The sequence below is a fragment of the Dactylosporangium vinaceum genome (assembly GCF_019904175.1).
Classification (GTDB): domain Bacteria; phylum Actinomycetota; class Actinomycetes; order Mycobacteriales; family Micromonosporaceae; genus Dactylosporangium; species Dactylosporangium vinaceum.
Window position 1 is genome coordinate 6448722 of the sequence record NZ_CP061913.1, and the last position, 57671, is coordinate 6506392.

The window sequence follows — 57671 nt, forward strand, 5'->3', positions numbered from 1 at the left end:
GGCGCGGTCCGCGACTACACCGGCCAGATCGAGTGGGAGGAGGCCGGCCTGCACCTCGCCGACCAGATCGTCTTCTGGGTCCCCCGCGAGCTGACGACGATGCCCGCGTTCACGACGAACGTGGAGTGGGGCACGTGGCACCGCAGCGGCAAGGCCGTCTTCGGCGCACCGCCGGACGCCCCGAAGAACCGCTACCTGCGGGCCGGCGCCGCCGCCGAGCACGTCCCCGTCGCCGACACCCTCCCGGCCACGCTCGAGCTGGCCCTGGGTGCGCTGTCGCCGGCCGCCCGCCGCGAACTCGGCGAGCGCGGGGTCCCGCTGCTCGTCTGGCGAACGAGCAGCTTCCAGCGCTGGTACCGCACCCAGCGCGCCGCCGGCAACGAGCTGCGCCAGGCCCGGGCCGAGTGGGTGTACCGCCGCGGCCCCGGCAAACGCCAGGTCGTCTACTGGGCGCTGCGCACCGACATCCGGGTGGCCGCCGAGGACCGCGTCAAGACTGGCCAGATCGTCCTCGCCCGGCCGGACCTGTCGAGCGTGGTGCTGTACCACCGCGGCCCGTCGCTCGCGACGACGCTCGTCGTATTGGTCCGCGAGTTCCGCTCGACCGCCGCCACCCCGGACGGCTTCATCCACGAGCTCCCCGGCGGCGCCGGCCCGGACGGCACCGACCCGAGGGACCAGGCCGCGGCCGAGGTCCACGAGGAGACCGGCCTGGCCCTGGCGCCGGACCGCCTGAGCGCCCACGGCAGCCGCCAGGTGGCCGGCACCCTGTCCACCCACCGCGCCCACCTGTTCTCGGCCGAGCTGACCGCCGCCGAGGTCGAGGCCCTCCGCGCCGGGGCCGGCACCCCGCACGGCGAGCCGGGCACCACCGAGCGCACCTGGGTGCAGCTGCACACGTACGCCGAGATCAGGGACGCCGGCCTCGTCGACTGGCCAACGCTCGGCATGCTGGCCCAGGTCCTGGCCGCGCCGCCGGCAGCGGACGGTGCGCCGGACCGGGCCCGGGAGTGAGCCGGCGACGGCGGCCGCCCGCACCGCGGCACCCGGGTGCCGCCGATCGCACCGGCCGGAGCCTGATCACAGCCCGATCACAGCTGCCGGGCGAGCTCGTCGATGACCTCGCGGGCGTCGTCCTCGATGCCGTGGATGAACGTCGACTTGCGCCGCCGCAGCACCGGCAGGCCAAGCGCATACAGCCCGGGCGCGTCGAGCACGCCGCCGGTGTGGCGCAGCCGCCCCTTGGCGTCGAGGACCGGCACGTCCAGCCAGTCGTAGGCGGGCCGGAACCCGGTCGCCCAGACCACCGTGCGGATCGCGCCGCCGGTCAGGTCCAGCTGCAGCCGCGGCCTGGCCGGCACCCGCGTCGGCTCGGGCCGATCGCCCGGCCCGCCCCCGTCCCACGCGTCGAACGTGTCGAGCAGCCGGGCCAGCTTCAGGTCGGCCAGGGAGAACAGGTTGCGCAGCCCGCCGGAGAACAGCGCCCGCCCGTCGCGCAGCGCCGCGAACCGCCCGACCGGCTCCACGCCGAGGTCGCTCAGGACGTTGAGGTCGAGCGTCGAGCGCGCGGCCGAGCCGATCAGCTGCGGGGAGGCCAGGCCGCGGGCCCGCTCCACATCGTCGATCTCGTGCGTGCGCTGGTCCCAGACCCCCGAGGCGTCCATCCACCACAGGATGTCGCGCCCGCGGTACAGCCGGGGCATGCGCACGTGCTCGCCCACCGACAGGGTGACCGGCCGCCCGGAGCGCTGGATCTCGGCCGCCAGCTGCACGCCGGTGGCCGAGGCGCCGACGACCAGGACCCCGCCCTCGGGCAGTTCGCCGGGGCCGCGGTAGTCCAGCGGCGTGACCTGCACGATGTCCGGCGGGACGGCCGCGGCGAGCGGCGGGACGACCGGGCGGTTGCAGGCGCCGCTGGCGATGACGACGGCCCGGGCGCGCAGCTCACCGCCGTCGGTCACCACGCGGTACCCGTCGCCGGCGGCCCGCAGCGACGTCACCGCCGTCGCGGTCCGGACCGGCGCCGGCTTGGCGAAGCGGTCGAGGACCGACGCCACCTCGTCGCTCGTCATGTAACCGTCGGGGTCCGGACCGTCGTACGGCTGCCCGGGCAGGCGGGTCAGCCAGTTCGGCGTGAGCAGCCGCAGCGAGTCCCAGCGCTCGCGGCGCCACGAGTTCGCGACCTCGCCGCGCTCGAGCACGACGTGGTCGATGGAGCGCTCGCGCAGGAAGTGACTCGCCGCGAGGCCGGCGTGGCCGGCCCCGATGACGACCGCGGGGTATGACTCAGGCAACTTCGACTGTCACGTCGGTCGGGTTGGTGAGCGCGTCGAACACGGCGGAGCGCTTCTGCGACTGCGCGACGAGGGCCTCGATCTCCTGGCGGGAGGCGTCGGCGTCGATGTGGAAGGTCACCTTGATGCCCTCGTAGCCGTTGCGCACGTCGCTGTCGGCGCCGAGGATGCCGCGGATGTCGTGGCTGCCCTCGACGACCGACTCGACCTTGCGCAGCTGGATGCCGCGGTTCTGGGCGACCGAGGCGACACCGGCGGTCAGGCAGCCGGCCAGGCCGACGAGGAGGTACTCGATCGGGGTGATGCCATTGTCCTCGGCCGCGAACACGGCCGGGTGGTCGGACTCGAACGTCGACTGCGCCTTGTGGGTCTGCTCCGCGCCGAGGCCGTGGAACTTCTCGATGGTGGTGGTGCTGTGCACGCCGTGGTCCCACGTCGAGGACGCGCGCCAGGTGAACAGCGCCGCGTCGGGCGCGTCCTTGAGTGCCTGGCGGGCGTCGAGCAGCGCCTGTACGTTGACCCCGTTATCCGCTGTCGTCATCTCGCGTAATCTCCTTAGAATCCTGGTCCGCTTACCTATAACACCTACTGGGGCGATGGACAATACATTCACCGTCGAGACGCAGTACCTCGACCTGCCCGATCCGGTTCATCTTGACTGCGGCCGTGAGCTGCACTCCGTCCGGGTCGCATACGAGACATACGGCAACCTCACCCCGGAGCGCGACAACGTCATCCTGGTCTGCCACGCGTTGAGCGGCGATGCGCACGCCGCCGGCGTGTCCACCAGCCCCCAGGCGGCCGGGACCCGTGACGGTTTCGCGGCCGAGGACCGCGACGGCGCGGCCGGGAAAGTTCTCGGCTGGTGGGACGGCATGATCGGCCCCGGCAAGGCGTTCGACACGGACAGGTACCACGTGGTGTGCACGAACCTCCTCGGCGGCTGCCGCGGCACGACCGGCCCGTCGTCGATCGACCCGGACACCGGGAAACCGTACGGATCGGACTTCCCGGTCATCACCGTGGCCGACATGGTGCGCACCGAGCGCGCGCTCCTGCGTGAGCTGGGCATCGAGCGGCTCGCGGCCGTCGCCGGCGGCTCGCTCGGCGGCATGCAGGCGCTGCAGTGGGCGATCGCGTACCCGGAGTCCGTCGACTCGATCGTGGTGATCGCCAGCACCCACGGGCTGCACCCGCAGGGCGTGGCCTGGAACGCGATCGCCCGCGAGTCCATCATGGGTGACCCGGCGTGGCAGGGCGGTCACTACCACGGCACGGGCCGCGCGCCCGAGGCCGGGATGGGTGTCGCCCGCATGGTGGGGCACATCACGTACCTGTCGGCGCCCGCGCTGGAGGACCGCTTCGCCCGCCGCCTGCAGTCCTCCGACGACATCCGGTACACGCTCACCGAGCCCGAGTACCAGGTCGAGAGCTACCTGCGCCACCAGGCGAGCTCGTTCGTGCGCCGCTTCGACGCGAACACGTACCTGTATCTGTCGCGAGCGCTCACGTATTTCGACCTGGCCCGGGAGCATGGAACGCTTCGGAACGCCATGCGTGCAGTACAGGCGAAAACGCTGCTCATCGCGTTCAGCAGTGACTGGCTGTATCCACCGTCCGCCTCCCGGGACATCGAGCAGGCCCTGGAGGCGGAGGGCAAGACGGTAGAGTTCCACCTGATCGAGGCGCCGTACGGCCACGACTGCTTCCTGCTCGAAGAAGCCCGGCAGACGCCCATCATCCGCCGATTCCTCGAGGGGACCACGCAGTGACCGACACGTTCCGCGCGGAAGAAGCCCGCGACTTCGGGTTCGAGACCCGCCAGCTGCACGCGGGTCAGCGCCCCGACCCCAACACGGGCGCCCGCGCCGTGCCGATCTTCCAGACCACGAGCTACGTGTTCGAGGACCCGGAGTCGGCCGCCGCGTACTTCAACCTGCAGGAGTACGGCAACACGTACTCGCGGATCATGAACCCGACGGTCGCCGTCTTCGAGGAGCGGGTCGCCAACCTCGAGGGCGCCATGGGCGGCGTCGCGTTCGCCAGCGGCATCGCCGCCCAGGCCGCCGCCCTGTTCACGCTGCTGGAGCCGGGCGACCACGTGGTCAGCTCGGCGGCGCTCTACGGCGGCACGGTCAACCAGCTCAAGCACCTGCTGCGCAAGATGACGGTCGAGCTGACCTGGGTCGACCCCGACGACCCGGACGCCTGGCGGGCCGCGGTCCGCCCCAACACCAAGGCGTTCTTCGCCGAGACGATCGGCAACCCGGGCGGCAACGTCCTGGACATCGAGACCGTCGCCGCCATCGCGCACGAGCACGACCTGCCGCTGATCGTCGACAACACGTTCGCCACCCCCTACCTGTGCCGCCCGATCGAGTGGGGCGCCGACATCGTGGTGCACTCGGCGACGAAGTTCATCGGCGGGCACGGCACCAGCATCGGCGGCGTCGTCGTCGAGGCCGGCACCTTCGACTGGTCGAACGGCCGGTTCCCCGTCATCGCCGATCCGTCCCCGGCCTACCACGGTCTGCAGTTCCACGAGACCTTCGGCACCTACGGATACCTGATGAAGCTGCGCGCGGAGACCCTGCGCGACCTCGGCGGGGCGATGTCGCCGTTCAACGCGTTCCTGTTCCTGCAGGGCCTGGAGACGCTGTCGCTGCGCATGGAGCGCCACGTCGCCAACGCCCGGACCGTCGCGCAGTTCCTCGACGGGCACGACCTGGCGTCGCACGTCACCTACGCCGGGCTGCCCGGCAGCAGGTACCGCGGGCTGGTGGAGAAGTACCTGCCGCGCGGCGCCGGCGCGGTGTTCTCCTTCGACTGCGCCGGCGGCCGGGAGGGCGGCCAGAACCTCATCCGCGGCGTCACGCTGTGGTCGCACCTGGCCAACGTCGGCGACGCCAAGAGCCTCATCATCCACCCGGCCAGCACCACCCACCGCCAGCTCAGCGACGCCGAGCTCGAGGCGTCAGGGGTCCGCCCCGGCACCGTGCGCCTCTCGGTCGGCACCGAATCCGTCGACGACCTGCTGTGGGATCTCGAGCAGGGCCTCACCTACGTCAGCAAGGCGGCCTGATGGACCTCCAGCCGTACCAGAACCCGGCCACGATCCAGCGCGTGCTGCACTCGGCCCGCACCATCGCGATCGTCGGGCTGTCCCCCAACGAGCTGCGGGCCAGCTACTTCGTCGGCTACTACCTCAAGCGGCACGGATACCAGGTCATCCCGGTCAACCCGCGCGAGTCGTCGATCCTCGGGCTCACCTCGTACGCCTCCCTGGCCGACGTCCCGGTGCCGATCGACATCGTCGACGTCTTCCGGGCCCCGGCCGCGCTGCCCGCGATCGCCCGGGAGGCCGTCGCGGTAAAGGCAGGCGCGCTGTGGTGCCAGTTCGGCGTCGTCAACGAGGAGGGCACGGCGATCGCCGCGGACGCCGGCCTCGCCGTGGTCGTCGACCGCTGCCTGAAGATCGAGCACGCCCGCTACGTCGGGCGCATGCACTGGCTCGGCTTCAACACGTCCCGCATCACGTCGGTGCGCTCCGGGCTGCAGTAGCCGGCCGCCGGGGCTCTACCGTCTGACCCATGACCGAGTTCGCGTACGTCGACGTGTTCGCCGCCGCACCGCTGAGCGGCGCCCCGCTCACCGTCGTGCCCGACGCCGACGACCTCACCGACGAGCAGATGCGCGCCATCGCCCGGGAGTTCAACCAGTCCGAGACCACGTTCATCATGCGCTCGGCGACGGCCGACCGGCGGCTGCGCTCGTTCACGCCGATCGGCGAGGAGGTCGGCGGCGTCGGGCACAATGTGCTCGGGGCCTGGCTGTGGCTGGCCCTCACCGAGCTGGCGGACAGCCCCGGCACCTTCACCCAGCAGATCGGCGACGAGCTGCTGCCGGTCGTCGTCGAGCGGGCGGGCGACGGGCGCCCGGTCGTCACGCTGGAGCAGTCCGCGCCCGTCTTCGGCGACGTCGTGACGGACCCGGCGCCGCTCGCGGCCGCGCTCGGCCTCGACGTGGCGGACCTGCGCACCGAACGCCCGCCGCAGGTGGTCTCGACAGGCGCCGCGCACCTGCTCGTCGAGGTGGGCGACCGGGCCGCGGTGGACCGGGTGGTGGTCGACGCCGACAGGCTCGTGGCCGTCCTGCGCTCGGTCGGCGGTGAGGGCTGCTACGTGTACTGTCTCGCGGAAACCGCCTACGCCCGGTTCTTCAATCCGGCCATGGGCATCCCCGAGGACCCGGCCACGGGCACGGCGGCCGGCCCCCTCGCCGCGCTGGTGGCCCGCGACGGCGTCCTCGCCGTCGAGCAGGGCCACTCGATGGGCCGCCCCAGCGTCATCACGATCACCGTCGACGGGGACCGGGTGCGCATCAGCGGCTCCGGCGTCATCACGGCGACCGGCACGCTGCACCTCGACGGGTACTTCGCCTGACAGAATGGCCGGGTGCGGCGCGAGGCTTCCATCATGCATCTGGACCTCGACGCCGCCTTCGCCAGCATCGAGCAGCGGGACAAGCCGTCGCTGCGCGGGCGGCCGGTCGTCGTCGGCGGCATCGCCGGGCGCGGGGTGGTGGCGACGGCGTCGTACGAGGCGCGGACCTACGGGGTACGCTCGGCCATGCCGATGGCGGAGGCGCGGCGGCGGCTGCCGGCCGGGGCGGCGTACCTCGTGCCCCGCTTCGAGGCCTACAAGCGGACCAGTCACGTGGTGATGGACCTGCTGCGCGAGGTGTCGCCGCTCGTCGAGCCGGTGTCGATCGACGAGGCGTTCGTGGACCTCGCGGCGGGCGGGCACGACTGTGCGGTGCCGGCGGTGACCGAGCTCGCCCGCGGGATCAAGGCCCGGATCGCGGCCGCGACCGGCGGCGTCACCGGGTCGGTCGGGATCGGCTCCTCGAAGCTGGTCGCGAAGATCGCCTCGGACCTCGACAAGCCCGACGGCCTCACCGTCGTCGGGCCCGGCCGGGAGCTGGACACGCTGCACCCGCTGCCGGTCACGAAGCTGTGGGGCGTCGGGCCGGCGACCGCGGAGCGGCTGCGCCAGGCCGGCATCCGGACCATCGGCGACCTCGCCGCCCGGGAGCTCGTCGACCTGCTCGCCTGGTTCGGCCAGGCGCACGGCACCGGCCTGCACCGGCTGGCCCGGGCCGACGACGACCGGCCGGTCGTCCCCGAGCGCGACACCAAGTCGGTGTCGGCCGAGGAGACGTTCTCCACCGACGTCGCCGACCGCGCCGTCCTGGGCCGCGAGCTCGACCAGCTGGCCGACCGGGTCGCGACGCGCCTGCGCGCGGCCGGGCTGTCCGGGCGCACGGTCACGGTCAAGGCCCGCTACTTCGACTTCACGACGATCACCCGGTCGGCCACCCGCGAGCAGCCCACCGACGAGCCGCGCACGATCACCGAGGCGGCCCGCCGGCTGCTCGCCGACATCGACGTGACGAACGGGCTGCGGCTGCTGGGCGTCGGCGTGTCGGCGCTGTCGGAGTTCGCCCAGGACGGCCTTTTCCCCGTCATCGGTACCGCCGAGCCCGACCCGCCCCCGCCGAGCCGACCGGCCCCGGAGCAGGCCCCACCGCCGCCGCCCGGCACCGACTGGCGCACCGGCCAGGACATTCGCCACGACGACCACGGCCCCGGCTGGGTCTGGGGGGCCGGCCTCGGCCGCGTCACCGTCCGGTTCGAGGGCCCGCTGACCCCGCCCGGCCCGGTCCGCACGTTCAAGGCCGACGACCCGGCGCTCCATCGGGCCGACCCGCCGAACTGGATCTGACTGTACTGGATCTGACATACGTCGGTCGTTCACCGTGCCGCTTCGCCGCGGCCTGTCGCGGGGCCCGCGGCCGGGGCCCCGGGCGCCACGCTGCGTTACATTTGACTGTGCTCCTGGACATTCGCCGCATATATGTCGAACCGGCGGCCGCCGCGCTGCCCCGCGGGCAGGAGGTCCTGGCCCGGTTCCCGGACGCGCAGCGGGTCGAGGTGGACAGCCACCACCGGATCCCGGAGCTGTACGGCGACGAGACGAACGTGGCCCGCTGGGTGCGCATCAAGCAGGGCGCGCTCGTGCTCGGGGTCAAGAAGTCGCTGACCGCGCGGCCGAACGGGCGCTCGGCCGACTTCATCGCGCCGTCGGCGGCGAACGGGTGCGCGATGGCGTGCGCCTACTGCTACGTGCCGCGCCACAAGGGGTACAGCAATCCGATCACGGTCTTCGCGAACATCGACAAGATCGGGGGGTACCTCCGCCGCCACGCCGGCCGCCAGGGCCCGAAGCCGGAGCCGAACGAGTGCGACAGGCACCTGTGGGTGTACGACATCGGCGAGAACTCCGACTGCAGCCTCGACGCCCGGGTCAGCGACAACGTGCGCGACCTGGTCGAGCTGTTCCGGGACCTGCCCAACGCGAAGGCGTCGTTCGCCACCAAGCACGTGAACCGCGACCTGCTCGACTGGGACCCGCAGGGCCACACCCGCATCCGCTTCTCCCTGATGCCGGCCGCCGACGCCAAGCTCCTCGACATCCGCACGACCCCTGTCGCCGAGCGCATCGCCGCGATCGACGACTTCGTCGCGGCCGGCTACGAGGTCCACGTGAACTTCAGCCCCGTCGTCGTGCGCGACGGCTGGCTGGCCGACTGGGCCGAGCTGCTCGACCAGCTCGACGCCGGCCTCGGCCCGGCGGCGAAGGCCCAGCTCGCGGCCGAGGTCATCTTCCTCACCCACAACCGCGACCTGCACGAGGTCAACCTGGGCTGGCACCCGAAGGCCGAGGAGCTGCTGTGGCGGCCCGACCTGCAGCAGGGCAAGCGCTCCGAGAACGGCTTCTGGAACGTGCGTTACCGCACCGGCGCGAAGGGCGGTTACGTGGCGGCCCTGCGCGACCTCATCGCCGAGCACACCCCCTACTGCCACATCCGCTACGCCTTCTGAGCGCGCGCGGTCCCGTCGGGCCGTCGTCGCCTCGATGGTGGCCATCCCGGGCAGTACGGCCGCCACGACGGCGATCCTCGGCAACTGAGCGTCACGAGACCTCCACATTTGCCGCCTTGAATCCGGTTCGGGTTGCCCATAGCCTCCCTGAGTGAGCTTGCCCGGTTCGTCGGGCTTGCCGGGAGTCCACGGGGAGGGCACATGGGCACAGGTATGAGCCGCCGGGCCGCGCTGGCGGCCGGTGCGGGAGCGACAGCGGCGCTCGTCGCCGGCGGGACGGCCGGGGCGGCGCCGGTCAAGGACGAGTTCGCGGGCGTGTCGCCGGAGGAGAAGATCCGGCGGGTCTACGGCCGCCAGAAGGCCAAGGCCGGCGGCGTCTGGTACTCGAACGTGAAGCGCGTCGACGCGGCGGGCACGCTGCAGCACGTCCTCGAGGACGATGCCGACCACGTGGTGCACGGCTACAGCGTGCAGAAGCTGGCCGTCGCGACGGCTGTCATGGACAAGATCGACCGGGGCCAGCTGAGCCTCGGGCAGAAGCTGGACCTGCAGGCCGACATCATCCTCGGCGGCACCGGCATCTACTTCCTGCACACCGTCTGGGGCGACGACATCACGGTCGCCAACTTCCTCACCGCGATGCTGCTCGTCTCGGACAACACCGCGGTGCGCATGTGCGGGCGGGTGGTGCCGGCCCTGGAGATCAACGACATCCTGGCCGCCAAGGGCTTCGTCCACACCCGGGTCGAGCCGGTGGCCAACCCGAACCGGTTCTACCTCGGCACCACCACGCCGCACGAGATCACCGACCTGCTGACCCGCCTGGCCAACAAGACGCTGCTGTCGGCGAACTCGTGCACGTTCCTGCTGAGCATCCTGCGCTGGATCAACGGCTACCACGACGGCATCCGGCGCAACATGTCCTCGGAGGAGCGCAGCCGGGTCGCCACCAAGTACGGCGCCGACTTCAACGACCTCGGCGCGGCCCGGCACGAGGCCGGCATCATGTTCGGCAGCGACGGCTCGCCGGCCCTGGTCTACGGCTTCTTCGCGGAGGGCCTGGGCGACCTGGACAACTACGGCGCCACGCACCCGGCGGTGGAGGCGCACTCGGTCCTCGGCCGCACCATGTTCGACACCATCAAGGACACGACGGTGCCGGGCGCCCGGGCGAAGACCGTCGTGCCCCAGTTCCAGCCGGTCGACGGCGGCTGAGCACCGGCTGAGCCCGGGCCGCGCGGGGGGTGCACCTCGCCCGCCGCCGCGGCCCGGGCCGGCCCCGCGGCGCGTCATCCGCCGAGCGGTTTGCCGCACAGCAATGAGAACGCATTGGGCAGACGGCCGCGGAACGCGGCGGCGTCGAGGCCGTCGAACCGCCAGAACGGCTCGGCGTGCTCGGCCAGGTGCCGCACCGCGAGCCCGGCCGCGATCGTGGCGTTGACGATCTCGCCGAGCGTCCACAGCCACTGCACCGCGCCCGCGCCCGTTTAGGTGTCGCTGACATACCGGCGGGCGAAGTACGAGCGGTCGGCGCGGACCCGGGGCTCGTCGAGATCCCACGTCCACAGTGGATGGGCCGGGTGCTCCTCGTAGACGACGAGGTGCCCGCCCGGGCGCAGCAGGCGAGCGGCGTCCCGGGCCCACGCGCCGATGTCCGGCTGCCAGATCAACGCGCCTTTGCCGGTGTACACCACGTCGGCGCACGCGTCCGCCAGCGGCGCCCCCGGCAGCAGCGCCACGACGTAGGAGCAGGCGGCGCCGAGCTCGACGGCCCGCCGCCGCGCCGCACCGGCCGCGGTCGCGCTGTAGTCGACGCCCACCACCCGCCGCGCGCCGCCCCGCACCAGGGCGATGTCGTCGAGACCGTGCCCGCTCTGCAGATGTACCACCTCCGGCCCCTCGGCCAGCAGCGGCGCGAGCAGGTCCGCCTCGGCCGCGAACAGCGACGAGCCGGACCGGGCCTGCGCCAGCAGCTCGTCGTGTTCGCGTACGTGCTTCTCGGAGGCCAGCTCCCAGATCTCACGGTTGTGCCGCGTCACCGGATCCACGCCGGTCATTGTCCGGGGCGGCGGCGGAAGGTGCGACGGTATTCGCCGGGCGTCACGCCGAGCGCCCGGTCGAAGTGGCGGCGCAGGGTGGTCGCGGTGCCCGGGCCGCTGGCGGCAGCGATCGCGTCGAGGCCGTCGTCGGTGTGCTCTAGTAGCTCCTGGGCGCGGCGGATGCGCTGGTTCAGCAGCCACTGCGGCGGCGTCGTCCCCGTCGCCGAGCGGAACCGCCGGGCCAGGTGGCGGCCGCTGACGTTGGCCCGGCGGGCCAGGTCCTCGACCGTCAGCGGCTCGTCCAGCCGCCGCACCGCCCAGGCGAGCAGCTCGGCGAGCGGGCGGTCACCGGCGGGCGGGACCGGCGTGGTGACGAACTGCGCCTGCCCGCATCCACGCAGTCACCGCACCGCTCGCCGCCGAGGCGGTGTGCCGCATCCTCACCGGCCGGGCCCGCACCACCGGCGTCGCCTCGGCGGGCGCGATGTTCGACGCCGCCGACTTCCTCACCGCACTCGCCCCGGCCGTCGCGATCAGCGGCTGACGGCCGGCCACTGCGCGCGTGCGTCGATAAAGACGCGTGTGTCGATAAAGAGTGGACCATGGCCGGGCGGGGCGGTATCGTCTGGGACGGCTGTGGCCGGACCTTGAGGGGGTGAGCACCGTGAACATTGCAGTGAAGTGGGTGCTCCCCATATCCGTCACGGTCGGGCGACTGCGGTAGGTGCCGCCCGGGAGCGTCAGCACGACCTCCCGAAAGGTGACACCGATGCATACTCCAGTCATCACCCGCGTCGCCGAGTGGCAGTGGCATGCCCTCGACGACGACCTCGTCATCGGCCGCGGCGGCGCCTCAGCGCGACCCGACGGCCGGCTCTTCCTCAGCATCGACACGTGGCACGACGAGGTGTTCGAGCACCTCGCCACGACCATGCTGGCCGCGCTGCCCCGACCCCTGTTCACCGTCGTCGACGAGGCCGACCGTGACCTGCGCACCCGCTGGGTGCAGGCCGGCCTGACCACCCGCCGCCGGGAATGGGAGTACGTCCTGGCGGGCGGCGGGCCCGGGCGGGTACAACCGCCGGAGGTCCTGGCTCTGGGAACTGCGGCGCCGGAGCCGTTGCGGCGCCTGGACGGCGTGATCCGAGCCGAGATCGAGGACTCGATCGGCTGGGATCAGATGCCGGCGGCGGTACTGTCGCGGCCCCTGGACCCGGCCGACTACGTCGTCGCCACCGACGGTCCGGGCACCTATGTCGGGCTGGCCCGCCTGGCCCGGCTGCCGCGGTGCACCCGGATCGGTCTGCTCGCCGTGCGGCAGTCCCACCGCCGCCGCGGCATCGGCCTGGCCCTGCTGGGCGAGATCGGCCGGGCCGGCCACGACCGCGGTGTGCCGACGGTCGCCGAGGTGCACGAGGACAACACCGCGGCGATCGCCCTGTTCGAGGCGGCCGGCGCGGTGCGGCAGAACAGCAACCTCGAGCTGGTGATCCGCTGATGCCCCGCGCGACAGGCGGTATCCAGCTGGAGGGCCTCGTGGTGGAGTGCCTGCGCGACGCCAAGTTTCGCGTCGAGTTCCCGAACGGCCACGTCGTCCTCGCCCACATCAGCGGGAAGATCCGCAAGCACTACATCAAGATCATGCCCTTCGACCGCGTGCTGGTGGAGCTCAGCGAGTATGACCTGAGCCGCGGCCGCATCCTGTTCCGCTACCGCAACTGACCGTCGACCCCGCCGCCGTGCCCCGTCACCCGGGGCGCGGCGGTGGGCCGCTGCGGCCTTGCCGGCACGGCGTGCACCCGAGCTACCCGCCCGGGTGGCGACGGAGTCGGCTCAGGTGCGCAGGGTCCGGCTCGGCGGGCGGCCGTAGGCGCGGCGGTAGACGGTGGCGAAGTTGCCGGCCTTCGCGAAGCCCCAGCGGCCGGCGATGGCGGCCACCGTGGCGCCAGTCGTCGGGTCGGCGGCCTGCAGGTCGCGGTGGGCGCGCTCCAGGCGGGTCCGGCGCAGGTAGGCCATCGGGGTGGTGTCGTGGTGGCGGGCGAAGCCCTGCTGCAGGGCGCGCGGGGTGATGCCGGCCGCGGCCGCGATGTCGGAGACGGTGATCGGGTCGCCGGCGTGGTCCTCCATGAAGGACACGGCGCGGCGCAGGGCGGCCGGGTGCAGCGGGCTGGTGGGGGCGCTGTGGTGGGTGGTCATGGTGGTGTTCGGGAAGACGGCCAGCAGCGCCGTGGCGGCGGTGTCGGCGACCTGCTCGGCCACGAGCGGGGGCAATACCTGCGTGTCGCGGTCCATCAGGGTGCGGTGGACGTAGGCCAGGACGTGGGTCCAGTAGCGGCGCAGGGCCGGCGAGACGGGGGTCGGCGACTCGAAACGCAGGTCGCAGGCGTCGATGTCGGTGTGCACGGCGGCGGCCGCGGCGACCCGGGCCAGGGGCAGGCACAGGACGGCGACGTCGAAGTCGGCCAGGGTGGCGTGGCTGTCCGCGCCGAGGAGGTGCAGGAAGCCGTCGCCGGGGCGCTGGCGGACCTCCTCGCGGCCGGTGCGCAGGGTCATCTCGCCGCGCAGGAGCTGCTGGGCGCAGATGTAGTCGAACGGGTCGCCGTCGGTCACGAACCGGAACGAGTTGCGCAGCCGGTCGACGCGCAGCGGGCCGGCGGTGGCGGAGGTGAGGGCCAGCTCCGGCGGGGACTGGCGGGCCGTGAACCGCGAACGGTGCCCGACGTACATCTTCTCGATGACGTGCGTGGCCTCGTCGGCGTCCCGCGTGCTCATCGCCATGCGCTCCACCCGCATTCCGGCACGGTACCGCGACCGGCGGGGCCGCCGCCCGGACTTGCGGCGATTGCCGACGGTGCGACCGGCGCCCCCGCTCGGCGAGCGTGGACGCCGGCTGCCCGCTCAGCCCTTGAGCTGCTGGATCTTGTCCCGGAACAGGGTCGTCGCGATCGCGGCCTGGTGCGGCTGGCCCTTGAGGAACGACGCCGCGAACTTCTTCGCCTGCTCATAGGTGACGCTTGCCGGCAGCGGCGGCTCGTTGGGGTCCACGGCCACGTCGACGAGCGCCGGGCCGTCGTAGGCGAGCGCGTCGCGCAGCGCACCGGGCACGTCGCCGGGCTTGTCGACGTGGACGCCGAACCCGCCGCAGGCCCGCGCGACGGCCGCGTAGTCGGGCACCGGCTCGCCGAAGCGCACCCCGTGCTCGGGGAAGCCGAGCACCATCTGCTCCCACAGGATCTGGCCGAGCGAGTTGTTGTTGTTCACCACGATCTTGACCGGCAGCCGGTAGCGCACGGCGGTGCTGAACTCGGCCATGAGCATGGCGAAGCCGCCGTCACCGATCAGGGAGAGGACCTGGCGGCCGGGGTGGGCGAGCTGGGCCGCGATCGCGTAGGGCAGGCCGGGGGCCATCGTCGCCAGGGTGCCGGAGAGGTAGAACTCGCGCCGGCCGCGGATTCGCCAGTGCCGCGCGGCCCAGGTGGCGATGGTGCCGGAGTCGCAGGTGAGGATGGCGTCGTCGGTGGCCAGGGTGTCGAGCTGGGCGGCCAGATACTGCGGCGCGATCGGGTCGCGGTCGGCCGACTCCAGGCTGCGCATGCGCTCGTTCCAGTCGCGGACCTTCTCCTGGTAGCGCCGCAGATGCTTCGGCTCTTTGCGCTCGAGCAGCGGCAGGAGCGCCTCCAGGGTGGCGGCGACGTCGCCGACGAGCGGGACGTCGGTCGCGATGCGGGTGCCGGCCCGCCCGGGGTCGATCTCGACCTGGACGACCTTTGCCGCGCCGGGCTTGGGCAGGAACTTGGTGTAGGGAAAGTTCGTGCCGAGCATCAGCAGGGCGTCGCAGTCCTCCATGAGGTCCTCGCTCGGCTTGGTGCCGAGCAGGCCGAGGCCGCCGGTGACGTACGGCGAGTCGTCGGGCAGGACCATCTTCCCGGACAGGCTCTTGACGATCGGTGCGCCGAGGGTGTCGGCGACCCGCTCGAGCAGCGCCCCGGCCCCGCGCGCGCCGATCCCGGCCAGGATCGCGACCTTCTCGGCGCCGTTGAGCACGTCGGCGGCCGTGCGCAGGTCCGCGTCGCGGGGCCGGACGGCGGGTGCGAGGTAGATCGGCGCGGTCGACGGCGCCACGACCGGGGCGACCGTCTGGTACGGGTCCTTGCCCGCCGGCGCGACCTGGATGTCGTTCGGGATCGTCAGGTGGGCGACGCCGCGGCGGGCGTAGGCGGTGCGGATCGCGACGTCGACGAGGGCCGGCAGCTGGGCCGGGTTCATGATGATCTGGTTGTACTCGCTGACGTCCGCGAAGAACCGGTCGAGGTTGACCTCCTGCTGGTAGGCGGTGCCCAGGACGCTCGACTCCTGCAGCCCGGTGATGGCCAGGACGGGCACGTGGTCGAGCTTGGCGTCGTAGAGCCCGTTGGCCAGGTGGATGCCGCCCGGCCCGGACGTCGCCAGGCAGACGCCGATCCGGCCGGTCGTCTTGGCGTAGGCGGTCGCCATGAACGCGGCCGCCTCCTCGTGGTGCACCAGGACGAACCGGATCTTGTCGCGGTTGCGGCGCAGCCCCTCCATGATCCCGTTGATGCCGTCGCCCGGGATCCCGAACACGGTGTCGACGCCCCACTCGGCCAGCCGGGAGACCAGGACCTCAGCAGTAATCTCACCCATATCGGTGCCGCCTACCCGCCCGCGACCCGGTCAAACGGCCCCGTGCTACGGGCCGGTCGACCGGGCGCGGCCGCGGGCTCGGCGGGTCAGGCCTTCCTGGTGCCGCAGATGATGCCGTGCACCGGCACCATGTCCGCCGGCATCGTCGCGTGGTCCTGCGTGATGGCCCGGGTCACCTCGAACCCGGCCTCCTCCAGCCAGGCCGAGTAGGTCGAGACCTTCTGCGGGCCGCCCTGGGCCATCGTGCAGCCCAGGAAGTACGACGGGAAGAAGTCGACCGACGACGACTCGCGGATTTCCTCGGGGTAGATCGGCACCAGGATGTACACCTGGCCGCCCGGCTCCAGCGCGCCGGCGACCGCGCGCAGGATCCTCAGCACGTTGTCCCGGTCGAACATGTCCAGGAAGTGCTTGATGAGCACGAGGTCGAAGCCCTTCGGCACGCCCTTGAACACGTCGCCGCCGATGAACGAGCAGTGCCCGGCCAGGCCCGCCGCCTCGAAGTTGGCCAGGGCCTCGGCCTCCTTCTCGGGGAAGTCGAAGCAGGTGACGTGCAGGTTGTCGACGCCCTTGTGCCGGTAGGTGAGGATCGCGCCGAGCCCGGTGTTGCCGGCCAGGTCGAGCACCTTCTGCCCGGCGCCGACCTCGACGTTGTCGAAGAACCAGGGGTCGATGAACTCGGTGACCGCGTCCATCATGGAGCCCCAGGCCGAGCGCAGCTCGTCGTTGCCGAGGGTGGCCTCGTAGAACGTGCCGGTCAGCCCGAACAGCTTCTGCAGGCCGACGACCTCGCCGGCCCGGATGCTGTCGGTCAGGTAGTACAGCTGGCGCAGGCACACCACCTTGATCATGTTCATCCAGGGCAGCACCCGGGCGAAGTCCTCGTCGCCGAGCCGGGCCAGGCCGTCGAGGGTGTACTCGCCGGTGCGCTCGTCGAGCGCAATGAGGCCGTCCTTCACCGGCAGGAGCAGCAGCTGGTAGATCGCGTCCGGGGTGGCGCCGACGGCCGCACCGAGCTGCTCGGCGGTGAAGCGCTGGTTGGGCTGCTTGCGCATCAGGTCGACGATGCCGAGCTCGAACACGGACAGGATGTTCATGAACCGCATCGGCCCGAGATGGGCCTCGCGGAGCGTGACGAGTGTCTGATCCTTGGTGGGCACGGTTCCTCCGGTTCGTCGTTGGTTGCGGTGCTTGCTCATGGACGGGCCAGTGCGGTGCGCAGCGCGGTCTCGCACCACGCGTCGGGGTCCTCGGCGCGGCCGTCGCGGCGGGCGGCCACGAAGCCGTCCGGGCGGACCAGCACGACGCCGTCGTCGCCGTGGCCGCGCAGCCGCGCCCAGGTGCCGTCCGGGTCCTGCAGGTCGCCGCCCGGGCCGACCGCGTGCGCGGCCAGGGGCACGCCGAGGCGCCCGGCGGCGGCGATGCACGCGTCGAGCCACTCGTCGGCGCCGATCGCCAGGAACTCGCCCGGCTGCACCAGGTCGTGGGTGCCGATCCGGGTGCCCTCGTGGGTGAGCCAGGCGTGCGGCAGGCGGTGCCCGGGGCGCGCGGTCGCGACGTACTCCAGCCGCAGCGGGTCGGGCGCGGGCGGCGCTGTGCCGTCGGGGAGCACGGCCGGCGTCCCCGCGTAGTCGTAGCCGATCTCCAGCCCGAGGTGCTCGGTGGTGATGCGGTTGGTGTCGAAGTACTCCTTGAGCAGCATCCGCCGGGCCCGCCCGGCCAGGGTGTCGGCGAACAGCGCGGTCAGCTGGGCGCGGTTCCACTCGGGGCTGCCGGCCGCCGTGACACCTGTGCCGTTGGTGATGGCGATCTGGTTGAACACGGAGTACATCGCCCGCTCGACGACCGCCTCGGCGACCGGGCGCCGCTCGGCCTCGTAGCTGTCCAGCAGCCCCTCCCCCGCCGTCCCGCGCAGGACCGCGGCGAGCTTCCAGGCCAGGTTGTGCGCGTCCTGCACGCCGGTGTTGAGGCCGAGGCCGCCCGAGGGCGGGTGCCGGTGCGCGGCGTCGCCGACCAGGAACACGCGGCCGCGACGGAACGACGCCGCGACGGTCCCCTCGACCGGCCAGCGGTTGACGGCGTACACCTGCATCGGGTGCGCCGCGGGCAGCTTCAGCGTCCGCCGGACGAGCGCCACCACCTCGTCGTCGCCGAGGTGCGCGGCCTGCGGCGGCCGGGCGAACATCAGCGTCCACTCCTCGGCGTGGCGCCCCCACCGCGAGGGCCCCATCGGCACCACCCCGCAGTGCTCGAACCGCCCGTCGTCGGTGAGCGACGAGACCCGGTTCACCACCGCGTCGTCGTGCGGCAGGAAGCCGGAGAAGTCGCTGCGCACGTGCAGGTTGATCCACTCCAGGAACGTCGGCGTGCCCAGCATCGCGATCCGGGCGATGCGCCCGACGGTCTTGCCGCCGTCGGCGCCGATCAGGAACAGGGCCCGGATGTGGTACTCCATCCCGCTGTCGCGATCCCGCAGGAGTGCCGTGACACCGCCGTCGTCCTGCTCGAACGTCACGAGCTCGTGATGGAAGCGCACGCCGCCGGGGTTGCGCTTCTCCGCCTGCCGCCGCAGGAGCGGCTCGAGCCAGCGCTGTCCGAGGTTCGCGTGCCGGTAGGCGCTGGCGGCCGCGTACCGATCGGCCAGGCGCCCGCCGCCGTAGGCGTCGACCCGGTGCAGGACCTTGCGGTCGTAGGGCTCGTCGCCGCCGAGGCTGGTGAGCCACACCATGGCCGCCGACGTCTCGGGCGGGGCGGCCTCCCGGTAGATCTCGTCGGCCATCCCCAGCTGCCCGAACACCTCCATCGTCCGGCCGTTGAGGATGTGCGCCTTCGGATGCGGCGACGTCGAGGGGTGCCGCTCGACGAGCAGCGACTCGACGCCCAGGTCCGACAGCGCGATCGAGGCGGTGAGCCCCGACCCGCCCCCGCCGACGATGAGCACCGGGACGGTCCGCTCGGGCACTTGCTGCATCACGCCTCCAACGTATTGACGACTGTCGCCACACGCGCTCTCGTTGTTGCTCAGTGGCCGACCGCTCGGCGCAGCCACTCGCCCGGGTCGTCCGGGAGCCGGTCACCGCGCCAGGCCACGTGCTGGTCGGGGCGCACGAGTGCGGCGTCGCGCCCGTAGAGCTCGCGGATCTGCGGGTCGGGCGCGTCGAGCACCGTGAGCGGGATGCCGGCGGCGCGGGCGGCGGCCACGGCGGGCGCGGCGGCCGGCGGGTGCGGGCCGAGGCGCAGCAGCGTGAAGCCGGGCCCCAGGCGGTCGAAGAGCGAGTCGCCGGGCCCGCGCCCGGGTCCGCACCAGGCGTGCGGGGCGCGGCCGCCGGGGACGGCCGACGGCACGTACTCGGTCGGCGAGTCCGGCGGCGGCGCCGCCCGGTCCGGGTGCAGCAGCGGCGATCCGTCGTAGCGGGCGCCGAGCTGGACCCCGATCGAGGCGAACTGCTCCCCGTACGTCGACAGGAGCGCCCCGACCCGGTCGCGCTCGGCGGCCCCCTTCGCCGAGTCCTCCTCGAGCACGGCGGTGGGTGCGATGTCGGCGAGGTTGCGGTTGAGCCGGCGCGCCGCCGCGGTGTTGCGCAGCGCGATCGGCCGCCGCTCGGCCCCGTAGGACCCGACCAGCCCGGGGCCGCCCCAGCCCTGCAGCGCCCCGGCCAGCTTCCAGGCCAGGTTCGCACCGTCGTCGATCCCGGTGTTCATCCCGAACCCGCCGGTCGGCGTGAACAGGTGCGCGGCGTCGCCCGCGAGCAGCAGCCGCCGGTCGGCGAAGCGCTCGGCGACGAGCGCCTGCCCCGGCGTCCAGGCCCGCCGGTCGAGCACCTCGACCGGGACGTCGGCCCCGGCGGCCCGCCGGACCAGCTCGGCGGCCCGCCCGGGGTCCGGGTCGTCGGGGTCGATGGAGCTGGTCAGCAGGAAGAACTCCGACTCGCCGTCGAGTGCGATCAGGTTGACCGCGAGCTCGTCGTTGACGGCCCAGTAGCTCCAGGCCCGCGGCCCGGTCAGCACGTCCCGGTACAGCGTCGGCAGCCGCAGGTGCAGCGCCGTCGCCCGCCGGCCGAGGATGCGCTGGTCGACCCCGCCTTCCCCGGCGTAGTGCGCGCCGATGGCCGCCCGCACGACGCTGCGGGCCCCGTCGCAGCCCACGACGTACCGCGCCCGCCAGCGCTGCCGCCGCCCGTCACCGGCCCGCTCGGCGGTGGCCTCGGCCGCGCTGCCGTCCTGGCGCACGTCGAGCACCCGCCAGGCCGGCTGGACGGCGATGCCCGGCCGGGCCCGCGCGGCGGCGTGCAGGAGCCGCTCGACGTACATCTGGTTGGCCCGGTGCAGCGGCTCCGGCACCTGGTCGGTGGCTGCGGACTCGGCGACCGCCCGCCGCTTGGCCGCGGCCGAGGGCATCGGCAGCCGGGCCAGCGGATACCCGGCGTACCGGGTGAAGTAGGCGACGTCGGTCGGGTCCGCCGGGGGCAGCCCGAGCCCGCGCACCGCCTCGGCCAGCCCGAGCCGCCGGTAGTGCTCCATGGTCCGCGCGTTGTGCGTGCTGCCCCGCGGCGTGCCGCGCGGCCCGTCGCCGTCGTCGAGCACTGTGCACGCCACCCCGTGGTAATCGAGCAGCAGCGCCAGGGCGAGCCCGACCGGCCCGCCGCCCACGATCAGCACCGGCACCCGCACCACCGGCTCACCCTCCACCATGGATCCGCTCCCTGCGCTCAGTAGTGGTGCTTGGCGACCTCGGGGGGCAGCGGCGGCAACTCCACGACGCTGTCCGGCCGGCGGCTGAGGTACTGCGGGTAGCGCCCCTTGCGCCCGAGGAGCCGCCCGATCGGCGCGAGCACCCCGAACACCAGCCGCTGCACCGCGAGGGGTGTCGTGGTGAAGCGGACCACGTCGCCGTACTCCTGCGTGGTCACCGCCAGCTGCAGCAGGTGCGGCATCCCCTCGGGGCTCGTGCGGCCGTCCTGGGCCAGGCCGAACATCTGGCGCAGCACCAGCTCCTCCCACCGGGCGGCGTTCCCGATGACCTCGCAGATGTGGTACGACTCGTCACCCGTGCAGTTCCACCAGCGGTGCTTGATGCCGGGCTGCACCAGGATGCTCTGCCCCGGCTCCTCCAGGGTCACCTGGCGGCCGCCGATGAGGAACGCGACCCGGCCCCGCACGAGCGTGAAGCGCTCGGCGCTCACCGGGTGGATGTGCTCGCCGGAGACGGCCCCGCCGGGCGTCGCGTAGACGTCCATGACGGTCCGCTCGCCGCCGGTCTGCGACGACGGCGTGCGCACGACGACCTTCTCGCCGCAGCGCGGGTTCTCGTAGACTTCACCGGCCTCCACGGCCATGGCGACACCCCTCCACAGTGGACTTGTCGAGTGCTTGCCGTCCGAGTCTCGTGGGGTACCGCCGAAGCAGGCACTCACAATGTTGCCGCGCAACATCCGGAGCGGCGTCCCACCGGCCCGTCCATAGCGTTGACGGGGATTGCCATCGCAGCGGGCGGTGGCGGGAGGGATGCGGGACTATGGCACGACGGCTGTTCACGTCGGAGTCGGTGACCGAGGGCCACCCGGACAAGATCGCCGACCAGATCAGCGACGGCGTCCTCGACGCGCTGCTCGCCCAGGACCCGGGCAGCCGGGTCGCGGTCGAGACGCTCATCACGACCGGGCAGGTGCACGTCGCCGGGGAGGTGACGACGACGGCGTACGCCGACGTCGCCAGCATCGTGCGCGACACCGTGCTCGGCATCGGCTACGACTCCTCGCACAAGGGCTTCGACGGCGCGTCCTGCGGCGTCAGCGTCTCGATCGGGGCGCAGTCGCCGGACATCGCCCAGGGCCTGAGCGCGGCCCTGGAGCTGCGCACCGGCGCGTCGGCGCACGCGCTCGACGGGCAGGGGGCGGGCGACCAGGGCATGATGTTCGGCTTCGCCTGCCGGGAGACGCCGCAGCTCATGCCGCTGCCGATCGCGCTCGCGCACCGGCTGGCCGCGCGGCTCGCGGCGGCGCGCAAGGACAACGTGCTGCCGTACCTGCGGCCGGACGGCAAGACGCAGGTGACGGTCGAGTACGACGGGCGGCGGCCGGTCCGGCTGGACACCGTGGTCGTCTCCACCCAGCACGCGGCGAACATCTCCCTCGAGGAGCTGCTCACGCCGGACGTGCGCAAGCACGTCATCGGCCCGGTGATCGACGAGCTCGACCTGGACGTGTCCGACTACCGGCTGCTGGTCAACCCGACCGGGCGGTTCGAGGTGGGCGGGGCCGATGGGCGACGCCGGGCTGACCGGCCGGAAGATCATCGTCGACACCTACGGCGGGTACGCCCGCCACGGCGGCGGCGCGTTCTCCGGCAAGGATCCGTCCAAAGTGGACCGCTCGGCGGCGTACGCGATGCGCTGGGTGGCCAAGACCGTCGTCGCCGCGGGGCTGGCCGAGCGCTGCGAGGTGCAGGTCGCCTACGCGATCGGCAAGGCCCGCCCGGTCTCGCTGTTCGTGGAGACGTTCGGCACCGAGACGGTGCCGGTCGAGCGGATCGGCAAGGCCGTCGGCGAGGTGTTCGACCTGCGCCCGGCCGCGATCATCCGGGACCTGGACCTCACCCGGCCGGTCTACCGGCACACCGCGGCCTACGGGCACTTCGGCCGGGAACTGCCGCAGTTCACCTGGGAGCACACCGGCCGTGCGGCGGACCTGCGCGCGGCCGCGGAGTAATTGCAAAGATCGTTCGGATCCATTCGGGACCCGGCCTGCGCATTCTCACGCGTTGTGGGTATTGCGCCGGCCGGGCTGCGAATTCGAAGTCCGATAACCGCCACCGCGCGCGGGCATGGTGACCTCGGCCCCGTGGTACAAAGAAATTGCCGACTCCAGTAGATCATCCCTGACGGGCAGGTGACCGAAATTGACCGAGCATCCGAGCACGCAATTCGCGCGACCGGTCGAGGCGTCGCCACCGGCCCCGGGCGCGGACGGCAGCCGGTCGCGAATCGCGCTGCTGCTCATTGTCTGCGCGCAGTTCCTCATCATTCTCGACTCGTCGATCGTGACCGTCGCGCTGCCGAACATCCAGCACTCGCTGCACTTCAGCGCGGTCGGGGTGCAGGGCGTGGTGACCGCGTACAACGTGGCGTTCGCCGGTGCGCTGATCCTGGGCGGCCGGGTCGGCGACATGGTCGGCCGGCGCCGGATGTTCTGGATCGGCATGGTCACCTTCGCGCTCACGTCGCTGCTGTGCGGGCTCGCCGTCAACGCGACGATGCTGATCGTGGCCCGGGCCCTGCAGGGCTTCTCGGCCGCGGTCATCGCGCCGACCGCCCTGGCCCTGCTGACCACCACGTTCCCCGAGGGTCCTGTGCGCAACAGGGCGATGAGCACGTTCAGCGTCGCCACCGTGCTGGGCTTCGTCGGCGGCCTGGTGCTCAGCGGCCCGCTCGTGGACTGGCCGGGCTGGCCGAGCGTGTTCTACGTGGCGGTGCCGGTCGGGCTCGTCGTCGCCGCCCTGGCGCCGCGGTACGTCAACCCGGTGCCGGCCCGCCGCAGCCGCGTCGACGTCCTGGGGGCGGTCCTGGTGACGGCGGCCGTCGCGGTCATCGTCATCGCGCCGGGCCAGGGCGCCACCCACGGCTGGACCTCGGCCCGCTTCCTGCTGACCCTCGCCGCGGGCCTGGTCCTGCTGGGCGCGTTCGTGCTCGTCGAGACCCGGGCCGCCGAGCCGCTGGTCCGGCTCGGGTTCTTCCGGGTGCGCACGGTGCGGGCGGCCAACGCGGTGACCCTCATCGGCGGCGCGATGAACGGCGCCGGCTACCTGCTGCTGACGCTCTACCTGCAGGAGGTCCTGCACTACACGCCGATCCAGGCCGGTCTCGCGGTCGCGCCGACAGGGGTGGCCAACGTGCTGCTCGGGCGGGTCGCCGGGAAGCTCGTCACCCGGTTCGGGGTGCGCACCATGATGACCGTGGCCACCGCGGTCGGCGCGCTCAGCATCGCCGCCCTGGCACTCTCGCTGCGGCCGCACCAGAGCTACGGGGTGCTCGTGGTGCCGATCGTGCTCATGGGCATGTGCTTCCTGATGACGACGGTCAGCGCCACGATCGGCGCCGTGGCCGGGGTCAGCAACGCCGAGCAGGGCCTGGCCGGCGGGCTTCGCCAGACCTCGCTGCAGCTCGGCATCGCGCTCGGCGTGGCCGCATTCGTCTCGGTCGCGGCCAGCCGCACCGCGTCGGTCTCCGGCGGCGCCCATCCGATGGCCGCGGACGCCGCACTGGTCTCGGGCTTCCAGGTCGGGCTGCTCGCGCTCGCCGCGTTCGCGCTGCTGGCCGCGCTCATCGCGTGGGCCGGCTTCCGCCCGGCCCGCTCGCGGGTTTAGGACATTGCCCGCGCGGTCGCCGGCAAATTGCCGATGAATAGCCGGCGACCGCGCAAACAATTGGTCATCGTGATCTGAAATTTTGCCCGCGTGATGAGTTTCGCATCGGGCCGGCCCCTCGATCACCGAGCGCATCCACGGAATTGCGCTACGATGACTTTATTGATGTCGTTCAATGTTGAGCATTGTCGCGACTATCAACCGGCGAGTTCCGCTGTACGGTTTCGCCGGAGGGGCCGAAACGTGAGGGCTGATGCCGATGTTGACACACGACCACGCCTCCAGACATGACACGACCGGGGCGCGCGGAGGACCCCGGTCCGCCGGAGCGCCGAGATGAGCGACGCCCGATTCGCCATTCTCGGCCCGCTCGAAGTCAGCGCCGCCGCGATCACCTCGCCCAAGCAGCGCGTCGTGCTGGCCACCCTGCTGCTCAGCGCCAACCAGGTCGTCGACGTGGACGACCTCATCGAGCGGGTGTGGGAGGACGACGAGGGCCCGCACCGGCGGCGCAGCGCCCTGCAGGTGCACGTCGCCCGGCTGCGCAAGACCCTCGAAGTGGCCGGCACGGGCGCCGCGATCTGCACGCACGCCCACGGCTACGAGATCGAGATGCCCGACGACCAACTGGACCTGACCCGGTTCGCCGCGCTGCGCCACCGGGCCGGGCGCGCCCGCGACGCCGGCGAGCCCGGCGAGGAGTCCGCGCTGCTGCAGGAGGCCCTGGCGCTCTGGCGGGGCCGGCCGCTGCTGGACGTCGAGTCGGAGTCGCTGCGCCGTGACCACATGCCGTGGCTCAACGAGCAGTGGCTGGGCACCGTGGAGCGCCACATCGACCTGGAGCTGCAGCTGGGCCGGGCCCAGGAGGTGATCCCGGCCATCCGCGCGGCCATCGCCGGGCACCCGCTGCGCGAAAGCCTCTGGTGCCAGCTGATGCTCGCCTGCCACCAGTGCGGGCGGCGGGTCGAGGCGGTGGACGCGTACCACAGCCTCCGCCAGACCCTGTCCGACCAGCTCGGCGTCGCCCCCGGCGCCCGGGCCGCCGCCATCTTCCAGCGCATCCTGCAGGACCAGGGCCCGCCCCGCACCACCGCCACCGTCACCGCGCCGCCCCCACCCGTACCCGCACCCGCGCACCGCTGGTCGATGGTGTGCCAGCTGCCACCGGACCGCCCCGACTTCGCCGGCCGCACGGCCGCGCTGGAGCACCTCGAGGGCGTCCTCACCGGCGGCGGCATGCCCGTCGCCATGGTGCTGGGGCTCCCCGGCGTCGGCAAGACCGCCCTGGCCGTCCACCTCGCGCACCGGCTGCGCCACCATTTCCCGGACGGCCAGTGGTACGTCGGGCTCACCAACGACCAGTGCCGCACCCGCGAACTGCGCACCGTCCTGGGCGAGCTGATCCGGGCCTCGGGCGCCGACACCGACGGCGGCTGCGACACCATCGAGTCGATGGCCGCCTTCCTGCGCGGCCGGCTGGCCGACCGCCGGGTGCTGCTGCTGCTCGACGACGCCGTGGACGCGGACCAGGTGAGCCACCTGCTGCCGGGCACCTCCGGCAGCGCCGTCCTGCTGACGAGCCGCTTCTACCAGCCGACGCTCGTGGCCCGGCACTCGGCGGTGCCCTATCGCCTGGACGAGCTCGGCACCGACGAGTCCCTCACCCTGCTGGCCCGCCTCCTCGGGGCCGGACGCGTCGAGGCCGAGCCCGACGCCGCCGCCGACCTCGTGCACCTGTGCGGCCACCTCCCGCTGGCGTTGCAGCTGGCGGCGGCGGCCCTGCTCTACCGCCCGCACCGCCAGATCGCCGACTACGTGGCCGAGCTGCGCAGCGGCAACCGCCTGAGCGAGCTGTCGGCCGGCCACGGCCGCCGCACCGCGCTGCGCCACGCCTTCGACGGCTCCTACGCCTCCCTGTCGACCCGGGCCCGCCGCCTCTTCCGCCACCTGGGCGCCGCCCACGCCGAGTTCACCGGCTCCGCCCCGGCCGTGCAGCCGGACATGGCCGACGCCCTGGACGAGCTCGTGGCCGCGCACCTGGTGGAGGAGCACAAACCCGGCCGCTTCCGGGTGCCCAAGCTGCTGCACCTCTACGCGGCCGAGCGGGCGGCGGAGACCACCCAGCCGCGGTTCTCGCTGGTGCCGCGCACGGTGTAGCCGTTGCGGGGGTTGCCGCTCAGGCGGGGCGCCGCGGGGCTCGGGCGATGCCCGGGCCCCGCAGCACGCTGCGCTCGGCGCTCAGGCGTGGGCCGGGGCGGCGATCAGCAGGCTCGTCTCCAGCGCGAGCGGGTGGACCGCCTCCAGGTGCAGGCCGGCGGCGGCCAGGAGTGAGCGGTAGCCGGGCAGGGTCCGTTCGCGGCCGCCGGCCACGACCATGAGGTGGACGTCCCACAGGACCGGGAGGAGTTGCTCGTCGGCCTCCGGGATGACGCGCTCCACCACCAGGAGGCGCGCGTGCGGGAGCATTGCGCGGCGGCACGTGTCGAGGAGCTGCACGCAGTGCTCGTCGTCCCAGTCCTGCAGGACGCGCGAGAGCACGTAGGCGTCGGCGCCCGGGGGCACTGCCGCGAACACGTCCCCGGCCCGAGCCTCGTGGCGGCCCCGGCCCAGTTCGCGGGTGAGCAGCGCGTCGGCCAGGGGGACCACGTGGGGCTGGTCGACGACGGTGCCGTACAGATGCGGGTGGGTGCGGAGGATCGTGGCCAGCAGCGCCCCGTTGCCCCCGGCCACGTCGATGACCCGCGCGCAGCTTGCGAAGTCGAAGGCGGTGGCCACGTCGGCGAAGAACAGGTTGCCGGCGCTCATCGCGCCCTGGAAGCGGGTGGCGGCGGCCGGCTCGGCGCGCAGATAGTCGCCGAGCGGGCGGCCGTGGGCGTAGGTGAAGCCGGGCTCGCCGGTGAGGACCGTCGACGGGAGGGCCTCCCAGGCCCGGGCGAACTCCTCGCTGTAGACCCGGCACAGGGCGTTCATCGAGCCGGGGACGTCGGTGCGCAGCAGCCGGCCGGCGGGGGTCAGGTGGTAGCCGTCCCCGTCCTGCGTGACCAGGCCGATCGCGGCCAGCAGGCGCAGCAGGCGGCCCAGGCGGTCCGGGTCGGCGCCCAGGCGGATCGTCAGCGCCTTCAAGGTGGCCGCGCCGGCGCCTATCGCGTCCGGCAGGCCGAGGGTGACGGCGGCGTGCATGGCCTGGGCCCGCCACCAGCCCGTCGCCACGTCGATGACCTGGCGGGCCGCGCGCTCCGAGGCCGTCATGCGCCGGCCTCGTGCAGCAGGGTCCGGTGCCTGTCGCGCAGTTCGCGTTTGAGGACCTTGCCGGTCACGCCGACCGGGAGGTCCTCGCGGCCCGCGGCCACCAGCACGCGGCGCAGGACGGCGAGTCCGTTGTCGCGCAGTGCGGCGTTGCAGCGCTCCAGCAGTACAGCCGCGTCCGGGGCTTTGGCAGTCTGCACGCCGGCGCGGAACAGCACGATCGCGATCGGGGCGCAGAAGCCGGGGTTGTCGGGGTCGTCGGTGGCGATGACGGCGGTGTCCAGGGCGCCCGTCTCGTTGAGGACGATCTCCTCGATGGGCAGGCTGTACACCGGGCCGTGCACCGAGGGGATGACGTCGGGGATGCGGTCGAGGTGGAACCAGTTGCCCTCGGCGTCGCGGCGGGCGACGTCGCCGGTCAGGAAGTAGCCGTTGAGCATCGAGCGCTGGGTGAGGGCCGGGTCGTCCCAGTAGCCGGGGGTCACGCTCGGGGTCCGCACGCCGAGCAGGCCGGCCTCGCCCGGGCCCGCCTCGGAGCCGTCCGGGCGCAGCGCCGCGGCCTTGCGCACGACGCCGACGGGCCTGCCGATCCGCCGGCCGTACGCGCTGCTCTCCGGCGTATGCGCCTGCCGGAACAGGACCATGCCCATCTCCGAGGAGCCGAGGCCGTCGAGGTATCGGCTGCCGGGGACCGGGCCGTTGCGGCCCGGGCGCTGCCCGAGGGCGATCAGCGGGCGGATGTGCCGCTCGTGGGAGGCGTCGCCCATGCCGTTCCAGGTGTGCACGCCCTGGGCCGCGGCGGGCTCGATGCCGGCCGGGTCGACCTCGGCCAGGGTCAGCGGGAAGCCGAGCACGATCGTCGGGCGGAAGGCGTTGACCGCGCGGGCCACCCCCGCGCCGTCGGGCTCGTCGAGGACCATCGTGGGCAGGCCGAGCATGATAGCCAGGCTCAGGTAGCTGATGCCGGCCGAGTGGCTGTGCGGCAGCGCCGAGAGCAGCCGGTCCGAGCGCAGCGACGGGTAGTTGAGCAGCCGCTCGCGCTTGCCGACGAAGAACGAGCCGTGCGCGAAGACCGGCGCCTTCGGGCGGCCGGTGGTGCCCGACGAGTGGGAGATCATCACCAGCTCGTCCGGGCCGTGGCGGTAGGGGAATCCGGCCAGCGGGCCCCGCGGCGCCGGCAGCGCCTTGTCCAGCTCCTGGATGTTGGCGGTCGGCAGCTCGGCCGCGCCGGACGCGGCCCAGGCGTCGGTGACCCGCTCGAGGCCGTCACCGTCGCCGACCACGAGCGCGCACTGGGTCCGCTGGAAGTAGTCGGCCGCCGTGGGCGCGGCCATCCGCGGGTTGCAGTGCACGGCGGCGGCGCCCAGGCCGGTGACGGCGATGTGGTGGACGAGCCCGAGCAGACCGTTGCGGGTGTACACGCCCACCCGGGCGGTGCTGTCGACACCCTGGTCGCGGTACCAGGCCGCGAGCCGCAGCGCCCGGTCGCGCAGGTCGTCGAGGGACAGGCCGGGCACCTCGCGGGTGTCCCAGTCGGGCGCCGTCACGTCCGGGTGGAAGATCAGCGGGCGGGACCGGTCGTCGGCGACGTCGTAGGCGTGCCAGAAGAAGTTCCCGGCGCCGAGCTCGTCGCGCAGGAACAGCCGCATCCGCTGCGCTATCGATCGGTGCGTGCCGAGGAGGTACACAGGAAGGCTCCTATTCGGTCGTGATGTACTCGCGCAGCCCGGCCCGGTTGCGCAGCAGCTTGCCCCCGGCCGTGCGGGGCAGCTCGGGCGTGAGGTGGTAGCGGTCCGGCAGCGTCGCCGGGCCGAGCACCTGCCGGCACCACTCGGCCAGCTCGTGCGGGTTGATGTGCGGTGACGCGGCGACGTACGCCTCAATGTCCTCGCCGTCGAGCACGACCGCGTCGACGACGGCCCGGTGCGCGCGCAGCGCCCGCTCCACCGCGAACAGGTCGACGTCGGGGCGGCGGGCCGCGCCGGTCGCCGCCCGGCCGCGCAGCCGCAGCACGCCGGTGTCGGGGTCCGCGGCGACCAGGTCGTGGGTCGGCAGCCAGCCGCCGAAGCCGACCTGCGGGTCGAAGGGGTACGGCGAGCGCGGCGCGTAGACCTCCAGGGCCCCGCCGACGATCCGGGTCCGCACGCCGGGGACCGGGCGGCCCAGGAACGGCGGCCCGTGCTGGCCGGCCAGGTCGGTGGCGACGAGGCCGGTCTCCGAGGTGCCGTACGCCTGTCCGATGTGGACGCCGTAGCGCTCCGCGAAGGCGTGGTACGTCTCCGGCGGCAGCATCTCCCCGCCGCACAGCGCCAGCCGCAGCCGCGGGGCCGGGCGCGGCCGCTCGACGAGCGCGGCGAAGTCGCCGGGCGCGCCGATGACCGCGTCGACGTCCAGGGCCCGGGCCGGGCCGGCCGGCAGGACCAGCTCGGCGCCCGCCGCGAGCGCGTGCAGGATGCCGCAGACGAGGCCGTAGGAGTGGACGAACGACTCGAGCAGCAGCACCCGCTCCCCGGCCCGCGGCATCCCGGCCAGGGCCTGCAGCCGGTCCAGCTCGGCGATGAGCGACTCCGGGGTCCGGCCGACGAGCCGCGGCCGGCCGGTCGTCCCCGACGACAGCTGCAGCAGGCAGTCGCCGCTGCGGGCCGGCTCGCCGGCCGGGTCGCGCACCACCCGGACCTCCGCCTCGTCGACGAAGGCGCCGGGCGGGGCGGGCACGCCGATGGTGACCTGGAACTCGGGCCGGCACGGGCGCAGCGGCGACCGGTCACCGGTCAGCGGCACCCACTGTTCGACGAGCACCACCTGGGCGCCCAGGGACCACAGCGCCAGCAGGGTCCACAGCAGCGTCAGGCTGCGCGGGCCCTTGAGCACGACCGTGCGGCCCGGGCCGAGGCCCTGGGCGCGCAGCACCCGGGCGAGCCACGCGACCTGCTCGCGCAGCTCGCCGTGGGTCGCCGGGCGCCGGCCCCGGGCCCATACCGCGTCGTCCGGTCCCCCGGCGAGCAGCTCCTCGCCCCACCACGACTCCGACATGTCCGGGCTCCCTCGGGCAGTTGCGGACGGGCTACTTCTCCACGCAGAACTCGCCGACCGGCCAGCCGACGTGGCGCTGGTCGGTGGCGATGTACCCGAGCAGCTCGTCGCCGGGCTTAAGCTCGGTCACGTTGAGCACGGTGCCGCCCGGGCCGAGCACCCGCACGTGCCAGTCGTCCTGCACGATGAGCGTGACCTCGGCCCCGTCCTCGGCGGCGGCCCGGATCGTGAGCAGCGGGCGCGACTCGAGCTTGATGCGCCCGACGACGACGCGGCGGGTGCGGCCGTCGGCGCCGACCGCGAGGACGGTGCTGCCGGCCTTGAGCTCGCTGAGGTAGTTGGTGCGGTTGTCCTGGCCGACGACGTACGAGTGCAGGGCGCCCGCGTTGACCCGGAACGGGCGGGTCGGCATGTAGGGCAGCGGGTGCGTCTCGCTGGAGCACAGGATGAAGCCGTGCGAGTAGGAGCCGACGAGGATGCCCTCGTCCTTCTCGAAGTGCGTGCAGGTGTCGACGCAGACCCGATCGCCCAGGCCGCTGTGCTCGATCGCCGTCACGTGCAGCTTCTGCAGCGTCAGCGGGCTGGTCGTGGCCCGCATCGCCGCGACGAGGCGGAAGACGTCGTTGGCGTCGCGGGGCGCCAGGAGCACGCCCTCGGAGCCCTTCTCCAGCACGTCGATGATGATCCGGGCCTCGTCGAGCTCCTCGGCCCGGCAGATCAGCGTCCCCGGCGCCTTGTCGGCGGCGGCGATGACGATCTCCAGTGGGATCTTCGTCGGGTCCTTGAACTGCACGACCGTGTAGGGCAGGCGGGAGGCGGACTGGCAGGCCAGCGTCAGCGACGGGTCATCGGTCACGTTCACCACGGCGCCGCCGGTCTGGCCCTGCGGTCGCGGGCGGGACAGCACCTCGGTGATGCCGCGCTCGTCGCCGACCTCCTCCAGCAGCACGTAGTCGCCGAGGTCGGCGACGTCGTCGTGCGGGCCGGCGAGGACCTTCAGGACCGTCGGCGGCAGCGTGCGCAGCGTCTGCGGGCTGTCGTCGACGATGGCCTCGACGCCGGCGTGGATCGCGGCGTCCACAATGGACTCGCGCTGCTCGTCGGGGACGGTGCGCAGGTCGATCCAGGCGAACTTCATCGGACTCCCTCTCTGGTCAGCTCCGGCTGATCGGTATGCGGGTGGGGGTGGCCGTGCACGATCTCGGCGAGCTCCCGCACGGCCCGGCGGGGCACGGCGTGGTTGAACACCCGGCGACCGATCGCGAGACCGGCGCAGCCGGTGCCGATCGCCGCCGTGGCGAAGTCGGCCAGGCTCTGCCGCTCGTCCTTGCCGCCGGCCACCACCACCGGGATCGGGGAGGCGGCGACGACATCGGCCATCCGGTGCGACGGCGCGGCGAACACCGTCTTGACGATGTCGACCCCGAGGTCGGCGGCGATGCTCACCACGTGGGCGAGCAGGGTGGCGTCGGCCGGGTTCTCGATGCGCGGGCCGCGCGGATACACCATCGCGAGCAGCGGCACGCCCCACCGCTCGCAGCCCGCGGCCACCCGGCCGAGGTCGGCCAGCTGCCCGGCCTCGGTGTCGGAGCCGATGTTGACGTGCACGCTCACCGCGTCGGCGCCGAGCTGCACGGCCTCCTCGACGCCGCCGACGAGGACCTTGGCGTTGCTGTCGGGCGCGTGCGGCGTGCTGGCGCTCAGGTGCACGACGAGCGCGCAGCGGGCCAGCAGGTTGGGGTCGATGACCCGGGCCCGGCCCTTGTGCACGACGATCGCGTCGGCGCCGCCGATGACGACCTCCTCGAGCAGCCGGCCGTAGCGGCGCATGTCGGCGATCGGCCCGTCGGACACGGAGTGGTCGAGCGGCACGAACAGGAACCGCCCGTCGCCGCGGCGCGAGAGCCGCGACAGTCGCAGGGACTTCCCGGTCAGCGTGGTCATGCGGGTGCTCCTCGGTTGAGTCGAGTGCAGACCTCCTGCCGCACCCGCTGCTCGAACACGGTCCGGCGCAGGTCGGCGGGGAGCAGCGGGCACGGCGCGGGGTCGTGCGCGGCGTCCACGAGCCGCTGCGCGGTGGCCCGGTAGCGGCCGTCACCGCGGTCGCGCTCGGCCGCCGGGAACAGCCCGGCCAGGTCGTCCTCCAGCGCGGCGGGGTCGGCGCCGACCCGGATCGCGCACGGTCCGCGGTCGGTGGTGGCGACGAGCACGTGGCCGTAGGCGCAGGCGGCGATCGCGAACCGGATCGCGGTGCCGGCCCCGCCGGCCCGGAAGCTCGTCGGCGTCATCCCGAGGATCTGCGCGGACAGCGCGTAGAAGTGCCCGTTGGAGTTGAACCCGGCGTCGTAGATGGCGTCGGTGATGGTCGCCGCGTGCGCGAGCTCGTCGAGCACCCGCCGCGCCCGCCGCCCGCCGGCGTAGGCGTTGGGCGTGATGCCCATGACGGCCTTGAAGATCCGGTGGAAGTGGAACCGGCTGAGCCCGGCGCTCTCGGCGAGCGTCCCGAGCAGCGGCACCTCCTGGGCCGTCTCGATGAGCCGGCAGGCCCGCACCACCGCCGGGACGTGCCGCGCGGACGCGCCGAGATCGTCCGGGCGGCGGCGGTGGTGGCGGCGCCGGTGGCGTCCGTAGTCGCGCTTTCGACGGTGGTCCTCGGCTGTGACCTGGGCGATGACTGGCACGCTGTCGAGGCTGCCAGCCAGCGCCTGCAGTCCGGCTTCGCGCGCCTTTCACATCGCTTTCAATCGAGGGTGTACTCCTGCGAGCCCGCGGATTCGATGACGCGCGCCGCGACGAGGCAGCCCAGCCGCGCCGACTCGCGCAGCGACCGCCCGTGCAGGACACCGGCGAAGAACCCGGCCCGGAACCCGTCGCCGACGCCCGTCGGGTCGACGACCCGCGCGGTCGCGGCGGCCGGCACCGTGAACCGCTCGTGCCGCGTGGCGACGTGGACCCCGCGCTCGGCGAGCGTCGTCACCCTGACCTCGACCCGGGCCTGCAGCTGCGCCGCCGTGCACCCGGTCTTCGCCTCCAGCAGCGCGCCCTCGTACTCGTTGGTCAGCAGGTATCGCGCCCCGTCGATGAACGCCAAGATGTCCGCGCCGTCGAAGCGGGCCAGCTGCTGGGACGGGTCGACGGCGAACGGGATGCCCAGCTTCCGGCACTCGTCGGCCCGCGCGAGCATCGTCGCGGGCTCGTCGGCGCCGATGAGCACCAGGTCGAACGGCTCCCCGATGTCGCTCAGCCGGACGGCCCCGGACTCGGCCATGGCGCCCGGATAGAACGAGGCGATCTGGCACTGGTTGCGGTCGGTGGTGCACACGAACCGGGCCGTGTGCCGGGACCGGCTGACGTGCACGTGGGAGCAGTCGACGCCGTGCCGCTCCAGCCAGGCCCGGTATTCGCCGAAGTCCGCGCCGACGCCGCCGAGCAGCACCGGGCGCAGCCCGAGCAGCCCGAGCCCGTAGGCGATGTTGGCCGCCACCCCGCCCCGCCGCACGACGAGCTCGTCGACGAGGAAGCTCAGCGACACCACGTCGAGCCGCTCGGCGAGCAGCTGCCCGGCGAACTCCCCCGGGAACGTCATGAGATGGTCGGTGGCAATGGACCCGGAAACCGCGATTCGCACCATGCCGTCGACGGTATGAGCGCACCGTCGAGGCACATCTCCGCATCTTGCTACGCGAACGGCCCGCGCACACTCACACCGCCGTCGACGACCAGGCTCTGCCCGGTCACGTACGCCGAGAGCGGTGACGCGAGATAGACCACCGCCGCCGCGGCGTCGCCGGTCCGCCCGAGCCGGCCCATGGGAATCTCCGGCACGTCGTCGCGCTCGTCGCCCGACGATCCGGCCGCCTGCGTCGCGACGGCCCCGCAGGCCACGACGTTCATGCGGATGCCGTCGCGGGCGTACTCGGCGGCGACCGTCCTGGCGAGGCTGGCCAGCCCGGCCTTGGCCGCCCCGTACCCGGCCTGCGTGGGCGCGGCCATGACCCCGGTCACCGACCCGACGCTGACGATGCTGCCACCGCCGCCCTGCCGGAGAAACGCGCGGATCGCGGCCCGGGCGGCCCAGAACACGTACCGCAGGTTCATGGCGTGGACCAGCTCCCAGTCCTCGTCCGCCATCTCGTGCACCTTCACCGCCGGCACGAACGCCACCTGCCCGCCGGCCACCGTGACCAGGCAGTCGATCCGCCCGAGCGCGGCGACGGTCCGCTCGACGAACCCGTCGACGTCCTCGCGGCGGCGCACGTCCCCGGCCAGTGCGACCGCCCGGTCCCCCAGCTCGTGCGCCGCCTCCTGCGCCCGCTGCGGGTCGACGTCGGCGACCGCCACCCGGGCCCCGGCCGCGGCCAGCGCCCGCGACACGGCCCGCCCGATGCCACCTCCACCGCCCCCGATGACGAGGGCACTGCGGTCCGGCAACGGCTGCGCGAAGTCGTTCATGCCCGGATCGTCCCACGGCACCGCGTCCGGTAGCGTGGGCGGTGATGGACAGGGATCTTGTTGCGGCCCGGGAGCTGGCCGCGGGCCTGGCGGTCCGGGCCGGGCGGCTGCAGGTCGAGCGGCGCGACACGCTGCGGGTCGGGGCGCCCAAGGCGCACGCCAACGACGTCGTGTCCGACGTCGACATCGCCAGCGAGCGGCTCATCGTCGACGCTCTCCGGGAGGCCTGGCCGCAGGATGCGGTGCAGGCCGAGGAGGGCCATGGCGGCGGGGGCACCTCGGGGTGGCAGTGGGTTGTCGACCCGCTCGACGGGACGCGCAACTACATCAGCCGGACCGGGCCGTGGTCGGTGTGCATCGCGCTCTACGAGGGCGACGAGCCACGGGTCGCTGTCGTGTACGAGCCGGTCGCCGATGAGACGTTCACGGCCGTCGACGGGGGCGGGGCCGAGCTGAACGGGGAGCGGCTCACCGTGTCGGGCGGGCCCGCGCTCGACACGGCGCTCGTCGGCGTCAGCTTCCAGCCCAACCCGGCCACCAAGGCGCGGGCCGGGCGGGTGGTGCGGGACCTGCTGCCGGCGTGCGGCGACATCCGGCGGGTGCCGGCCGCGCTGAACCTGGTGTACCTCGCGGCCGGGCGGCTCGACGGCGGGCTCGCACTCGACACGAACCTGTGGGACATCGCGGCCGGGGCGCTCGTCGCGCGGGAGGCCGGGGTCGTGCTCGGCGGCCGGGGCGACGCGTTCAGCACCGAGCTGACGATCGGGGCCGCGCCGGCCCTGTGGGACTCCCTCGCCGAGCTGGTGCGCGGCGTGGCCTGAGCCGGCCGGGTGCTCAGACGACAGTGATCACGGCGTCGGCCACGCCCGCCTCGTCCAGCAGGCGTCCGCGCAGCGCGGTGACGTGGGCGACCAGGTCGGTGCCGGGGCGCTCGCGGACCGTGGCGGTGGGCTCCACCTCCATCGTGACCAGCAGCTGGGACGGGCCCACGTACACCGCACGCATGTCGTGTATCCGCTCGATCCACGGCTGCGGGCCGACCGCGGCGTGCAGCGACTCCATCACGTCGTCCGGCGCGGCGGCGTCGATCAGCAGCGCCTTGGACCGGCGGGCCAGGAGCCACGCCACGACCGCCAGGAGCACACCGATCGCGATACTGGCGGCCGGGTCCCACCATGCCCATCCGGTGAGCATGTGCAGTACAAGTGCCAGCAGTGCCAGAGCGATGCCGATGAGGGCGGCCGAGTCCTCGAGGAACACGGTCGTGGCGCTGGGGTCCGAGGCCATCGTCAGGTGCTCGCGGACCGTGCGGCGGCGGCGTTTCGCGTCCTCGCGCAGCTGGCGGCGGGCGGTCAGCCAGGACCAGGTCTCGAAGCCGGCCGAGACGACGAGGACGGCGACGCCGACCCACGGGCTTTCCAGCGGCTCGGGCAGCAGCAGGCTGCGCACGCCCTCGGCCGCCGACAGCAGGCCGCCGACGAGGAAGATGCCCAGCGCGGCCAGGAACGCCCAGAAGAAGCGCTCCTGACCGTAGCCGAACGGGTGGCGGCGGTCCGGGCCGCGCTTCGAGCGGCGCAGGCCCAGCCAGAGCAGGATCTCGTTGCCGGTGTCAGCGAGCGAGTGCAGGGTCTCGGCCCAGAGTGCCGCCGAGCCGGTGACGAGCGCGGCCACCGCCTTGGCCACGGCGATCGCCAGGTTCGCGCCGGCCGCCACGACAACCGTCTTGGTGCTGCTCTCATCGCTGTCCGCCATAGGCCGTCGATACCCACCGGCCCGGGCGGGTGAACGTCGGCGTTGGATCCGCCGGCCGGGCCGGGTCACGGCGTGGCCGCGCTGGCGACGATGGTGGACGCGGTGCAGCTGACCGAGTACATGCTGATCTTCAGCGCGGTGGTGCTGCCGCTGACGTCCCTGCCCATCCTGGTGGTCACCAACGACCGGGACTACCTCGGCGATCGGGTGAACGGGCGGCTCGCCAACGCGCTCGGGCTGCTGTACCTGGTCGTCATCGTGGTGACCGCGGCGGCCGCGATCCCGCTGCTCGTCATGACCGGCATGGGAGGCTGACGTGCCATGCCGACCGTCCCCAACCCAGCACACCCGACGCCCACCGCCATCAACGCCGCCCGACAAACGCCGACTTTTATCAACGTCGACCGACCCGCGCCGACCGCAATCGACGCCTCTCGACGGACGTCGATTTTCGTCAACATCGACCGACCCGCGTCGACTGTCCTCGACGCTGAACGGCCAACGCCGCCTGTTGTCGACGTTGAACGACATTCACCGACTGCAATCTGCATCCCCCGACGGACACCGACATCCGTCAACATCGAGCAACCTGCACCGACCGCAATCAACGTCCCCCCCGCAGACGGCGACTTTCGTCAACGTCGACCGACCTGCGCCAACCGCAATCGATACCTCTCGACGGACGTCGATTTCCGTCAACATCGACCGACCTGCACCGACTGCCGTCGACGTCGACCGACCTGCACCGACCGCAATCAACGTCTCCCCACAGACGGCAACTTTCGTCAACGCTGAGCGGCCTGCGCCAACTGCAATCAACATCCCCCGACGGACGCCGACTTCCGTCAACATCGACCGACCCGCGTCGACTGTCCTCGACGCTGAACAGCCAACGCCGCCTGTTGTCGACGTTGAACGACATTCACCGACTGCAATCTGCATCTCCCGACGGACGCCGACTTCCGCCAACATCGAGCAACATGCGCCGACTTCCGCCAACATCGAGCAACATGCGCCGACTTCCGCCAACGTCGACCGGCCGGCGCCGACGGTCGTCGACGTTGGGTGGGCGATGCCGACTGTGCCGACGTTGAGCGGTCTGCGCCGACGGTCGTCGACGTTGGTCGGGCGATGCCGACTGTTATCGACGTTGAGCGGTCTGCGTCGACTGCAGGCAACGCCCCTCGACGGACGGGGATTTTCGTCGATGTTGAGTGGCCTGGGCTGATTTTCGTCGATGTTGAGCGGGGCATGTTGATTGTTGTCGACATCGATCGAAGTGTGGAGGGTTGATCAATGTCGATCCTGATCGGGTTCGATCTCCTTGAGCGGCAGATCGTCGACCTGGCCGGCGAGGCGGTCGGCAAGGTCGACGACGTCGAGGTCACGCTGGGCGAGGACGGCACGCCGCGGATCACGGCGCTGCTTGTCGGGCCGCAGGCCCTCGGCCGCAGGCCCTCGGCCGCCGGATCGGTGGGCGCCTCGGCCGGTGGATCTCCGCCGTCGCCGGCCGACTGCGCCCGGCCGAGCACCCGGACCCCCTGTGCGTCCCGTGGGACATCGTCGCCGAGCGTGACCATCCCGTCGAAACGGGCAATGCCGTCACGCTCACCGCACGCCGCAAACTGCTCACCGAACCGACTCGAAGCCTGGCTGCGCGAGCACCTGATCACCCGCATCCCGGGAGCCCACCATGCCGGCAACTGACCCCACCCCGCCCGGCCTGCGCGCCGGTGAACTGCTCGGACGCCCGGTCACCGGCGCCGACGGCCGCCCGCTCGGCCGCGTCGCCGATCTCGTCGTCGAGGGCGACACGATCGTGGCCGTCATCGCCGTCGGACGGCCGCGCGGGGGCGCCGGCTCGGGTACGAACGCGACGAGCGGACCGGCCCCCTGGCTGCTGGAGGTCCTCGCCCGGTGGATCATGCGCCGAGAGAGCATCAGAATCCCCTGGTCAGAGGCGGCGCCGAGCCTGCTGCACCGACCGGGCTGACGGCACCCGCGGCGCCCGCGCGGTGTCCGGTGTGTTGCCGTCCTCACTCGATCGACGTACCGCCGCAGTGGCGTGTGGGGCGGCACGCAAGAATTGGGTACACGCCAGGGCATGGACACGGGTGGAAGGACAGCGGCGTTGACGGATGCGGTGACGCAGCGGTGGCAGGAGGCCGATGACGCCGTCGAGTCGCTCATCGCCGACCTGACGGCCGCGGTCGTGCGGGCCGAGGACCGCAGCCGCAAGCGGCCACGGAGCCGCCGGCCCAAACGGCAGAGCAAAAGCACGCGTCGGTACCTCGCCGAGGTCATCCGTTCCCGCCGGCTCGCCCCGGGCCTGGCGGTGGACCGCAATATGATCGCCGCGCTCTTCACCGGTCATCGCGAACTGATCGGCAACCCCACGCTCGTCGCCGCCGTGGCCGAGGCCTGCGGCATCATCGCCGGCCGGAAGCTGCGCTCGAAGGAGATCGAACGCTTCCGGGAGGCGAGCCGGCGCACGGCCCGCCTGATCGCGAAGGCTCAGGCGGCCGGCCCGGCGGCAGAAACTCCCAAGCCTGCTCCGGTACCCCCACCCGCCCCCGTCATCGCCCGCGCCCCGATCCCGGCGCCGGCACCCCCATCCGCGCTCGAACAACTGCTCGGCCCGGTGGACATGCCGGCGCCTGTCGACTCGCCGACGCAGGAGATGCGGGTCGTCGAGCACCGCCGCTCCGCGTGGTGGGTCATCGCCCTCGCGCTGCTGCTCGTGCTCATCGCCGCCGCCTTCTGGCTGGCCGGCTGACGAACCGCCGGTCAAGATCGAGCGGGCCGACACACGCCGACCCGCCCACCGACGCACCCCACTCGCCGGCGCAGCCCGCCCGCCGACGCAGCCGCCTACCGACGCAGCCCGCTCGCCGGCGCAACCCGCCACCGGCGCGACGCGCCCCCCGGCGCAACCCGCCTATCGACGCGACCCGCCTGCCAGCACGGACCCGCTCACCGACGCGACCAGGACAACGCGCGCCGGTCGCTACAGCCAGCATCTTGTCCACCGACGTTGACCGGGTAGGCGGCCAACCCCGGCGCCTGGTCGGGCTGCCCAGCGAACCCGGGAACGGTTGGTGGACCAGCGCTAGCCGCGGGTCAGCGCTGTCTCGGCCGTCGCCGGTTCGACCGCTCCCCCGCCGCTCGCCCGCTTGCGGGACCGCCACAGGACGCGGGCCAGGATCGGCGGCGCCATCAGCGACTGCGGCGGCCGCATGAGGTTCGTGACCTCCAGGAACCGGCGGCCGACAAGGGCGTCGTGGCCGGTCGCGGTCTGCACCCGGGCGACGTAGGCGTTCAGCACGTCCGTGCGCCGGGTCCGCACGCCCTCGACCGCCGGGTACGCCAGGTCGCCGCCCGCCGACATGTCCCACGGCACGTCGATGATCCGGGCCGCCCGCGCGTAGAACCGCCGCGGCAGCCCGTCCAGGCCGCTGCGGGCCACGACGCCCAGCTCGCGGGCCTGGGCCACGGCGACAGTCATGCCCTGGGCGTACGCCGGGTTGAAGCTGCACACGGCGTCTCCGATCGACACGAACCGCTCCGGCAGCCGGGTCAGCCGCTCGTAGCGCCGCCGGACGCTGCCCGGCAGGCGCAGCCGCATCGGGTCTCCGAGCGGCTCGGCCTCCTGCAGCAGCCGGTGCAGCCGCGGGTCGGGGAACTTGGCGGCGAAGTCGCGGTAGCCGTCGGGGTCGGTCGGCGGGGCCTGGTCCGCCCCGACGCCGAGGAGCGTCACCATCCACCGGTCGCCGTCGACGCCGATGGCGATCCCGCCGTAGGGCCGGGCCGGTCCACCGGGCGCGTTCAGGACCGCGTTGAAGTCCTCGTTGCCGGGCACTCTGCGGTAGTCGCGGGAGACGTAGACGGTACCACTGTCGATGCGATCTTCTGCCGGACGCTCGAAGCCGAGCTCGGCGAGCCAGGCCGGACCGCGGTTGCCCCGCCCCGTCGCGTCGACGACCAGGTCGGCGTGCACCTCCTGCGCGGGGCCGCCGTTGACGGGCCGCACGGTCGCCCCGGTGACCCGGGTGCCGTCGAAGCGCAGCGCGGTGGCCTCGTGCCCGTCGACGACGGTGACGCCCGGCGTGGCGACGACCCGCCGGCGCAGGACCGACTCCAGCAGTGCCCGGCTGATCGAGAGCCCGGCGAGCCCCGACTCGACCCGCGGCACCGGCCGGTCGCCGAACACCCACACGACGTCACGCTGGATGTCGAGCGGCACGGCCCCGGCTTCGGCCACTTCGTCAACGAACCCGGGGAACAGCTCTTCGAGGACGGCCCGGCCCCGGGCCAGCAGCCCGTGGGCGTGCTCGGCCTGGGGCACACCCCGCCGGTGCTCGGCACCCGCGGGCAGCGTGTCGCGATCGAAGACGGTGACGCGGTCAAAGGACTCACGCAGCGCGACGGCGGCCGTCAGGCCCGCAATGCTCGCGCCGAGAACGATTGCATGATTGTGAGGCACAGCAACGATCCTCGGCGAGACATCGACCAATAACCGTCGCCAAACAGACACTGTCCGTTACACCGCTCGACGTATCAGGGCAGCGGCGCACGATCCGGGGTGGCGTCGCCGCGGCCGTGGCCCGGTCGTTGCCCTTCGGTGCCTGACTCGGCGCCGGCAATGCCACCGGCCGCTCCGGGCGGGGACCGATCGGTCAGGCGGGCACCCGGGGGCGGGCGAGTGCGGTGATGAGCTCGCCGAGGACTCGTTCGGCGGTGTGGTTGTCGACCTGGCAGGTGCCGGCGGCGCGGTGACCGCCACCGCCGTACTGGAGCATGATCGAGCCGATGTCGACAGGGGACGTCCGGTCGACGATGGACTTGCCGACCGCGAAGACGGTGTTCTGCCGGTCCTTGCCCCACAGGGCGTGGATCGAGACGCGGACCTGCGGGTTGAGCGCGTAGACCATGAAGCGGTTGCCGGCGTAGATGGTGTCCTCACCGCGCAGGTCCACCACGACGACGTCGTCGTGGATGGTGCTCACCCGGCGTAGCTGGTCGATGAACGGCTCGGCGTGGGCGTGGAACAGGTCGGCGCGCTCGCGCACGTCGCGCATGGCCAGGATCTCCTCGACGCCCTCGAGCTGGTGGCAGGCGTGGATGAGCTTCATCATCAGCTCGAAGTTGGAGATGGTGAAGTCGCGGAAGCGGCCGAGGCCGGTCCGGCTGTCCATCAGGAAGTTCAGCAGCGTCCAGCCGGTCGGGTCCAGGATCTCGTCCACGGTGTACTGCGCCGAGTCGGCCTTGTCCACCGCGTCCATGAGCTCCACGGGGACGTCCGTGAAGAACTCCGCCCCGCCGAACTCGTTGTAGATCACGCGCGCGGCCGACGGTGCCGACGGGTCGATGATGTGGTTCGGCTGCGAGCCGACCCGGACGGTCTCCGAGTGATGATGGTCGAACACCAGGTGCGCCCCGGGCACGTACGGCAGGTTCGTGATGATGTCGTTCTCGGTGATCTTCACCCGGCCGTCCTGCATGTCCTTCGGATGCACGAAGACGATCTCGTCGATCATGTCCAGGTGTTTCAGCAGCGTGGCGCAGACCAAGCCGTCAAAATCGCTGCGTGTCACGAGCCTGTACCTCACGCCGACCCCCTGCTCCGGAACACCGTCAGCTCCGATCGGCCGCGACACCGCCGACCTGAGCAGATCGGGCGGAGGACTTACGCGGCCGGGCCGAGGCGGCGGGCCGGTCGCGGGTGGCGGGCCGGGGCGTCGCGGTGGCGGCTCAGGGCGGCGTCGACCTCGGCGTCGGTGAGCTGGGTGAAGTCGTCGTACCACTGGCCGACCGCGGAGAACTGCGGTGGCGCGTGCAGGCACACGACGGTGCCGGCGACCGCGGCCAGGCGGGTGCGGGCCTCCTGTGAGCAGACCGGCACGGCCAGTACCAGACATCGGGGGCTCTGGCGGGCCAGCCAGCGCACGGCGGCGTGGGCGGTGACGCCGGTGGCCAGGCCGTCGTCGACGAGTATGACGAGCCGGCCGGTCACGGTGGGCGCGGGGCGGTGCCGGCGGTACCGCTCCACCCGGCGCGCCAGCTCGGCCCGCTCGGCGGCCACGATCGCAGCCAGGTCGTCGGGGGTCAGGCGCAGGTACCGCAGGGCGGCGTCGTCGAAGACCGGCGGGCCGTCCTCGGCGATGGCGCCGACGCCGAACTCCGGGTGCCGGGGTGCGCCGATCTTGCGGGCGAGCACGATGTCCAGCTCCGCGCCGAGGCGCTCGGCGACCGGGACGGCGACCGGCACGCCGCCGCGCGGCAGCGCCAGGACGAGACCGTCGGCGCCGATGCCCTGCCGCACCAGCTGCTCCGCCAGTGCCCGGCCGGCTTCGGTGCGGTTCGCGAAGATCATTGGGTCCTCCCCGGCACACGCCGGACGGACGCGGCTGCGGCTCCGGGGGCGTCGGCGGTGCACACGTACAACGATCGGACCGCCGGGGAGCAACCGGTCGCGCTCCGCAACGCTGCGGGGCCCCGGCTGTCTTCGGCGCGGTTCGCGACGGTCATGGCGCGCTCCCATCCCACCCGGAGGCGTCCCATCATTGTGCGCCACTACCCCGGGCCGGGCGATGTATGCAGCGGCCCGACCGGATCACGGACACGGCGGCGCCCGGAAGCCAGGACCGGGCCGAAGAGCCGGGGCCGGGCCGCCGGGCACCGCCGCGCGACAGGGGGATCAGCTCGCGAACGCCTTCACCTCCAGCAGGCCGACGGAGCTTGCCGCGTTGGACTGCAGCAGTACCCGCAGACGCTGGGTGCTGACCTGCGTGAAGGTGACGGTGATGTACGCGTCGGCGGTGACCGGGTAGCCGCTGGCCCCCGCCACGTCCACGTACGCGCTCCCGTTCCAGTACTGCAGCCTCCACGACGAGGGCACATCGATGCCCTGGTTGTCGTCGAAGAGGTACACCTGCGCCCGTTTCAGGGTCTGCGCCGACGACCACTGCAGCTCGGCCCACTGCTGCCCGCTGTTCGGCCAGGTGCCCCAGCGCGGGTTCGCGGTGTCGTTCGACGACGACGGGTCGATGCCGTCGTTTATCGCGTTCACCGACTCCCACGACGAGGTGTACGAGGCCGACGGTGTCGCGGTCAGCGCCAGGTTGCCGCCGGTCGGGGTGCCGCCGCCCCCGGTGCCCTTGATGAGGAACAGGTTGTCGGCGACGTTGTAGTACTGCGACAGGTACGACCCGGCGGGCGGGTTGGTGTTGTAGTAGTCGTCGTGGTTGCAGTCCAGCCGGTTGTCGTGCGACTGGGCGGTGCAGACTGTGCGCACGGTGACGCTCGGGTCGTCCTTGTAGCACATGACGTCCCACTCGTCGGTGCAGTGGCCGAAGCCCGACGCGTTCGGCGCGTTGTTGTTCACCGCGCCGAGCGTGTGCCCGAGCTCGTGGGCGGCCACACCGGCCGTCCAGCAGCCGTTGTCGGCGCGGGCGTACTCCGGGCCGACGTTCGACCGGTTGGCGTCGCTCTTGCTGGTGTCGCCCGCGAGCCCGCCGATGCCGCAGTAGACGTTGGCGTCGACGAACTGCAGGTACTTGCGGTCGGTCCGGGTGTAGCCGGCCGCCTTGACCGCGTTGAGCAGCGGCGCCCAGTCGTCGGCGTTGAGCGCCGAGTCGGCGATCTGCACGTCCCGGACGACCGGGCGGCAGGCGCCGTCGACGGTCTCGGTGACGTAGCGGACGTGCCGCTCCCCGCCCGTCTCCTTGGCGCTCTCGTTGAAGATCGTGTCGACACCCTCGGCGAGGCTGCGGAACGTCTCCAGGTACTGCGAGTAGCGGCTCGCCGAGCCGTGGACGTACAGCACCTCGACCCGCTTGCCGCTGGTGCCGTCACCCTCGCACACCGCGAGCGCCGGCCCGGCCGCCGCCGCGTCGCTCTGGGCCATGGCCGGCACGCTTGTCTTCACCGACAGCCCGGCCGGGGGCGCGTCCGGACCGTGGGTGCACATGACGGGGCTGGTGCCCTTGACCTCGAGCAGGCCGGCGGCGCAGGGCCCGCCGGGCCGGCTGCGCTGCAGCCCGCTGTAGACGAGCCCCTTCGCGGCGTCGTCGGCCGGCACCGCGGTCAGGTCGGCGGTGCGGCTGCCGCGGTCACCGGCGAACGCCGTGCCGGCGGAAACCCCGGCGACGACGAGGCCGAGCGCGGCGACGGCGGCGACGATGATCCGGGGCGGAACGGATCCGGGCATGATGTCGTACTCCTCCCGTAGGGACGAAAACCTTTTCGCCACCCTGGGTGCCGACATAGTCGCGAGTCAATGCTTGTGACGACTTGTGCCAAGACTTAAGGCGGAGCACAACGAACGCGCGGCCCCGAAATATTTTCGAGGTCGCGCGTGATGAAACATGCACACCGTCAGCTGCCGTCCGGCGGGCGCCCGGACCGCCGCTCCCGCCAGAGCTCCTGCGCCCGCCCGCCCACCTTGCGGGCCAGGTCCTGCCCCTGCTGGGCGGTCTTGGAGTGCAGCGCCTGCTGGACCGGCGCCGCCTGCTTCAGCCGCTCCGCGCCCTGCTTCGCCACCGCCGCCGCGTCGGCCGCCGCGGCGGCCGTCTTCCGGGCCGCGGCCGCCGCCGCATCCGAGGTCCGCCGGGCCGCGATCGGCAGCTGCTGCGCACCGCGCCGATGCGCCGCCGCGGCCGCCTCGGCGGCGACCTGCGCCGCCACCACCGCCGCGTCCGCGCCCATCCGCCCCGCCACGACCGCCGCACCCGACGTGCGCCGGGCGAGCTGGGCGGTGTGGGCGGCGACCTGCGAGTACAACTCCCGGCGTATGACAACGGTCCCGGCCAGGCGGTCGACGAGCGTGCGGCGGCCGGACCCGAGCGCCGGCAGCAGGTTCACCCACCACACGACGGTCGCCGCCACCAGCACGAGGACGCCCGCCACGAGCTCGCCGTAGACCGCCAGCGCCAACCCGAATCCGACGAGCCCCGTCTCGACGAGCGTCGTCGCGAACGCCCGCCCGACCGCCGGCGCCACCCGGGCGCCCGCGCGCACCGGCACGACCTTGGTGTCGGCCAGCATCTTGCCGACAGTCCGCCCCCGCCAGACGAGCAGCGACGCCTGATAGACGAACTGCAGCAGTGGTACCGCCAGAATCGCCAGCAGCAGCGGCAGCGCCAACCCGAGCCAGGCCCCAGCCGCGACCCCGCCGACGCTCTCGCCCCCGGCCCCGCGGTGCGTGATCAGGCCGATCAGCCGCGACACCCCGAACCCGGCGGCCACCGCCCCGACGTAGCCGGGCAGTTCGCGCACGAGGTTCGCCACCCCGTAGGCGACGAGCAGCAGCCCCGGCACCATGACGATGCAGTAGTCGACGCCCCACCCGGCCGCCCGCCGCACCAGCCCGGCCCGCCGCGGCGGCGCAGGCAGCAACGCGGACGGCGCCGGCCCAACCGGCGCCGTCCCGGGCGGCCACGGCGACAGCGAGCCCGAGGACCCCGCGGCCACGGGCAGCAGCGCGGCCGGCGACCCCATGGGCACCGAGGCCACGGGCGGCGCCGCGGACGGCGGGGCCAGGGGCGGCACCGCGGACGGCGCAGCCACTGGGGGCACCGGGGACGACGGGGCCAGGGGCGGCGGGGATGGCGGGGCTGGGTGCTGCGCGGGCACGGGCGGCGGGTACCACGGGTGCGGCTGCATCAGGTGACCTTAAAGCACGACGCCCGTCACTTCCTTCAGCCGATCCGCTCCGATTCCGACGGCCACTCGCCCACGACATGCCGTCCTGCGGGGTAGACGCCGACCACGGAGGCCGACGACGCGCGGACGCGGCAACGCCGGCCACGCGTGGACGTGCGGTCGCGAAAACGGCGGGCCGACCGGAGCGGCGGTGGCCACCAACGGGCGATAGTGGCGCGATAGGCGGCGCCGGTACGTTCGCGGCGTGACGGACGTGTTGGAGGCGCTGCGCGAGGAGATCCACGCCGGTCGTGGCATCAGCGAGGAGACGGCCGCGCGGCTGTCGCACTCCGGCATCGACGACGCGCACCTCGAGGCGGCGCTGCGCGACGGTGCCCGGGCGTGCGCCGGCGGGCCGCTGCTGGTGGACCTGGCGATCGTGCTGCTGCAGTGCGTCGACCGCCGCGGCGTGGGCATGGCCGCCCTCGACGACTGCCTGGCCCGGATGAGCCCGCCGGAGCGACTGATCGTCTGCGGCCGCATGGTGCACGTGAAGGGCCCGGCCGCCGTTGCCTGGTGCCATGCCCGCGTCGTGGCCACGGGCAGCGGCGGGCTGTACCACTCGTTCCTGCGCGAGCACGGCGACGACGTGATCCGCCTGTGCCGGCCCGAGATGGACGCGTATCTACTGGCCCCGCAGCGCCGCCCCGACCACTACTTCGTCGACGTCTACGAGATCCTGCTGCTGCACCTGGACGATCCCGCGCCCTACGTGCGGCGCTGGCTGGAGTGGATCGGCGACGGCCGGTTCGACCCTTACCCCCGGCCGGAGTCCGGGCCGGCGCTGATCCTGTACAAGATCCTGCGCGAGCACCGCGACAACCCGGCGTTCGCGCCGATCCGCGACGCCGTCCGCCGGCACGTGCGCGCCCTGCTGGCCGCCGGGGACGCGGACCGGGTAAGGCTCGGCCTCTACCATGTGGTGGCGATGGTCGATGCGCAGTACCCGGAACACCGGCTTTTCATCAGCCCAGCCCCTGCCGGGGCGTCACGGCCGGGCGCCGAGCAGGGGTAGCCAGACGGCGTCGACGATCTCCGCGATCGACTCCGGCGACACCTGCCGCATCGTCATGAACAGGTCGTGGCGCAGCAGGTCGAACGGCAGGTTCACCACGCGCGGCGACCGGGTGGCGGCGGTCAGCTCGCCGCGCTCGACGGCCCGCGCCACCATCGTCTCGAAGCCGCTCACCTGGCCCGGCGGGCGCAGCTTGTCGCGCAGGTCGGCGAAGCTCGTGCCGGTCTCGCGGAAGTACTCCATCAGCTGCACGCCGATGAACGTCATCACGCGCCAGCGGCCGTCGACGGCGTTTGTCAGGTAGCCGATGGCGTCCTCGCGCAGGCTCCCCGTGTCGGGCACCGGGATCGGCTGCGACCACCAGTGCTTCTTCACCGCGGCCAGCAACAGGTCCTCGCGCTGCGGGTAGTGGCGGTACAGCACCGGCCGGCTCGTGCCCGCCAGCGCGGCGATGGCCTCGTAGGTGAAGCCGCTGTAGCCGCGCTCGACCAGGATCTCCCAGGCCGCGTCGAGGATCGCGGCCTCGAGCTCGGTGCCGCGCCGCCGGGTCTTAAGACTCACTTGCGTATCTTATCGCACCGGCGTAGCGTCGGAAGCGAAGATACAGTTGTGTACCTTAAGGCGGCGTTCATGGCCACGACCCCGATCGACCGGACCGCTCTGCGCACCGCCATCGCGGTGCTCGTGGGCGGGGTCACGGTCATCCTCGACTCGACGATCGTCAGCGTGGCCCTGCACGACCTGCAGGCCGACCTCGGCGCGGACGTGGGCACCATCCAGTGGGTCAGCACCGCGTACCTGCTCGCGCTCGGCGTCGTCATCCCCGTCGTCGGCTGGCTGCAGGGCCGCCTCGGCGCCAAGCGGCTGTGGATGGCCGCCCTGGCCGTGTTCCTGGCCGGCTCCGTGCTGTGCTCGCTCGCCTGGGCCCCGGCCGCCCTGATCGGGTTCCGGGTGCTCCAGGGCCTCGGCGGCGGAGCGATGATGCCGCTGATGGTGACGATGGTGATGCAGGTCGCCACCGGGCCCGACCGGACCCGGCTGATGTCGACGATCGCGCTGCCCGCCGCCGTCGGCCCGATCCTGGGACCGGTCATCGGCGGGCTCATCCTCGGCGCGGGCAGCTGGCGCTGGCTGTTCCTGGTCAACGTGCCGCTGTGCCTGGCCGGCCTGGTCCTGGCCGCGCGGATGATCCCGGCCGACGCGCCGGCCCGCCGGACCCGCCTGGACATCGTCGGCCTGGCGCTGCTCTCCCCCGGGCTCGTCGCGCTGCTGTGGGGGCTGTCGAACGTCAGCGGCGCCGGCGGGTTCGGCCGCGCCGACGTGCTCGCCCCGATGCTCGGCGGCGCGGCGCTGCTGGCCGCGTTCGTCATCTGGGCCCGGCACCGCAGGGCCGCGGCGCTCGTCGACCTCGACGTCCTGCGCTCCCGGCCCACGTGGGCGGCGACGGCGCTGCTGTTCCTCTCCGGCGCCGCGCTCTACGGAGCGATGATCATTCTGCCGCTGTACTGGCAGCAGCTGCGCGGATTCGATGCGCTGGGCGCCGGCCTGCTGCTGATGCCGCAGGGTGCCGGATCGCTGCTGAGCCGTACGATCGCGGTCCGGATGCTCGAGCGGTCGAGTGCCCGCGCGGTGGCGCTGCTCGGCTTCGGGCTTGTCGCGGCGGCCACGGTGCCGTTCGCCTTCACCGGCGCGCACACCCCGGTCTGGTGGCTGCTCGTGGCGCTCTTCGCGCGCGGGCTCGGCCTGGGCACGGTGGTCATCCCGCTGATGACAGTGGCGTTCGTGGGCCTGGAGCAGGCACAGGTGCCGCACGCCAGCACCGTGACCCGCATCGCCCAGCAGATCGGCGGCTCGGTCGGCGTCGCACTGCTCGCCGTCGTGCTCGCCTCCTCGGCGCGCTCGACCGGCTCCCTCGCGAAGGCGTTCGACATCACGTTCTGGTGGACCGTCGGCTTCACCGGCGTGGCGATCCTGCTGGCGTTGGCGCTGCCGGGCCGGCCGGCGGCTGAGACGCCGACGACGACGGCGGCGGAGCGTCGAAGTCGGCCCGCCACAGCAGCAGCGGGGTGAGGAGGATGAGCCCGCCCGCGACCGCGATGGCCGTGCGCGGGCTCGTCAGCCCGGCCAGCACACCGCCGAGCGCCGTGCACACCGAGATCGCCGCGGCGCTGCCGGTCGACCAGGCCGTCAGGGCGCGGGCGACCCGGTCGGCGGGCGTGTGCTCCAGCCGATACGTGGCCAGGACCGGGTTGAACAGGCTCATGAACACGATGATCACGAGCTCGACCGCGATCACCAGGATCAGCCCGGGTGTGCCGGGGCCGACGAACACCAGGCCGAGCGGCCAGATCGCGCGCAGCGACCCGACGACCCGCAGGACCCGGCCCGGGCCGGACCGCTGCACGACCCGCCGGGCCAGCCGCGACCCGATGAGCCCGCCGACGCACGGGGCGGCGAACGCGAGGCCGTACTGCCACGGCGCGAAGCCCAGCTCCCGCAGCAGCAGCACCGCGAGCAGCGGCTCGGTGGCCATGATCAGGCCGTTGACGAGGAGCTGGTTGAGGTACAGCCGCCGCAGTCCGGGGTGGGCGAACAGGTTCCGCCACCCGTCGAGCAGGTCCCCGGCCCGCAGCCTCGTCGGGCGCGGCGGCGGCTCGTCGGCGGCGCGGATCGCGGCGATGCCGAGCGCCGACAGCAGGTAGCTCACCGCGTCGGCCACCACGCTCGCGACCGGCCCGAACAGCCCGATGGCCGCGCCACCCAGCGGCGGCCCGACGGCAATCGAGCTCCAGTTCGTCGACTCGAACCGCGCGTTGGCCCGCAGCAGATCGGCCGGCGCGACGAGGCCCTTCACCAACGCCCCGCCGGCCGCGTTGAACGCGATCTTGGCCGCCGCGACGAGCGCCGACACCACCAGCAGGTGTACCAGGCTGAGCATACCGAGCCCGTAGGCGACCGGAATCGAGGCCATCGCCACGAACCGGACCAGGTCCATGCCGATCATCACCGGGCGCTTGCGGCGGTACTCCACCCACGGCCCGAGCGGCACCGCCAGCAGGACCCCGACCGCCGGCCCCACCGCCGACAGCAGCGCCACCGGCGCCGGCCCGGCGTGCAGCACCAGCACCGCGAGCAGCGGCAACGCCCCGAACCCGAGCCCCGACCCGTACGCGCTGACCGCGTACGCCGCCCACAACCACCTGAAGTCCCGCCCCACGGCAGCGATCTCACCAGCCCGCGCCCCGGTGATCAAACAACGGCGCGCACAACCGGCGGTTGTACGGTTAGGTTCGGCCCGTGGACCTCGATGCCGTGCGCACGTTCGTCGCCGCCGCCGACACCGGCCAGTTCCAGCAGGCGGCCGCGGAGCTGGCCATCACCCAGCAGGCGGTGTCGAAGCGGATCGCCGCCCTGGAGCGGGATCTGTGCGCGCGGCTGTTCACCCGCACCGCGCGCGGCGCCGTGCTGACCGTCGACGGCCAGGCGTTCCTGCCGCACGCGCGCGAGCTGCTGCGGGTGGCCGAGCGCGCGGCCGCGGCCGTCCGCCCCGGCCGGCGCACCCTGCGGGTGGACGTCGTCAACCGCCGCATCGCCGCCGCGGTACTGCTGCAGGATTTTCATCGCCGGCACCCGGACATCGACCTGGACGTCGTCACGCTCGACCTTCCCATGGCGGCCGCCGTCGCGGCGGTCGAGGCGGGCACGCTCGACGCCACCTTCCACGCGCTCAAGGCACCGGTCCCACCCGCGCTGCGGGCCACCCGCGTCATCAGCGAGCCGCATCAGCTCCTCGTCGGGCCCAACCACCCGCTGGCCGCCGCGGCGTCGGTGACACCGGCGCAGCTGGCCGCGCACCCGATCACCATGCAGGGCCTCACGCCGGGCACCGAGTGGGCCGAGTACTACACCGAGCTCGCCGCCGCGTTCGCCCTCACGATCGACATGACGGGCCCGGTCTTCGGCAACGAGGCGTTCCTGGACGAGCTCGCCACGTCCAGGACGCTCTCGACACTCGTCGGCGCCCGCTCCCGTTACCTGTGGCCGGACCGCTACGATCTGCGCCGCATCCCGATCCAGAGCCCCGCGCCGGTGTACCCGATGTGGCTGATCGGCCGCCGCGACAACCCGAGCACCGCCCTGGCCCGCCTCGGCCGCTTCCTCACCGAGCGCCACGCGCCGATCCCGGACCCGTGGGTCCCGTCCTGGATCACGACAGCCGGCTGAGGTCCTCGGCGCTCAGCTCCAGCGCACCGGCGGCGACGTTCTCCTCCAGGTGCGCCGGCGACCCGGTGCCGGGGATGAGCGCGATGTTCGGCGAGCGCGCCAGCAGCCAGGCGAGGGCCACCTGGGGCACCGTCGCGCCGTGGCGGGCCGCGACAGCGTTCAGGGCGGCGCCGGTCAGCGGGGTGAAGCCGCCGACCGGGAAGTACGGCACATACGCGATGCCCGCGGCCGCGCACACCTCGACGAGCGGATCGTCGGCGCGCTCGGCGACGTTGTACCGGTTCTGGACGCAGACGATCCCGGCGGCCGCGCGGGCCCGGGCCACCTGCGCGGCTGTCGCGTTGGAGATCCCGAGGTGCCGGATCAGCCCCTCGGCCCGCAGCGCCTCCAGCGCCTCGAGGGCCTGCTCCAGCGGCACCTCGGGGCGGCCCCGGTCGCCCAGCCGCAGGTTCACGACGTCCAGCCGGTCGACGCCGAGGCTGCGCAGGTTCCCCTCCACCGCCCGGCGCAGCCCCGCCCCGGCGGCGCTCTCGACGAGCGCGGTGACCTTCGTGACGATGACGAGGTCCGCCGGGTACGGGTACAGCGCCGACCGGATCAGCTCGTTCGCCGCCACCCCGTCGCGGGCGTAGTAGTCCGACGTGTCGAGGTGGTTGACCCCCAGCTCCACCGCCCGGCGCAGCACGGCCAGCGCGGTGTCGCGCGCGGGCGCCTCACCGCGCGGCCAGCCGGTGAGCTTCATGGTCCCGTACCCGATCCGACGCACCCGCAGATCGCCGAGCCGCACCTGTCCCGTCCCCATGATCCTGAACGTACCCGCGGACGGTGCAGGTCACCCGCCCGGCTTCCCCCGAACGCACGAATCGGGCCGCACGAATGGTCATCGGGCCACGTCAGGACCGTCTGCGCAGTTCGCGGCGTTGACACCATGATCCCGGCCCGACCAGACTGCGACTGCGACGCCTGGCGGCCATTAAGGAATCGACATGCTGGAAACAGCAATCACGGTGCGCGACAACGTCGACGAGGCAGCGATCGAGCTCGTCGCCCTCGGACGCTGGACCCGGCAGGTCGGGGTCGACCTGATGGCGGCGGTGCGCAGGACCCTCGCGCAGCGGCCGCGGGCGGTGCTGCTCGACGTCTCCCGGGTCGTCGGCGCCGAGCCCACTCTGGCGGCGACGATCCGGCTGGCCGAGGAGCAGCACGCGGCCCTGCGGCCCCCGGTCCCGCTGATGATCGTCGCGAGCGAGCCGCAGGCCCGGCGCCTGCGCCGCAGCGGCGCGGCCCGGCGCATCCCCGTGCACCGGACCCGCGCGGCCGCCCTCGCGGAGCTGGCCGGGGCGCCGCCGCTGCTGCAGCGGGCCCGCCTGCACCTGCAGCCGAGCCCGCTCGCCGCGGCCGAGGCCCGCAACCTCATCGGCGACACCTGCCTGGCCTGGAACCTCGTGCCGCTGCTGCACCCGGCCCGGCTGATCGTGTCCGAGTTCGCGGCCAACACCATCGAGCACGCCGGCACCCCGTTCACCGTCACCATGACGCACCGCCGCGCCGACCTGCTGCACCTCGCCGTCGAGGACGGCCACGCCCAGCTGCCGCACCTTCGCCGGCGCTTGAACGACCCGGACGCCCCGCTGGCGTTCCGCGGCAACGGCCTGCGGCTCGTCGCGAAGGCGGCGACGGCCTGGGGCAGCGCCCAGACGGCCACCGGCAAGGTCGTCTGGGCCACCCTGTCCACCGGCGACCCCGACCGGGCGCAGCCGTAGGCGGTGGCCCGGACGGCGTCAGGGCGGGCCGGGCCGGCGAGCCGCGCAGCTGGGTGCCCTCGGCGCAGCGGCTCCACCAAGCCCGTCACGATCGCCGCACCTGCGGCTCAGCCCGCGGCGAGCCGCTGCCGCAGCCACGCGCTGACGCACAGGACGGCCGCCGCCGCACCCAGGGCCAGCCCCAGCGGCGCCGGGGCCGGCGGCGTGTCCGGGTCCACGGCCGGCAGGTAGCGCCCGATCGCCAGCCACGCCACCGCCGCGGCCAGGGTGCCGGCGACGAGCGCGACGGCCACCAGGGCCAGCGTCGCCGCCGGCTCGACCCGCCGCGTCACCCGGGCCGGGACGCCCTGGCGGCGCAGCGCCGACAGGTCGGCACGGTTCACGCCGAGGGCTGTCGCGACGAGGCCGGCCGCGCCGAGCAGGACGGCGGCGACCCCGGCCAGCAGCGAGAACCGCATGCCGAGGGCGCCGCCGGAGCGGTTGCGCAGCGCCCGCTCGCCCTCGACGGTGCGCTCCCCGGTGACGGTCAGGCCACCGGCGGTCAGGGCGTCCACAATGGACTGCGGCGTGTCGGGGGTGAGCCAGACCTCGGCCGCGTCGGTGACACCCGAGTCCCTGGCGAGACGGTCGGCGTACTCGAGGTCGACGAGCGTCCCGCGCCCGCCCAGCCGGGGCAGGGTGTGCGCGGCCCCGACCGCCGCCACCGGGATCGGCGTGCTGTCGAGGCTGCCCAGCAGGCCGTCCGGTGGCAGCGGACCGGTCGGCAGGACCGGGATGCGCTCGGGGATGCCGGCCGGTTGCAGCAGGCCCGCGTCGGCGCGGCCGCCCGCCTGGACGGTGAACGCGACCCCGTCGGCGGCCGCGGTGACGGAGCCGCCCGGCGGGGTGCGCCAGTCGCGGGTCGGCGGGTCGTGCAGGGTGAGCGCGACAGTCGGACCCGAGGTGCGGGGCAGGTCCAGGCCGAGGCCGGCCAGGCGGCAGCCGGCCGTGCAGGCGGCCGCACCCGGATACGTGTGCCGCCCCGGCTGCAGCCGCCCGAGGCGCACCTCCAGGCTCTTCGTGCCGTCCTGCGGCGCCAGGAACGCGACAAGCTCCGGGCTGAGCTCGTCGAGCCGGGTCACGGTGATGTCGAAGGAGACCGTGGCGCCCCGCAGGACGGCCGGGGCCGTGGCCGGGATCGGGTGCAGCGCCCCGGCCACGTCGGCCGGTGCCCGGTCGGCGGCGCCGGCCGGCCAGATGGCCACAGTGGACAGCCGCGGGGCGTCGACGGCGAGCAGGTCCGGCAGCGCCACGACCGCCATCGCGTAGCGACCCGCCGGGTCCGCGGCCCGGGTCGCGGCCAGCAGCCGCTGGCGGGTCACCGGGGCCACGCTCAGCACCCGCCCGGCCCCGACCGCCACGTCGGCCCGCGCGTTCTGGGTCGCGGCGGCCACCGTCACGCCGGTGGTCGCGAAGCCCAGCAGCGCCACCGCGACCACGAGCACGATGAGCAGCCGGCGGCCGGCGGGTTGACGGGCCAGGCGCAGGGCGGCGAGCGCGGTCACGGGCCGGCCCCGGTGCAGCGCGGCCCCGGCGACCCGGGCGGCGACGATCGGCAGGGCCCTGGCGGTGAGCAGGGCCGTGACGAGCATGAGCAGCGCCGGGGTCAGCGGCGCCACGCCATACACGGTGTCCCCGGACGTGTGGAAGTGCACGACGGCCACGACGGCGAGCAGCCCGGCCAGGATTTCCGACGTCGCCGAGCGCCACCGTGCGCCGCGCCGGTCGACCCGCCGCAGCATGTCACTCAGCGGCGCCGAGACCGACCGGACGGCCACGACGGCGGCGGCGAGCACCGCGGCGGCGGCGAGCGCGATCCCGTATTGCAGCGCCGACGGCACCCCGCCCGCGCCGGCCAGGCTCCCCACGAGCCCACCGGCGAGCACCGGCAGTGCGGGCTCGGCGATCGCCAGCACCCACCGGCTGGTCCGCCGGGCTCCGCGCAGCGCCACGATCCCGTGCTCGAACCGGTTCACCCGCGCCCCGGCCGCCACCGCGAACAGGAGCACCGCGCAGCCGAGCAGCGCCACCGGAGCCGCCGCGAACGGCACCGGCGTGCGCGCCGCCGCCCGGGCCGCGTCGATGCGGTCGAGCAGGCCGACGAGGCCGATCGTCACCTGCGGGTCGCCGCCCTCCGCCGCGCGCCGGTCCAGCCAGGCCCGCAGCCGCGGCAGCGTGGCCGCCCGGACCGCACCGTCCTGCGGATACGCGTCGATCGTCTGCAGCTCGGAGCGGCGACCGAACCCGTCGAAGGTGCGCCGATCGACGAAGACCGTCCCCTCGGCGGAGCTGCGCCCCCAGTACGCCGCCGTCACGGGCTGCACGATCCCGACCACCGTCAAGTACCCCGGGCTGCCCTCGGCCACGAACCGCGACGACTGCGAGTCGTACGCCGACGCACGCAACGACAGCGGATCCCCCAGCTGTACCGCCAGTCGCCGCGCGGTCTCGCCGGTGACGACGGCATCCCCCTGACCCATGAGGCACCGCCCCGCGACGAGCCGGACGTGCGCGCAGACGTCGTCGCGGTACGCCACCGTGCGGGTCCCGTCCAGGAACACCGCGGGCCGGTCGGCCGGCTGTGCGGTGAACGACGCCGAGAACACCAGGCTGAACCCGGGCGCGTCCAGCAGCCGCGCCCCATCCCGCTCGAACCGGCCGTCCATGTCCCCGACGTCGTTGCGCTCGACGGTCTGCGAGGCCACCATCGACCGCTCATCGGGCCGCGCGGCCGCGACCTGATCGGCGATCAGCCCCTCCTCGGTCCGGTCCAGATACCGCGGCGCCAGCGCGACACCGGCCGACGCGAGCGCCGCCAGCACGAACAGCGCCACAGCCGGCCGCCACCGGGCCCGCAGCGTGGCGAGCACGAGCGCGGTCATCGGCTGCTCCCGTCGCGGCCGGAGACGAGCGCGGCGGCGGCGAAGCAGGCGGCGGCGACGGCCACGGCGGCGAGCAGGGCGACGGCGGACACGGGCGGTTCGGTGACGGGCCAGCCGTCGGTGAACGGGCGGACCGGGGATCGCAGCAGCCGGCGGGAGCAGGCCGCGGCGACCAGGCCGATGCCCAGCGCGAGGGCGACCGGGGCGAGCGCGGACCAGCGGCCCGCCGCCCGCAGGACGTGGGCCGGCACACCCTGGCGGCGCAGGGCCAGGATCTCGGCCCGGCGCCCGCGGCGCTGGACGGCGGCGACGGTGGTGAGCGCTGCGCAGGCGAGCAGCAGCGCCAGGGCGGCGGCGAGGAGGTGGAAGCGCAGGGCGGCGGCCGGGCCGAGGTGGGCCAGGCGGTCGCGCCCGGCCGCGATCGAGTCCTCCCCGATGACCTGCAGCCCGGCCGCCCGCAGCCGGTCGACGAGGCCCGGCGGGGCGCCCGCGGCCAGCCAGACCTGGTCGACGTCGCCGGTGACGGCCGCGCCGGTGGTGAGCCGGTTCGCATACTCGAGGTCGACCATGATCACCCCACCGCCCCGCGCGGGCAGGTCGTCGGAGATCGCCGGGCGGACCGGGACGGGCAGGCCGGCCACCGTCAGCTCGCGGCTGCCGCTGCGCTCGGGTTCGCGCAGGGCGCCGGTGGTGGCGAGCACGGGCAGCGGCAGCGGCGCGTCGACGGCGTAGACGTGCCGGTCGACCTGCTCACCGCCGGCCGGGACGATGGCGGCCAGCCGCATCCCGCCCGCCCCGCGCAGCCGCTGGACGCCGGTGGCGGTGTCGTCGCGGATCGCCGTGCGCCACCGGGCCGGATCGGCGAACCCGGGCCCGTCGACCGCGACCTTCCCGTCGGCCCGCAGCTCCGTGAGGTCGAGCACCGCTCCGGGGGCGCCGTCGAGATCCAGCGCGACGAGCCGGCAGCCGGTGCGGCAGGCGGGGACTTCCGCGCGGTACACCCGGATGTCGGTGATCGTGCCGAAGTCGGCGCGGACGGTCTCCCCGGTCCCGGCCACGGCGAGGGTCAGGCTCACCGTCACCGCCCGGTCCGCGGCCGCCCGCAGCTCGAGCGCCGTCCCGGTGACCGCGACCGGCGCCGGAGCCGGCGGATGCAGCCGGTTGACCACGCCGCCGGCCCCGCCGCCGCCCGCGCCGCCACCGCCATCCGCCCGGCCGGCACCACCGGCCCCGCCGGCACCGTCCGCCGGGCCGGCACCGCTGC

At 73.5% G+C, this 57671-nt stretch carries 51 protein-coding genes and 1 pseudogene (2 of these 52 cut by a window edge); 22 read left to right on the forward strand and 30 right to left on the reverse strand.

Annotated elements, in window-relative coordinates:
• A protein-coding gene (locus tag Dvina_RS28985) for a nucleoside 2-deoxyribosyltransferase domain-containing protein (RefSeq protein ID WP_223092503.1) crosses the window boundary here: on the forward strand, window positions 1-1014 show its 3' portion. Its footprint begins 189 nt before the window's first position; the window shows 1014 of its 1203 coding nt (coding positions 190-1203); the start codon falls outside the window, past its left edge; it ends in the stop codon at window positions 1012-1014.
• 77 nt (window positions 1015-1091) lie between these two features.
• On the opposite strand, the gene Dvina_RS28990 is transcribed toward Dvina_RS28985, so the two are convergent.
• Window positions 1092-2294 (reverse strand): NAD(P)-binding domain-containing protein, encoded by a 1203-nt coding sequence (locus Dvina_RS28990; protein ID WP_246655383.1) that lies wholly within the window; start codon window positions 2292-2294, stop codon window positions 1092-1094.
• Window positions 2287-2835, reverse strand: coding sequence for an OsmC family protein (locus Dvina_RS28995; protein WP_223092504.1), 549 nt, complete (start codon window positions 2833-2835; stop codon window positions 2287-2289). The genes Dvina_RS28990 and Dvina_RS28995 overlap by 8 nt, the downstream gene beginning before the upstream one ends.
• A 55-nt stretch (window positions 2836-2890) precedes the next feature.
• Between Dvina_RS28995 and metX the strand changes: the two genes are divergently transcribed.
• The 7 genes from metX to Dvina_RS29030 all read left to right on the forward strand — a co-directional run bounded on the left by metX (window position 2891) and on the right by Dvina_RS29030 (window position 10452).
• Window positions 2891-4066 carry a homoserine O-acetyltransferase MetX gene (gene metX / locus Dvina_RS29000; protein ID WP_223092505.1) on the forward strand — a complete coding sequence of 392 codons (1176 nt, stop codon included), beginning with the start codon at window positions 2891-2893 and terminating at the stop codon, window positions 4064-4066.
• Window positions 4063-5376: an O-acetylhomoserine aminocarboxypropyltransferase/cysteine synthase family protein gene (locus Dvina_RS29005; RefSeq protein WP_223092506.1), complete on the forward strand. Its 1314-nt coding sequence runs from the start codon at window positions 4063-4065 to the stop codon at window positions 5374-5376. The genes metX and Dvina_RS29005 overlap by 4 nt, the downstream gene beginning before the upstream one ends.
• Window positions 5376-5855: a CoA-binding protein gene (locus Dvina_RS29010; protein WP_246655384.1), complete on the forward strand. Its 480-nt coding sequence runs from the start codon at window positions 5376-5378 to the stop codon at window positions 5853-5855. Before Dvina_RS29005 ends, Dvina_RS29010 begins: the two co-directional genes overlap by 1 nt.
• A 29-nt stretch (window positions 5856-5884) precedes the next feature.
• The gene (locus Dvina_RS29015) at window positions 5885-6736 is read left to right on the forward strand and encodes a PhzF family phenazine biosynthesis protein (RefSeq protein WP_223092507.1); all 852 of its coding nucleotides are present in this window, start codon (window positions 5885-5887) and stop codon (window positions 6734-6736) included.
• A gap of 12 nt (window positions 6737-6748) precedes the next feature.
• Complete coding sequence (locus Dvina_RS29020) at window positions 6749-8077, forward strand: DNA polymerase IV (protein WP_223092508.1); 1329 nt, start codon at window positions 6749-6751, stop codon at window positions 8075-8077.
• A gap of 107 nt (window positions 8078-8184) precedes the next feature.
• Window positions 8185-9237 carry a spore photoproduct lyase family protein gene (locus Dvina_RS29025; RefSeq protein WP_246655385.1) on the forward strand — a complete coding sequence of 351 codons (1053 nt, stop codon included), beginning with the start codon at window positions 8185-8187 and terminating at the stop codon, window positions 9235-9237.
• Window positions 9238-9438: 201 nt separating this feature from the next.
• Window positions 9439-10452, forward strand: a complete 1014-nt coding sequence (locus Dvina_RS29030; RefSeq protein WP_223092510.1) for a serine hydrolase — start codon at window positions 9439-9441, stop codon at window positions 10450-10452.
• Window positions 10453-10526: 74 nt separating this feature from the next.
• Here the strand turns inward: Dvina_RS29030 and Dvina_RS29035 are convergent, their stop codons facing one another.
• The 3 genes from Dvina_RS29035 to Dvina_RS29045 are packed head-to-tail and all read right to left on the reverse strand — an operon-like array spanning window position 10527 to window position 11590.
• Window positions 10527-10709 (reverse strand): hypothetical protein, encoded by a 183-nt coding sequence (locus Dvina_RS29035; RefSeq protein ID WP_223092511.1) that lies wholly within the window; start codon window positions 10707-10709, stop codon window positions 10527-10529.
• A 15-nt stretch (window positions 10710-10724) separates the two neighbouring features.
• Window positions 10725-11285 (reverse strand): class I SAM-dependent methyltransferase, encoded by a 561-nt coding sequence (locus tag Dvina_RS29040; protein WP_223092512.1) that lies wholly within the window; start codon window positions 11283-11285, stop codon window positions 10725-10727.
• Window positions 11286-11290: 5 nt separating this feature from the next.
• A complete protein-coding gene (locus Dvina_RS29045; RefSeq protein WP_246655386.1) occupies window positions 11291-11590 on the reverse strand; it encodes a helix-turn-helix domain-containing protein in 300 nt (99 codons plus the stop codon).
• Between the two features lie 455 nt (window positions 11591-12045).
• Here Dvina_RS29045 and Dvina_RS29055 point away from each other — a divergent pair, with 455 nt between their 5' ends.
• Both Dvina_RS29055 and infA read left to right on the forward strand, forming a co-directional pair.
• Window positions 12046-12774 (forward strand): GNAT family N-acetyltransferase, encoded by a 729-nt coding sequence (locus Dvina_RS29055; RefSeq protein ID WP_223092513.1) that lies wholly within the window; start codon window positions 12046-12048, stop codon window positions 12772-12774.
• Window positions 12774-12998, forward strand: a complete 225-nt coding sequence (gene infA / locus Dvina_RS29060) for a translation initiation factor IF-1 (protein WP_223092514.1) — start codon at window positions 12774-12776, stop codon at window positions 12996-12998. Before Dvina_RS29055 ends, infA begins: the two co-directional genes overlap by 1 nt.
• A 111-nt stretch (window positions 12999-13109) precedes the next feature.
• Here the strand turns inward: infA and Dvina_RS29065 are convergent, their stop codons facing one another.
• The 6 genes from Dvina_RS29065 to Dvina_RS29090 form a co-directional block, all read right to left on the reverse strand.
• On the reverse strand, window positions 13110-14069 hold the full coding sequence (locus Dvina_RS29065) for a helix-turn-helix transcriptional regulator (protein ID WP_223092515.1): 960 nt from the start codon (window positions 14067-14069) through the stop codon (window positions 13110-13112).
• Window positions 14070-14174: 105 nt separating this feature from the next.
• Entirely contained in the window at window positions 14175-15938 is a 1764-nt protein-coding gene (locus tag Dvina_RS29070; protein WP_223092516.1) for a thiamine pyrophosphate-dependent enzyme, read from the reverse strand.
• Window positions 15939-16024: 86 nt separating this feature from the next.
• Window positions 16025-17098 (reverse strand): methyltransferase, encoded by a 1074-nt coding sequence (locus tag Dvina_RS29075; protein WP_246655387.1) that lies wholly within the window; start codon window positions 17096-17098, stop codon window positions 16025-16027.
• A gap of 35 nt (window positions 17099-17133) precedes the next feature.
• Entirely contained in the window at window positions 17134-18909 is a 1776-nt protein-coding gene (locus tag Dvina_RS29080) for an FAD-dependent monooxygenase (RefSeq protein ID WP_246656606.1), read from the reverse strand.
• Window positions 18910-18959: 50 nt separating this feature from the next.
• Window positions 18960-20630 carry an FAD-dependent monooxygenase gene (locus Dvina_RS29085; protein ID WP_223092519.1) on the reverse strand — a complete coding sequence of 557 codons (1671 nt, stop codon included), beginning with the start codon at window positions 20628-20630 and terminating at the stop codon, window positions 18960-18962.
• A gap of 17 nt (window positions 20631-20647) precedes the next feature.
• Window positions 20648-21274, reverse strand: coding sequence for a cupin domain-containing protein (locus Dvina_RS29090; protein ID WP_223092520.1), 627 nt, complete (start codon window positions 21272-21274; stop codon window positions 20648-20650).
• A 179-nt stretch (window positions 21275-21453) separates the two neighbouring features.
• On the opposite strand from Dvina_RS29090, the pseudogene metK reads away from it, so the two are divergent.
• The 3 genes and pseudogenes from metK to Dvina_RS29105 all read left to right on the forward strand — a co-directional run bounded on the left by metK (window position 21454) and on the right by Dvina_RS29105 (window position 26456).
• A pseudogene (metK, locus tag Dvina_RS29095) lies at window positions 21454-22645 on the forward strand (methionine adenosyltransferase).
• Window positions 22646-22835: 190 nt separating this feature from the next.
• A complete protein-coding gene (locus tag Dvina_RS29100; protein WP_223092521.1) occupies window positions 22836-24299 on the forward strand; it encodes an MFS transporter in 1464 nt (487 codons plus the stop codon).
• Window positions 24300-24635: 336 nt separating this feature from the next.
• Complete coding sequence (locus Dvina_RS29105; RefSeq protein WP_223092522.1) at window positions 24636-26456, forward strand: AfsR/SARP family transcriptional regulator; 1821 nt, start codon at window positions 24636-24638, stop codon at window positions 26454-26456.
• A gap of 81 nt (window positions 26457-26537) precedes the next feature.
• On the opposite strand, the gene Dvina_RS29110 is transcribed toward Dvina_RS29105, so the two are convergent.
• The 8 genes from Dvina_RS29110 to Dvina_RS29145 are packed head-to-tail and all read right to left on the reverse strand — an operon-like array spanning window position 26538 to window position 35030.
• Window positions 26538-27548: a methyltransferase gene (locus Dvina_RS29110; protein WP_223092523.1), complete on the reverse strand. Its 1011-nt coding sequence runs from the start codon at window positions 27546-27548 to the stop codon at window positions 26538-26540.
• Entirely contained in the window at window positions 27545-29233 is a 1689-nt protein-coding gene (locus Dvina_RS29115; protein WP_223092524.1) for a class I adenylate-forming enzyme family protein, read from the reverse strand. Before Dvina_RS29115 ends, Dvina_RS29110 begins: the two co-directional genes overlap by 4 nt.
• A 10-nt stretch (window positions 29234-29243) precedes the next feature.
• Window positions 29244-30578 carry a class I adenylate-forming enzyme family protein gene (locus Dvina_RS29120; protein ID WP_223092525.1) on the reverse strand — a complete coding sequence of 445 codons (1335 nt, stop codon included), beginning with the start codon at window positions 30576-30578 and terminating at the stop codon, window positions 29244-29246.
• A 31-nt stretch (window positions 30579-30609) separates the two neighbouring features.
• Entirely contained in the window at window positions 30610-31716 is a 1107-nt protein-coding gene (locus Dvina_RS29125) for a 3-dehydroquinate synthase II family protein (protein ID WP_223092526.1), read from the reverse strand.
• The gene (locus tag Dvina_RS29130) at window positions 31713-32522 is read right to left on the reverse strand and encodes a 2-amino-3,7-dideoxy-D-threo-hept-6-ulosonate synthase (protein ID WP_223092527.1); all 810 of its coding nucleotides are present in this window, start codon (window positions 32520-32522) and stop codon (window positions 31713-31715) included. Before Dvina_RS29130 ends, Dvina_RS29125 begins: the two co-directional genes overlap by 4 nt.
• On the reverse strand, window positions 32519-33259 hold the full coding sequence (locus Dvina_RS29135; protein WP_246655388.1) for a helix-turn-helix domain-containing protein: 741 nt from the start codon (window positions 33257-33259) through the stop codon (window positions 32519-32521). Before Dvina_RS29135 ends, Dvina_RS29130 begins: the two co-directional genes overlap by 4 nt.
• Before the next feature lie 59 nt (window positions 33260-33318).
• Window positions 33319-34206 carry a carbohydrate kinase family protein gene (locus tag Dvina_RS29140; RefSeq protein ID WP_223105775.1) on the reverse strand — a complete coding sequence of 296 codons (888 nt, stop codon included), beginning with the start codon at window positions 34204-34206 and terminating at the stop codon, window positions 33319-33321.
• A 50-nt stretch (window positions 34207-34256) separates the two neighbouring features.
• Window positions 34257-35030, reverse strand: coding sequence for an SDR family NAD(P)-dependent oxidoreductase (locus tag Dvina_RS29145; protein WP_223092528.1), 774 nt, complete (start codon window positions 35028-35030; stop codon window positions 34257-34259).
• A 44-nt stretch (window positions 35031-35074) separates the two neighbouring features.
• Between Dvina_RS29145 and Dvina_RS29150 the strand changes: the two genes are divergently transcribed.
• Window positions 35075-35851 (forward strand): inositol monophosphatase family protein, encoded by a 777-nt coding sequence (locus Dvina_RS29150; RefSeq protein ID WP_223092529.1) that lies wholly within the window; start codon window positions 35075-35077, stop codon window positions 35849-35851.
• 13 nt (window positions 35852-35864) lie between these two features.
• On the opposite strand, the gene Dvina_RS29155 is transcribed toward Dvina_RS29150, so the two are convergent.
• Window positions 35865-36782: a cation diffusion facilitator family transporter gene (locus Dvina_RS29155; RefSeq protein ID WP_223092530.1), complete on the reverse strand. Its 918-nt coding sequence runs from the start codon at window positions 36780-36782 to the stop codon at window positions 35865-35867.
• 72 nt (window positions 36783-36854) lie between these two features.
• On the opposite strand from Dvina_RS29155, the gene Dvina_RS29160 reads away from it, so the two are divergent.
• From Dvina_RS29160 to Dvina_RS29175, 4 genes are all read left to right on the forward strand, one after another.
• Window positions 36855-37097 carry a hypothetical protein gene (locus Dvina_RS29160; RefSeq protein ID WP_223092531.1) on the forward strand — a complete coding sequence of 81 codons (243 nt, stop codon included), beginning with the start codon at window positions 36855-36857 and terminating at the stop codon, window positions 37095-37097.
• A 981-nt stretch (window positions 37098-38078) separates the two neighbouring features.
• Window positions 38079-38489: a PRC-barrel domain-containing protein gene (locus Dvina_RS29165; protein ID WP_223092532.1), complete on the forward strand. Its 411-nt coding sequence runs from the start codon at window positions 38079-38081 to the stop codon at window positions 38487-38489.
• On the forward strand, window positions 38476-38775 hold the full coding sequence (locus Dvina_RS29170) for a PRC-barrel domain-containing protein (protein ID WP_246655389.1): 300 nt from the start codon (window positions 38476-38478) through the stop codon (window positions 38773-38775). The genes Dvina_RS29165 and Dvina_RS29170 overlap by 14 nt, the downstream gene beginning before the upstream one ends.
• Before the next feature lie 138 nt (window positions 38776-38913).
• Window positions 38914-39558 (forward strand): hypothetical protein, encoded by a 645-nt coding sequence (locus Dvina_RS29175; protein WP_223092533.1) that lies wholly within the window; start codon window positions 38914-38916, stop codon window positions 39556-39558.
• Window positions 39559-39891: 333 nt separating this feature from the next.
• Here the strand turns inward: Dvina_RS29175 and Dvina_RS29180 are convergent, their stop codons facing one another.
• The 5 genes from Dvina_RS29180 to Dvina_RS29200 all read right to left on the reverse strand — a co-directional run bounded on the left by Dvina_RS29180 (window position 39892) and on the right by Dvina_RS29200 (window position 46349).
• A complete protein-coding gene (locus Dvina_RS29180; protein ID WP_223092534.1) occupies window positions 39892-41265 on the reverse strand; it encodes an FAD-dependent oxidoreductase in 1374 nt (457 codons plus the stop codon).
• A gap of 193 nt (window positions 41266-41458) precedes the next feature.
• A complete protein-coding gene (locus tag Dvina_RS29185; RefSeq protein ID WP_223092535.1) occupies window positions 41459-42391 on the reverse strand; it encodes an exopolyphosphatase in 933 nt (310 codons plus the stop codon).
• A gap of 77 nt (window positions 42392-42468) precedes the next feature.
• Entirely contained in the window at window positions 42469-43155 is a 687-nt protein-coding gene (locus Dvina_RS29190) for a phosphoribosyltransferase (protein WP_223092536.1), read from the reverse strand.
• 324 nt (window positions 43156-43479) lie between these two features.
• Window positions 43480-44991: a DUF7402 domain-containing protein gene (locus Dvina_RS54555; RefSeq protein ID WP_246655390.1), complete on the reverse strand. Its 1512-nt coding sequence runs from the start codon at window positions 44989-44991 to the stop codon at window positions 43480-43482.
• Between the two features lie 167 nt (window positions 44992-45158).
• A complete protein-coding gene (locus Dvina_RS29200; RefSeq protein WP_223092537.1) occupies window positions 45159-46349 on the reverse strand; it encodes an RDD family protein in 1191 nt (396 codons plus the stop codon).
• 340 nt (window positions 46350-46689) lie between these two features.
• On the opposite strand from Dvina_RS29200, the gene Dvina_RS29205 reads away from it, so the two are divergent.
• Window positions 46690-47499, forward strand: a complete 810-nt coding sequence (locus Dvina_RS29205) for a hypothetical protein (RefSeq protein ID WP_223092538.1) — start codon at window positions 46690-46692, stop codon at window positions 47497-47499.
• Here Dvina_RS29205 and Dvina_RS29210 read toward each other — a convergent pair.
• Entirely contained in the window at window positions 47473-48060 is a 588-nt protein-coding gene (locus tag Dvina_RS29210) for a TetR/AcrR family transcriptional regulator (RefSeq protein ID WP_223092539.1), read from the reverse strand. The two genes, Dvina_RS29205 and Dvina_RS29210, sit on opposite strands and share 27 nt — an antisense overlap.
• 48 nt (window positions 48061-48108) lie before the next feature.
• Between Dvina_RS29210 and Dvina_RS29215 the strand changes: the two genes are divergently transcribed.
• Window positions 48109-49569 (forward strand): DHA2 family efflux MFS transporter permease subunit, encoded by a 1461-nt coding sequence (locus Dvina_RS29215; RefSeq protein WP_246655391.1) that lies wholly within the window; start codon window positions 48109-48111, stop codon window positions 49567-49569.
• Here the strand turns inward: Dvina_RS29215 and Dvina_RS29220 are convergent.
• Complete coding sequence (locus tag Dvina_RS29220) at window positions 49454-50716, reverse strand: MFS transporter (RefSeq protein ID WP_246655392.1); 1263 nt, start codon at window positions 50714-50716, stop codon at window positions 49454-49456. The genes Dvina_RS29215 and Dvina_RS29220 overlap by 116 nt on opposite strands.
• An 80-nt stretch (window positions 50717-50796) precedes the next feature.
• Between Dvina_RS29220 and Dvina_RS29225 the strand changes: the two genes are divergently transcribed.
• Entirely contained in the window at window positions 50797-51723 is a 927-nt protein-coding gene (locus tag Dvina_RS29225) for a LysR family transcriptional regulator (protein WP_223092540.1), read from the forward strand.
• Here the strand turns inward: Dvina_RS29225 and Dvina_RS29230 are convergent.
• Window positions 51707-52525: an oxidoreductase gene (locus Dvina_RS29230; protein ID WP_223092541.1), complete on the reverse strand. Its 819-nt coding sequence runs from the start codon at window positions 52523-52525 to the stop codon at window positions 51707-51709. The two genes, Dvina_RS29225 and Dvina_RS29230, sit on opposite strands and share 17 nt — an antisense overlap.
• Window positions 52526-52709: 184 nt before the next feature.
• Here Dvina_RS29230 and Dvina_RS29235 point away from each other — a divergent pair, with 184 nt between their 5' ends.
• Entirely contained in the window at window positions 52710-53486 is a 777-nt protein-coding gene (locus Dvina_RS29235) for an ATP-binding protein (protein ID WP_223092542.1), read from the forward strand.
• 107 nt (window positions 53487-53593) lie between these two features.
• On the opposite strand, the gene Dvina_RS29240 is transcribed toward Dvina_RS29235, so the two are convergent.
• Entirely contained in the window at window positions 53594-56407 is a 2814-nt protein-coding gene (locus tag Dvina_RS29240; RefSeq protein WP_223092543.1) for a hypothetical protein, read from the reverse strand.
• Window positions 56404-57671, reverse strand: the 3' portion of a protein-coding gene (locus Dvina_RS29245; protein WP_223092544.1) for a hypothetical protein. 1717 nt of this gene lie beyond the right edge of the window; only the last 1268 of its 2985 coding nucleotides appear in the window; its start codon lies off the right edge, out of view; the stop codon is at window positions 56404-56406. The genes Dvina_RS29240 and Dvina_RS29245 overlap by 4 nt, the downstream gene beginning before the upstream one ends.

Excerpts from the sequence above, each read along its gene's own strand:
- Dvina_RS28995 (WP_223092504.1), bottom strand. The coding sequence starts at position 2,835 with ATGACGACAGCGGATAACGGGGTCAACGTACAGGCGCTGCTCGACGCC.
- metX (WP_223092505.1), top strand. The coding sequence starts at position 2,891 with ATGGACAATACATTCACCGTCGAGACGCAGTACCTCGACCTGCCCGAT.
- Dvina_RS29010 (WP_246655384.1), top strand. The coding sequence starts at position 5,376 with ATGGACCTCCAGCCGTACCAGAACCCGGCCACGATCCAGCGCGTGCTG.
- Dvina_RS29015 (WP_223092507.1), top strand. The coding sequence starts at position 5,885 with ATGACCGAGTTCGCGTACGTCGACGTGTTCGCCGCCGCACCGCTGAGC.
- Dvina_RS29030 (WP_223092510.1), top strand. The coding sequence starts at position 9,439 with ATGGGCACAGGTATGAGCCGCCGGGCCGCGCTGGCGGCCGGTGCGGGA.
- Dvina_RS29055 (WP_223092513.1), top strand. The coding sequence starts at position 12,046 with ATGCATACTCCAGTCATCACCCGCGTCGCCGAGTGGCAGTGGCATGCC.
- infA (WP_223092514.1), top strand. The coding sequence starts at position 12,774 with ATGCCCCGCGCGACAGGCGGTATCCAGCTGGAGGGCCTCGTGGTGGAG.
- Dvina_RS29065 (WP_223092515.1), bottom strand. The coding sequence starts at position 14,069 with ATGCGGGTGGAGCGCATGGCGATGAGCACGCGGGACGCCGACGAGGCC.
- Dvina_RS29070 (WP_223092516.1), bottom strand. The coding sequence starts at position 15,938 with ATGGGTGAGATTACTGCTGAGGTCCTGGTCTCCCGGCTGGCCGAGTGG.
- Dvina_RS29080 (WP_246656606.1), bottom strand. The coding sequence starts at position 18,909 with ATGCAGCAAGTGCCCGAGCGGACCGTCCCGGTGCTCATCGTCGGCGGG.
- Dvina_RS29085 (WP_223092519.1), bottom strand. The coding sequence starts at position 20,630 with ATGGTGGAGGGTGAGCCGGTGGTGCGGGTGCCGGTGCTGATCGTGGGC.
- Dvina_RS29090 (WP_223092520.1), bottom strand. The coding sequence starts at position 21,274 with ATGGCCGTGGAGGCCGGTGAAGTCTACGAGAACCCGCGCTGCGGCGAG.
- Dvina_RS29105 (WP_223092522.1), top strand. The coding sequence starts at position 24,636 with ATGAGCGACGCCCGATTCGCCATTCTCGGCCCGCTCGAAGTCAGCGCC.
- Dvina_RS29110 (WP_223092523.1), bottom strand. The coding sequence starts at position 27,548 with ATGACGGCCTCGGAGCGCGCGGCCCGCCAGGTCATCGACGTGGCGACG.
- Dvina_RS29120 (WP_223092525.1), bottom strand. The coding sequence starts at position 30,578 with ATGTCGGAGTCGTGGTGGGGCGAGGAGCTGCTCGCCGGGGGACCGGAC.
- Dvina_RS29125 (WP_223092526.1), bottom strand. The coding sequence starts at position 31,716 with ATGAAGTTCGCCTGGATCGACCTGCGCACCGTCCCCGACGAGCAGCGC.
- Dvina_RS29130 (WP_223092527.1), bottom strand. The coding sequence starts at position 32,522 with ATGACCACGCTGACCGGGAAGTCCCTGCGACTGTCGCGGCTCTCGCGC.
- Dvina_RS29145 (WP_223092528.1), bottom strand. The coding sequence starts at position 35,030 with ATGAACGACTTCGCGCAGCCGTTGCCGGACCGCAGTGCCCTCGTCATC.
- Dvina_RS29150 (WP_223092529.1), top strand. The coding sequence starts at position 35,075 with ATGGACAGGGATCTTGTTGCGGCCCGGGAGCTGGCCGCGGGCCTGGCG.
- Dvina_RS29155 (WP_223092530.1), bottom strand. The coding sequence starts at position 36,782 with ATGGCGGACAGCGATGAGAGCAGCACCAAGACGGTTGTCGTGGCGGCC.
- Dvina_RS29165 (WP_223092532.1), top strand. The coding sequence starts at position 38,079 with ATGTCGATCCTGATCGGGTTCGATCTCCTTGAGCGGCAGATCGTCGAC.
- Dvina_RS29170 (WP_246655389.1), top strand. The coding sequence starts at position 38,476 with ATGCCGGCAACTGACCCCACCCCGCCCGGCCTGCGCGCCGGTGAACTG.
- Dvina_RS29190 (WP_223092536.1), bottom strand. The coding sequence starts at position 43,155 with ATGATCTTCGCGAACCGCACCGAAGCCGGCCGGGCACTGGCGGAGCAG.
- Dvina_RS54555 (WP_246655390.1), bottom strand. The coding sequence starts at position 44,991 with ATGCCCGGATCCGTTCCGCCCCGGATCATCGTCGCCGCCGTCGCCGCG.
- Dvina_RS29230 (WP_223092541.1), bottom strand. The coding sequence starts at position 52,525 with ATGGGGACGGGACAGGTGCGGCTCGGCGATCTGCGGGTGCGTCGGATC.
- Dvina_RS29235 (WP_223092542.1), top strand. The coding sequence starts at position 52,710 with ATGCTGGAAACAGCAATCACGGTGCGCGACAACGTCGACGAGGCAGCG.
- Dvina_RS29240 (WP_223092543.1), bottom strand. The coding sequence starts at position 56,407 with ATGACCGCGCTCGTGCTCGCCACGCTGCGGGCCCGGTGGCGGCCGGCT.